We start from the raw sequence: 57671 nt of genomic DNA, 5'->3' as shown, positions 1-57671 counted from the left end.
AACCGTCGGCGGCTGGCGTCTCATCTTTAGGTCCCCACAGTAAGACGGGGACATCTAGTTTTTTGGCTAAACGAGCACAGGCATATTCCGTACCAAAGTTTTCATTGGCTAGAAAAAGACCGTCGATCTTCGCTGCTTTGAATTTTTCGGCGATTTTTTCAACCCCTTCATCATCGTATAGTAAGCCGTCTTCGTTGATATCTAAAATATCTACATAATCAATGGCAAGTTCGTCCATTTTTTGTCGTGTCAGATTGGCGTACTCAATGGCTGCTTCTGCACTAAACAAATTTCTTCTAGTCGGGGCGAACCCGATGGTTACTTTATCCATAAAACCACCCTTTGCGTTTTAGTATATTTAGCTAAATTTTTATTTCTTCGACGATTCGTGCTACATTTTTGCTCAGAAATTCCTCATCCGTCAGTAAAACGATTTTTTTATCAGGAAAGGCTGCAGCGACTTTCGCTTGATTGAAGCGGGTTTGAGGAGCTAAAATCAAAAAATCATAGTCATTCCCCACCATAAATATTTCTGAAAAAGGCGCGGAATTGACTTGGTAATGCTGATCATCCGCTAGTTGTTCTTTGAGCGCTTTGACGAGCAGTGCACTGGAGAGCCCAGTGGCACAAAAAAGACCGATCTGTGTCATCTATTCACTTCCTCAAAATGTAATCCCTTACTTTTTACACCTTAAATATAGCACAAGCTAAATATTTTGCAATAGTTTTAGATAAATATTTTTGTTAAATAACTAAAAAAGGGCAAAACGCTTGCTAAACGTTTTGTCCTTCTTCTTATTTTTCATATTATTTTTATTCTTAATTGATGCTTTCGCGTTCGACGATCGTCGTGGCGACCAGCATTTTCAGATGGTTTTCATCTTCACTCGTGATTTTCTCGATCAAGCGTCGCACGGCTTGGCGACCAAGGTACACTTTATCTACTTTGACGGTGGTCAGTGGTGGGTTGCAAAATTCCGCCAAAGGAATATCATCGAACCCAACAATGGTCAACGGATGATCGGGAAACACTTCGCGAATGGCTTTCATGGCACCGATGGCGATATTGTCATTGACCGCAAAAAAAGCGCTTGGCAACGGTCGCTGATCGGCACGCAAGGATTCCAAATAGACCTTCATATCTTGATAGGAGCCTTCCAAGGTGGGTTCTACTAAGGCTTCCGTCTCTTCATAATGGATCAGATCATGCTCTTGGATCGCTTGGATGAACCCTTGCTTGCGTTCACGGAAGTTGTTGATTTGAAAGGTTGAATTGATGATGCCGATGTCACGGTGGCCTTTTTCGATCATCTTTTCAACGATCTCATAGGCACTGTCACGATTATTGATGGCGACAAAATCAAAGTCCTGCGAATTAAACACCGTATCTAAAATCACTAACGGTACTTCCAAATGGCGAAAGACTGCTAAATCTTGTTTTTCCAATTCCGTTCCTAACAATAGCAAACCATCTGCTAATTCTGGACGGATCTTTTCGATCGGGTCTTCTTCTGGTGCCAGTGTGATATGGGAAATGACCAGTTCATAGCCTAACGCACTGCACTCCATTTCGATTCCTCGGATCAATTCAGAAAAGAAAGGCGTATCCCCTACGACATTTCCTTGTTTGTTCATTACGACAAATTTGATTTTTTGGCTTTCCGTTTTTTTAATTTCTCGCTGATCAAAATACCCCATCTCACGAGCGATCTTCAAGATCGCTTGCCGTTTTTGTTCACTGATCCCCTTACGATTGTTGATCGCATTAGAGACTGTTCCGCTGGAAACGCCAGCTTTTCGGGCAATATCAGAGATCACAACTTTCATTTGCTCACCGCTTTCTGCTTCTCATTCTGTTAAAAGTATAGCAAAAGAATTGTTTTTTTACTACCAAAAAAGCTAAAACAAACTAAAATTTTTAGTTTGTTTTAGCTTCTACTTTGATTAGTTACTTTGTTCCGCCAAAATGCAGAAGGACAATGGGTCGATGGTTATCCTTGGCGCTGCTACGCCGCGAGAAGCGATCCCAGCTCCTTTGGGGTCAGCAACGAGGTGCCATGTGGCATTTTCTGTTGTCGTCGGTAAGTCAAAGGACCAGCTTTCTTCCGTGCTGTTGAGTAAAACGAACAAGGAACGCCATGGATGCTGTTTGTCACGATTGGGTACTTGATACGCCAAGCGATTTTCATCCTTTGTCTCATAAAAGACCATGCTTTCAGCCGTTTGGGTCGTGGCATCTCTCAATGGTGCATAGGACTGCCGCAATGCCCACAAGCCCCGATACAGCTCGCGCAATTCTTTGAAGGTTTTGGCACGTGCCCAATCCAGCTGATTGACTGCCAGTGGCGAACGGAAGGAATTTTCATCGCCTTCTTTGGTACGGCCAAATTCTTCCCCAGCTTGGGTCAGCACGGCTCCTTGGCTAGTAAACAAAATGGCTGCTGCTAGTTTGTTACGGGCTAAAAGCTCAGGATCAAAGTCATAATTTCTTTCCTTCGCTGAAGCTTGCATGGTTGCCACCAGTTTGTCCCATAAGGTCAAATTATCATGGACTGACGCATAGGCAATCACTTGACGGGGCGATTTTGCCCAACGCTCGGCGCCTTCTTGTCCAGCAACTTTCGTATTTCCTTGAATCGCCGTTGCCAAATTTGCTGCATAAAAGGTTTGCTTGACTTGCGGTTGACCATTCATTCCTTGAATAAACGCGCCGTCTGTTTCTTCAAAGACATCGCCTTTGATACTGTCTCTTAAATCATTGCTAAAAACCGCAACGCCTTCTGACAGTGCCCAAACATTGCTTTTGTTCGCTGGGATATTCGGCTGAATAATTTGATTGCTGCCGGCATCCCATGGCTCGCCGTATAAAATCACATGGCTGAAGCCGGCATCATCTAGGCGTTGCCGCAACTGGTTCATGGTTTCCACATCGATCAAGCCCATCAAATCAAAACGAAAGCCGTCGATTTTGTATTCTTGCGCCCAATATAAAACTGAATCAATGATAAATTTGCGCATCATTTTCCGTTCAGAAGCCACTTCATTGCCGCAAGCAGAACCGTCCGCAAAATTCCCCGCATCATCTTGGCGGTAGTAATAATCAGGCACCGTCAAATTAAACCATGATTCTTCTGTGATCGCAGTGTGATTGAAGACCACATCCATTACAACGCCGATGGCTTCTTCATGCAGCGATTGGATCATTTGCTTGCATTCACGAATCCGCGCCTTGGGATCACTAGGATCAGAAGCGTATCGTCCTTCAGGGACATTGTAATTTTTCGGATCATAGCCCCAGTTGTAGGCAGACGAAGTTTCATCATTGTCAAAATCGAAGATCGGCAGCAGATGAACATAATTGATCCCCAGCTCTTTTAAATAAGCCATGCCAGTTGGTTGACTTTCATCCCCCACCAGATGGGTCTTTTTTTCAGTAAAGGCTAAATATTTCCCGCGATTTTCTGGTGAAATCCCGCTGTTTTCGGCGCCACTGAAATCTTCGACATGCAATTCCCAAATATAGGCATCTGTGATCGATTGCTGACCGACGCCGTGAGTCTCCTGCCAGCCTTCAGGATCTGTTTCCTTTAAATCAATGATGGCCCCACGGTTCCCGTTGATCCCTACTGCCTTGGCATAAAGATCCACCGCTTCGACTTTTTGACCGTCTCGTTGAAATTCAAACGTATAAAACAGCTCTTTGACGGTTTCTTCCGTCGTGACTTGCCAACAGTTGTCTTCTTGGACCATTGGCAGTGTCAGCAGGCGATCATCAGCCCCAGCGACACCGCTTTGATAAATCAATACTGAAACGGCCTCTGCTTCTGGTGACCAGCATTTGAACGTGGTTTGCTGTCCTTGAAAAGTCACACCAAGATCATTCCCGTGATACGTATGTTCTTCTAAAAAACCGATCCTGCGATCGATCGCAATCTTTTTTTCTCCATACTGCGTGTTTTGTCCCATCAAAATTCCTCCATTCAACGTTGCTAACTATAAAACCCAGTTACTTTTCTGCTATTTCTACCTTCTCATATTTCTTGAAAATTGCCAACAATAAGCCGCCTTTTCTTTGACCTAAAAATAAGCCTTAACACTACAGACAAGCCCTTTTCTTATTTTGCTAAACGACTCCGCACCTCTTTTTATCAAAAGAAAAACCCCCACTCGTTGAACGGCTCTTAAAGAATAGCTATTGCTTCTAATCTTTAAGATCACTGCTCCGATGGGGATTGTTGAAAAAGAAGAAATCAATAATGGCAATGATAGCTGTCACAATATTCTGAAATCTCTTCCTCTCTTTCTCGCTATCTATTGATCACTTACAGCTAGACCTGATTCGAGTAAGGTTTTAGGTAAATCACCTTGATAAAAATCGACTGGTTCATGAAGGACTCGCTGCCAATAATTTTGTGTCTCTTTCAAAAAATTAGCATTATCTTGCGTATTTCCTTCACGAATAAACAGCAATACCAACCCACTAAAAAAGATCAAGGCTTCTTCATGATATTTTCTCAGATCGCTTTTATGCGCACATTGAAAAACAGCTGATTCAGCAATTGCTTCTTGAAAATAAGCAAAAGAACGCTCTTTTATGTAAGGACCACAGCCAATATCATTTAAAAAAAGTGCGAAAAAGAGGTTGCGATTGCGGCTGGCAAATACGTAATAGTCCTGCCAAAAGCTGTATAAGGAATCGAGTGTCTCTTCTGACTCTTTTTTTGTTTCGTGAATGTCGCGAAACACATCATCAACCATCGCCTGTTTATAATTTTGCATGTTTGAAAAATTTAAATAGATCGGTTGGGTCGATGTTCGTGCATATTTAGCAATGTCGCGGACAGTGATTGGTCGATAAAGATATTCCACCAGATATTTTTTTAAGCAATTGATCAAATATTTTTTCGTAATCGTTGCTTTTCTCATAATACCCCTTCCTTTCTGGACGTCACCAATTCTTGCTGATGTTCGTCTCATTCACTTTGACTACTTGCAGCTTTTAGAAGCACAACCAACGCCCATTTTCTTACTGAAAGTAATCTTTATACTTCTACTTTAACAAAAAAGAGCACGTTAACCTATACTTTCCGCCGATTTTCTTAATTTTATTTTTTATTTTTGACCATTTTATTAAAGAAACTCTTGTTGTCTTATGGTGCTCAGACTTAAGGCTGATTTTGACTGGTGCTGCTTGTGGAATGATACTATGTAATGTATAGTATGAGTATGAACAGGAGGAGAGCCTTTGGATGCCCAATTAAAAAAAGGATTATTGGAAATTTGTGTTTTGGCTTATTTGCAGCATGGTGACTCTTATGGCTATGAATTAGTCAAAAACATATCTCCTTTACTGCCAATCTCAGAATCAACGCTCTATCCTATCTTGAAGCGCTTAGAAGCCAGCCGAGCGGTTGAGACTTATAATAAAAGCCATCAAGGACGGACCCGAAAATATTACCGCTTGACCAAAATCGGAAAACAGCGGATCGACGATTTTTTAACCAACGACTGGCCCCAATTGACATTGATCCAGCGATTTATTAAAGGAGGAACATTAGATGAACAGAGTTGATTTTATCAAGGCATTGGCTGCGGAATTATCTGAAAAAGTCAGACCTAGCGAGATTCATCAGCTGATCAACTATTATGACGAGATGATCGAAGATTTGATGGAAGAAGGATACACCGAAGAAGAAGCCGTGGCACGCCTTGGCTCCCCAAAAGAACTGATCCAAGCAGTTACCGAAACGGAAGAGGTCGTAGTAGAGATTCCCCGCCGCTTTCATCCCTTTTTGCTCTTGATTTTAGTACTGGGCTTCCCATTGTGGGGCAGCCTCTTGTTAAGTGCCGCTTTGCTGATCCTAAGCTTTTTAATAATCATCTGGTGTGTGCCTTTCACCACTGGCATGATTGGTGTCACTACGTTTATCGGTGGGATCGCCAGCGTTGTCTTAAGTCCCATGCTGATGGCGGATGGTTTCTATCTCTTTTTAAGTCAGTTAGGCATGGGGATTTTCTTATTTGGTTTAGGGCTGCTTTGCCTGATCGCCACTTATAGTATGAGCCGACCTTTTTCACGTCTTACCCACTCCCTTGTCGTTTGGCCGAAATCATTTGTTCAAAACTATCGAAAGAAGGCAGTCCTATGATCAAAATCAATAAGCGCTTTTTCGTTTTTCTCAGTCTGTTGTTTATTATTCTCGGACTGGTCATCACCTTTATCGGTTTTTCAATGTCAGGCTACTCACCTGATGCCTACCATATTGAGCATCGTCGCTGGTATCAACTCGTTGGTTTCTATACGGAATAACAGACGGAAAATAATTATAAGTTGATTTTTTCGTCAGAAAAACTAGCAATTTGCATTAATTTCATGTATCGGTGAAAAAATTGAACTTCTCTTTTTGAGGGAACCATATTACTATATAGGTACATCCTGTATCCTATTTCATAGGGTAACCAAAAAAACCCATACCATCCTATGGGTTTTTTTGCTGTCTATAAAAGCAAAAAAACGTGCCGCAAGTCCAGGTATCGCCAAGCCAGCTGTTTTAGCTAACCTTGGCAGAACCTGTCTGCAGTACGTTTTTTCTAATGATCGATTATTCCCCTAGTACTGGCTGTTCTTGCACAGTGCCAATAGGAAACAAGGCGCGAAACACCCGGCGAACGATTGGACCTGCAATGAACAATTGCAACGGCAATGCGACGATCACATTTTTCCCAATGTTGCTTAGCCAATTGACGAACACCGAGTGATCAGGGTTTGGGTGCATCAACGCACCAAAGAGTGACATACAGATCACCATGCCGGCGATCATCAATGAAGAAATCAAACCGATTTTTTTCCAAGTAGCTGATTGATGGTCCAAAAATCGAAACGCCAAACCTTTTGCCGGACCAGAAACAATGAACCAATCCAAAATAAAGGCGACACAAAGGGCTAATGGCAATTCATTCCACGCCAATTGGAATGCCAATGCCGAAACACCGACTTGAAACATGAGGTTATAAACACTCATAAAATACACCATGAAAATACACATAAGTGTCGTATAGATCAAACTTTCTTTTTTATTGATGGGCATGTAACAACTTCCTTTCTCTTTTTCGTACTCGACTATTCTAGCAGAAGAAAATTTTTCGTGTAAGTAAAAGTTTGAAAACTTTCAAAAAAGTTTTTTGCTATTTTTTTATCCACTTCTCTTGACACTTTCTTATGAAGTCAGTAGAATAGCGATAGATTAAATCGTACAGATAACAAGCGGGTTCGCTTGTCGAGAGAGAGGCGGTTTCTATGAGAATAGAAACGGTCTCTTTTTTTGCGAATTTTTAGAGGTGAGAATATGGAAAACAACAAAAAACTCGTGGGGGCGATCCTCGCAACCGGATTGATGTCATTTGCAGGTGTGCTGATTGAAACAGCCATGAATGTAACGTTTCCGACATTGATCGATCAATTTACGCTTTCAACATCCGATGTTCAATGGGTGACGACCATCTACTTACTGGTCATCTCCATCATTGTCCCAATATCGACCTACCTTTTGAAACGCTTCTCATTGAGAACCTTGTTTCTAGCTGCCAACGCCTTTTTCCTTGTTGGCTTGGTGATCGACTTTTTATCGCCGACGTTTGCCATTTTGCTGATTGGCCGCTTTTTCCAAGGTGCCAGCACAGGGATCGCACTGCCTTTGATGTTCCACATCATTTTGACTTACTCCCCCTTTGAAAAACGGGGAGCGGCAATCGGCTTAGGGAATTTGACCACTTCCATCGCTCCAGCGATCGGACCGACATATGGGGGCTTATTGACCGCCCATTGGTCTTGGAATGCGATCTTTCTTTTCTTGATCCCAGTCTTGCTGATCTCCCTAGTACTCGGCCTTTACTCGATCCCTAAAACGGCTGGGGCAAAAGACACTTCCCTGGATTTACTGAGTGTATTAGGAATCGTCTTGATGTTCAGCGGCTTCTTATTGTTCTTGAATCAAGTAGGCACCTTAGCGAGTCTACTGCCGCTGATTTTCGGTTTCATTGGTGCTGGCTTGTTTTATCAACGCTCAAAAGGCCCGAACCCTTTGATTCGTTTGGCTGTTTTGAAAAACCGCAGCTTCAGTTTGTTTCTGTTTGGCTTTCTTGTTTGTCAGTTCCTTTTACTGGGCATTTCCTTTGTCTTGCCGAACTTTGTCCAACTCGTCTTGGGAAAAGATGCCTTTACTGCAGGATTAGTTATGCTTCCTGGGGCGGCGATCGGGGCGATCCTTGCGCCGATCTCTGGTCGGTTGCTGGATAAAGTTGGACCGAAAAAACCGATCCTGTCTGGTTTGACGTTGATTGCCATCGGTTGGCTTGCCTTAGCCCTCGTTTTGCGTTCGCCTTTCATTTGGAGCCTAGTTGCTGGACATGTCTTTTACATGATCGGGATCGGCTTAGCCTACAGCAATATGATGACCACCGGCTTAAACAAGCTGACTCCTGCGTTGTACGCGGACGGTAATGCGATCTTTAATACGCTACAGCAATTTTCTGGTGCAGTGGCGACGGCTGTGGTGGCGACCATTATCAATTTGGCACAAAATGCGGCGACCGATTACACCCAAGGGACGGTCATCGGCTCTCAAATCGCCTTATTCTTTTTGTGGGCCTTAGTCTTACTGACTTTCCTATTAACGATCAACTACTTCCGCAAAAGCACCGACAAAAAAGCCGTCAGCTAACTGCGGCTTTACCCATTGAAAACCAAGACAAAAGCCGCTCTCCCTTGAGGGCGGCCATAAAAAAATCCGCTTCCGATCCCCCTTCTTAGTCAAAGGGCGCTCTCGGAAACGGATTATTTTTTTAGTTTAATTCAGCTGAACCAACCGCTGTTTTGGCTGTCACTGTGCCTGTGGTCGTCAATGAAAGCTGACGCACTTTTTCGGCATTCGTGATGACTGTTAAAACATCTGTCTGTTTGCCAGCTGCGGTCACTGCATCTAGATCCATCACTGCAATCTTCGTTTCTGGTGTGACCGTGTCACCTTCAGAAACAAGGACCTCAAATGGCGCACCTTTTAATTCCACAGTATCTAAGCCCATATGAACAAGAACTTCCGCGCCACCAGGCGTTAAAATCCCAATTGCATGCTTTGTTTCAAAAATGCTAGAGATCGTACCTGCAACAGGAGCATAAATCGTTCCATTCGTTGGCTGAACAGCAAAGCCGTCACCCATCATTTTTTGAGAAAAGACAGGATCAGAAACTTCAGTGATGGCAACTACTTTCCCATCAGCTGGAGCATAAAGGGTTTCTTCTGAAACTTGTGCTGCTTCTGGGGCTGCAGTTGTCGGTGCAGCCGTCGTTGGTGCAACAACCGCTGCTGCAGCTGTATCAGCAGCCAATTGCGGTTCTAATTTATTTAAGAAGGTAACTTTTCTAAAGATGATGGTGCAAACAAACGTGATGGCAATCGTCACCGCCATTGAGATGAAGACCATTGGATAGTTTTCAATTTTAAATGATAAGAAGCCAGGCAGTCCCCCTACACCAATACCTAATGCACGGGTATTCGTTGCAGTGATCAGCATTCCACCAAAGGCAGAACCTACCATTGCTGCGACAAATGGGTAAACATATTTCAAATTGATCCCGAACATCGCTGGTTCAGTAACCCCCATGTAAGCAGAAATCGTTGCTGGAACAGAGACTTGTTCTTCTTTTTTATTGCCACGGTGAAGGAACCAAATCGCCAATACTGCCGTACCTTGCGCAATATTTGACAGCATGATCATTGGCCAAAGGTTGGTTGTCCCAAAATCCGCTACTAATTGAGAGTCGATCGCTAGCGTTGTATGATGCAATCCGGTAATAACCAAAGGCGCATACAAGCCACCGAAAATGAAACCAAATAACCAGTTTAATGGTGAGGTCAAGCCAGCATTTACGACCCAAGAAATGCCTGATCCGATTTGCCAACCGATTGGACCTAACACCATGTGGGCTGCTAAAATAGTTGGCAGCAATGAGAACAATGGAACGAAGATCATTGAAACCGCTTCTGGAATCCATTTCCGGAAGAATCTTTCAAGATAAACCAATAAGAAACCTGCCAGCATTGCTGGGATCACTTGTGCTTGATACCCAATTTTATCAATAGTGAAGAACCCGAAGTCCCACGTATAATTTTGAGCAATTTCTGCAGCAGAAGTTGAACTTACTGAATAAGCATTTAATAATTGCGGTGAAACCAATGTAATCCCTAAAACAATCCCTAATATTTGCGTGGTTCCCATCTTACGTGTAATACTCCAAGTAATCCCTACTGGTAGAAAGTGAAAGATGGCTTCACAGGGCAGCCATAAAAAGCCGTTGACACCGTTCCAAAAAGTAGAAGCTTGTGTAATGGTTTGTCCACCTAGAGCTTCTAGCGGTACACCTTCTAAGAAATTTCTCAGCCCTAGCATCAAACCACCGACAATAATCGCTGGTAATAACGGGGTAAAGATCTCAGCTAACGTAGCGATCGCTCGTTGCACGATATTTTGATTGTTTTTTGCAATCGCTTTACTTTGTTCTTTAGAAACACCTTCTATTCCTGATACATCGGTAAAATCATTGTAAAACGTTGAGACATCATTGCCGATAATGACTTGGAATTGTCCCGCATTGGTAAACATTCCTTTGACACTTGGAATTTCTTCAATTGCCTTTTCGTTTGCTTTTGACTGATCGTTCAAAACAAAACGCATCCGTGTCGCGCAATGTGTTACTGCGGCGATATTTTCTTTGCCGCCAACATATTCCAGCAGCTTCTCAGCATCATCACGATACTTTCCCATAATTAATAAACCCCTTTCATCTCCACTTGTATATATATGTTTTGATTACGCACTAATCATAACTTGATAATTTTGATATTGCAAGCGTTTCAAACCAATTTTTTTTACTTTTTCTATAAACAATACAAGCAAATAGCAAAGGTACCATATAAAAACCTTGATAAATAAACGTTTTTTAAAATGTTTCATTAATATAAAATAATATTGCCAACAACTTTATTTACTGTTTATTTGACAAAAAAGAATAAAAAAACAGGCTAGATAAATTGAAATAGCTTACAATTTACGTTATAATCATTTTGCATGTATAGACAAGTTTAGAGGAGGACAACTACTGTGAATACGATTATATTATCTAAGGAACAATGGCTGTTAACGGATCAAACTGGTACGACCTATCCGTTTTCTGGGACTGACAGTGAACGCGTTGCCGCACTGACCGCGCAGCTGCAGCAAATGGAAGGTGGCGGGATCGTCTCTGAATCGCTGGTGTTTACGAATGAAGAAGGGACTTTTTCACTGGACCAATGGTTGACAGAAAAATTAAATCGTCCCTTTGTTTGCACTACGAAAGAACAGTATGAAGAAAAAAGTACTGAAATTCCTTGGCGCCTCGAATACTATGGCTACACCCCTGGTAAAGATGAATACTCGGTGGAGTCACTTTTAACCGTCGGTAACGGCTATTTAGGGCTGCGAGGCACAACGCCTGAGATGACCATTTGTGAAGCGAACTATCCAGGACTGTATTTAGCAAGTCTTTACAATACGGTGGAATCGGATGTTTCTGGTCATACCATCAGCAATGAAGACTTCGTCAATGCACCGAATCTGCAAAAAATGTACGTAAAGATCGATGATGAAGTGATCGATATCGCCAACAATCAGCTCCTTTCCTTTAAACGGACATTGGATCTGAAGACCGGCTTGTTCCAATCAGTGGCAGAAATTGAAACCAAAAAACAAAAGCGTCTGCGAATCGAAACGAAGAAGATCGCCAATATGCAAGACGTTCACCAATACAGCTTGGTCTATCAGTTTACCCCGCTGAACTTTTCTGGCACCGTTACCTTCGTCAGTGAAGCCGACGGATCGGTCTATAACTATAACGTCGCTCGTTACCGTAGTTTAACCAACCAGCATTTGACCGTGAAAGAGGCAGCAGCTGAACAAAACAAAGCGCATTTAGTGGTCACCACTAACCAATCACAGATTACCGTTGTCCAATCCTCTGAACTGTTTTCACAGGACCTGCCATTGGCTGAGCTGCAAGCTGAAACAAATGACCAGCTCATCCGTCAGCAAGTAACCCTTGAGGTGACGGAAGGACAAACTTATCGGGTCGAAAAATCAGTCACTGTTGCCGCTTATCGCCAAGAAGAGCCGCAACCGGCATTTACGTTTTCTTCCTTAGCATTACCTGATTTTGCGACGATGTATACCGCCTCAAAACAAGCCTGGGCTGAATTATGGGCAAAAGCGGCCATCGAAGTCACTGGTGACTTGATGTCGCAAAAAATGCTGAATCTGCATACGTATCATCTGCTGGTCTCCGCAGCACCGAATGCTTATCAGGAGTCCTTAGATGCCAGTATCACTGCCCGTGGCCTACATGGTGAAGCCTATCGCGGTCATATTTTCTGGGATGAACTGTTTATCTTACCGTTTTACATTCTACATTTTCCTGACACCGCCAAAGAAATTCTGCTGTATCGCTACCGCCGCTTAGCTGCTGCCAAAAAAGATGCCCAAAAAGCTGGCTACCAAGGCGCCATGTTCCCATGGCAATCAGGATTGGATGGCAGTGAGCAATCCCAAGAACTGCATTTGAACCCTATCAGCGGCGAATGGAAAGAAGATCACAGTCGCTTGCAACGCCATGTCTCCTTAGCGATCGCTTATAACATTTGGCAATACTGGCACAACACGCAAGATCGAGTCTTCATGGAACAATATGGGTTAGAATTGATGTTAGAAGTCGCTCATTTCTGGCAAAGTGCTGCCACCTGGGATGATGCTGCTCAACGTTACTTTATCGATAAAGTCATGGGACCAGATGAATTTCATGAAAGCTACCCAAATAGTGAACAAGGCGGCTTGAAAAACAACGCCTATACCAATATGATGGTAGTATGGTTGTTTGAAGAGATCGAGAACCTTCAACAACAACTTTCAGCAGAGAGCTTCCAGGCGGTATTAGAGAAAACGGCTTTAACCCCTGCAGATATTGCTGCTATGGCAGATATTCGTACCAAGCTGGGCTTAGAGATCGATCCAGAAGGCATCATTGCACAATTTGAAGGGTACTTCCAGCTGGAAGATCTGGATTGGGCTCACTACAAAGAGAAATATGGCAACATCTATCGGATGGACCGCATCTTGAACGCTGAAGGCAAGAGTGCTGACAGCTACAAAGTCGCGAAACAAGCGGATAGTTTGATGATTTTCTACAATTTCTCAAAAGAGCAAGTCAATCAGATTTTGGCAGATCTTTCTTACCAGCTGCCAACAGACTATATTGAAAAAAATCTCCATTATTACTTGGCTCGTACCTCCCACGGCTCGACGTTGTCACGCATCGTTCATGCCCAGTTGGCGGCAATGGTAGATGATCAGGAGTTGGCTTGGTCATTATACCAAGAAGCCCTCTCTTCTGATTACCGTGATATCCAAGGCGGGACTACAGCAGAAGGCATTCACGCCGGTGTCATGGCTGCTACGTTGTTTATTCCATTAACCACTTTTGCTGGGATCGATATTCGAGAAGAGCAGCTGCAGATCACGCCAAACTTGCCGAAAGCTTGGGACAGCTTAGCCTTTCAGCTAGAAGTTCGCGGCACCCGCTTTGCAATGAATGTTACACATGAAACATTGACGATCACCGCTGATCAGCCAGTCACGATCTTAGTGAATGGGCAACAAGTTTCTCTAGAAGCAAAGAAAGAAGCAACGATTACTTACTAAAAGGAGTGTTACACATGAAAAAAGGATTTGTTTTTGATTTAGACGGCGTTATCACGGATACGGCCAAATACCACTACATTGCATGGAAAGAATTAGCTGCGGAGATCGGGATCGAGATCGATTTGAAGTTCAACGAGCAGTTAAAAGGCATCAGCCGCATGGACTCTTTAGAGCGAATCTTAACCCTAGGCAACAAAAATGATGCCTACACAGAAGTCGAAAAAGAAGCGTTAGCGACGAAGAAAAATACCCACTATGTACAATTGTTACAAAGCTTGACTCCTGATGATCTATTGCCAGGGGTGAAGACATTCCTTGATGAAGCCAAAGCAAAAAACATTCCTTGTGCGATCGCTTCGGCATCCAAAAATGCGCCGTTTATTTTGGACAAACTTGGGGTCATGCAAGACTTTGATACGATCGTTGACCCAGCAACCTTGAAAAAAGGCAAACCAGATCCAGAGATCTTTATCCAAGCAGCGCTGGCACTAGGCATTGAACCGGCAGAAGCAGTTGGCTTTGAAGATGCTCAAGCTGGGATCGACGGCATCAAAGCTGCTGGTATGTATGCGGTAGGCGTTTATTCAGGAGAAGAATTACACGGTGCAGATGTGATCGTTGAAAAATTAACGGACCTAAACATTGACGAACTTTTGGCGAAATAGTCGATTGCATTTCCAAATTGGCCTCGCTATAATAGCCAAAGAGGGGGCAATCCGATGAACAAGTTCAAAGAAATATTTTTAGATTTAGAACAAAAAATTCTAGCAAACGAATACCCTCCGCATTCTTTGCTGCCTAGCGAAAACCAATTGATCAAAACTTATGGTGTCTCCCGCGAGACTGTCCGTAAGGCATTGAATTTATTGCGGGATGCTGGTTATATCCAAAAGAAACAAGGGAAAGGTTCGATCGTTTTAGACTTGAATCGCTTTGATTTCCCGATTTCTGGCTTGACGAGTTTTCGAGAGCTGCAAGATACCCAACGCATTCCTAGTGAAACTAAGGTTGTCGAGATCCGTAAGATCGCCGTTTCGCCAAAGCTGCACGAGACTACTGGTTGGCCTGTCGCCTCTGAGGCATGGAAACTGATCCGTCAGCGGAGAATCGATGGAGAAGTGGTGATTTTGGATAAAGATTACCTTGATGCTTCTATCATCGAAGAGTTGCCAGAAAACCGAGCGAAAGTATCGATCTTTGATTACTTTGAAAATGATCTTGGCCTTGAGATCGCTTATGCACAAAAAGAAATCACTGTTGACCCCGTCAACAAAGAATTGCGGGATCTAATGGATCTGCGTCCTGAAGATCAGCATGTCGTTACGGTTCGCAGCCTCGTGTATCTAGAAGACACGCGCTGTTTTGAATACACCGAATCGATCCACCGACTGGATAAATTCCGCTTTGTGGACTTTGCCCGCCGACGCAAGATTTGATGGACGTATAGACGTGAAACACATGAATCAGACCTGGACTTCCCCGAGAAGTCTGGGTCTGTTTTGTTTTTCAATAGCCCCCAATCGATAATACTGGATCGATCCTCCCATTTTTCGCCTCTGTCGCTATCGAGCCATCCTTTTGCTTGTTCGTTGTTCTGTTGCCGACGAATAAAAAAGGCACGATCATTTATGGGACTGATGAAATAGAGTCGATTTTGCACAACTCAGCCGTCCTTATTGACAATCAGCTACACAAAAAAGCAGTACCCTCTGAGAGGATACTGCTTTTGCTTGCTATTTGGCGTAATCCGTTGCGCGGGTCTCGCGAATAACGGTTACTTTGATATGACCTGGGTAATCCAAATCGTCTTCGATCTTCTTGCGGATGTCGCGAACCAATCGTACAGCATCCAAATCAGAAATCTCTTCTGGTTTGACCATTACACGGACTTCACGTCCGGCTTGGACTGCAAAACTGGAATCGACCCCTTTGAAGCCGTTGGCGATATTTTCTAGGTTTTGCAAGCGGCGAATATAATTTTCCAATGATTCGCTGCGGGCACCTGGACGGGCTGCTGACAAGGCATCTGCGGCTGCAACTAAAACAGAGATAACCGATGTTGCTTCAACATCTCCATGGTGAGAAGCGATCGCATTGATCACCACACCATTTTCTTTGTATTTGGCAGCTAACTCAGCCCCGATCTCAACGTGAGAGCCTTCAATTTCATGGTCAAGGGCTTTCCCGATATCATGCAAGAGTCCGGCACGTTTGGCTAACTGGATATCTTCGCCTAATTCTGCGGCAAGAACACCGGTTAGTTTTGCGACTTCGATCGAGTGGTTCAAGACGTTTTGTCCGTAGCTGGTACGGAAACGCAAACGACCTAAAATCTTGATCAAGTCTGGATGAAGGGTGTGGGCGCCGACTTCAAAGGCTGCTTGTTCCCCATATTCACGAATATGCTCATCCATTTCTTTCCGAGATTTTTCGACCATTTCTTCAATTCGAGCTGGATGGATCCGGCCGTCTTGAATCAGTTTTTCAAGGGTCATACGAGCAATTTCACGGCGAATCGGATCAAATCCTGATAAGACGACTGCTTCTGGCGTGTCATCAATGATCAAATCGATCCCTGTCAATGTTTCAAGGGTGCGAATGTTCCGACCTTCTCTTCCGATGATTCGACCTTTCATCTCATCGTTTGGTAATGATACGACCGATACCGTGGTTTCAGACACTTGGTCTGCGGCACAACGTTGGATTGCTAAGGACAAGAGATTTTTTGCTTTTCGATCTGCTTCTTCCTTCGCACGCTGTTCAGATTCTTTGACCATGATCGTTAATTCATGGTTCAATTCCTCTTCCGTTGATTTCATGATCAACTCTTTTGCTTCATCTCTAGACAGCGCAGCGATGCGCTCTAATTCTTTCTGTTGTCCATCGATTAAGTTTTCTACTTCTTTTTCTCGCTCGTCAATTAATTGTTGTTTCTCACTAAGTCTGCCTTCTTTATCTTCAAGTGAGCGTTCTCGTTTTTCCAAAGAATCGTCCTTACGATCAAGAACTTGTTCTCTTTGGAGTAAACGATTTTCTTGTGATTTTAAATCAAGTTTGCTTTCTTTCAACTCACTTTCAATCTCTGACCGATACTTCTGATTTTCTTCCTTAGCTTCTAACAATGCTTCTTTTTTAAGAGTTTCTGCTTCTTTCTTAGCGCTTTCGATAATTCCAGCTGCAGAATTTTGGGCGCCGTTGATTTCTTTCTCATGACGAGATTTCGTCACATAAACTCCTAATCCAAGACCGACAATTAAACCGATGATAGCGAGGAGAATGTAAAGTAGTTCCAATGAATCCACCTCCATACTATCTTTTTAAATATTTTGTAATTTTGATTAACAAAGGATAACAAAATTATCAATTCGCTACTTCTTATGTGGAAATCCACATACGTTTATTCTAATGTTTGAACCCAAGAGTGTCAACTTTAAATAATAAAGTAAACTTTCGCAACCCTTCCTTTTTACGGATGTTTTTTCAACAATGGACGAATCTAGCAAAAAGCCACAAAAAAGCCAAACAACGAGGTTGTTTGGCTTTTTCAAGACTTAGTCGTCTAATGGTAATTCTTCTTGCGCTTCCTCAAGGGTTACGGTCTCTCCTGTTCCAATCCCGTAAGCATCGCGGACGCGAGCAGAAACTTCTAACATCATTTCTTGGTGTTCACGCATGTAGTTTTTGGCGTTTTCACGACCTTGACCGATACGATCCCCTTTATAGGCATACCACGCACCGCTTTTATCGACGATGTCTTGTTCCACGGCCATATCCAGCAATTCGCCTTCTTGGGAAATCCCTTGACCATACATCATGTCGACTTCTGCTACTTTAAATGGTGGCGCTACTTTGTTTTTGACTACTTTGATCTTCGTGCGGTTCCCGATGATATCTGTACCGGATTTCAATTGCTCAGCACGACGTACTTCCAAACGGATGGTTGAATAGAATTTCAACGCACGACCACCAGGCGTCGTTTCTGGATTCCCGAACATGATCCCAACTTTTTCCCGAATTTGGTTGATAAAGATCGCGATCGTTTTCGTTTTGTTGATGGAACCAGAAAGTTTCCGTAATGCTTGTGACATCAAACGTGCTTGCAAACCAACGTGGGTATCACCCATTTCACCGTCGATCTCCGCCCGTGGGACTAAAGCTGCTACCGAGTCAATGACCACGATATCAACCGCACCACTTGAAACTAAGGCGTCAGCGATCTCTAATCCTTGTTCCCCTGTATCTGGTTGTGATAACAAAAGATCATCGATATTTACGCCTAATTTTTGCGCATATTGAGGATCTAACGCATGTTCGGCATCGATAAATGCTGCTGTTCCGCCATTTTTTTGGACTTCCGCAATGGCATGTAAAGCAACTGTCGTTTTACCAGAACTCTCTGGGCCGTAAACTTCTACGATCCGTCCTCGTGGGTAACCACCTACACCTAATGCAACATCCAAGGCCAATGAACCACTTGGGATCGTTGAAATTTGTTGATCAACTTTTTCGCCAAGCTTCATGATGGCACCTTTACCATAGTTCTTTTCAATCTTCTTTAGTGCAGCATCTAAGGCTGCTTTACGATCATCTGCCAAACGGATAATCCTCCTTATATTCATCACTTTCGTGTGTCGTTCATAAGATAATAATAGTCCTTCTGACGGGAAATTGCAAGAAAAAACGAACAAACATTCGCATTAATTTAATAATTCCTTACGTATTTGATTTAAGCCCGCCATGACGGCACTATGCCGAATATAGGCGCGGTCGCGGTTGAAGTGATACAGCTGGCTCGAGACGCCTTTGTCAGAAGCTAAGGCGATCCAAACGGTGCCTTTAGGCTGACCTTCTAACTCGTCTGGACCAGCAACACCAGTAAACGCCAACGCATAATCAGTCTCGGCTTGTTTGCGGGCATAGACGGCCATTGCTTCCGCACATTCCTGACTAACAGTCCCATAGCTTTCCAAAAGCTCTGGATCGATGCCTAAGAGCTTGCTTTTTGTTGCAGCAGAATATGTCACGAACCCACCGGGAAACACCTCAGAGACGCCAGGAATCCCTCCTAGGGTCGCTTGGAACAAACCAGCGGTCAAACTTTCCGCTGCGGTGACGGTTTTCTTTTTCTCGATCAGTCGCTCGACGACTGTTTCTGCCAGCGAATTTTGTTCCCCATACCCATAGAAATACGCACCGACCCGTGCTTGGACGGTTTTTTCTAACGCATCCAATTGTTTGATCCCTTGCGCCTCGTCTGCAGTTTTGACCGTCAGACGCAGCGTGACCTCATTGGGTTTGGCATAAGGAGCGATGGTGGGATTGACTTGATTCTCGATCAAATCGGCCAATTCTGTGACCAATGCCGATTCCCCGATCCCGTAATAGCGCAAAACGCGAGATAGCAAGACCTCTTCTTGGGGAAACTGCTCTAACAGAAGTGGTTTTGCGTGGGTAAGAAACATCGCCTGTAGTTCACTTGGTGGTCCTGGCAGCAGCAAATAACTGGTAGCGGCTGTCTGATAAAAGATCCCGATCGCTAGTCCATTGGGATTTGGCAAAGACACACCGTCTTTAAAAACGAGGGTCTGCCGCAAATTGTTTTCCGTCATCCTCCGTTGACTGTTTTCAAAGAAGGCTTTCAATTGGTGATACCCTGGTTCATCTCTGACTAACTCTTGTCCCACATGACGGGCAGTGACTTGTTTCGTCAAGTCATCGTCGGTGGGCCCTAGGCCGCCGCACAATACGATCAAGTCGCTGCGTTTGTCGGCGATCGTCAGTAATTCTTCTAAGCGATTGGGGTTGTCCCCGACAACACTATGATAAAAAACATCGATCCCAAGACTTGCCAGTTCTTCTGACAAGAAGGTCGCGTTCGTATTCACCACCTGTCCTAAAAGTAATTCGGTCCCGACTGCAATAATTTCTGCTTTCATTCGTTTACTCCTTCATTTATCAGATACGTAAAAGTCTTTCATATTGACAAAAAAAGTCCAGAAAACTTCTGAACTTTCGTGACTTGTATCCTTGTTTTTATCGCTTCTTTATCTAGATCTAGAAATTTTACATAGAATCTTTAAAAACATTCGTATTTTTTATGAAATAATCGACCCCGGAATAGATCGTGAAGATCAAACATAGATACAACATGATTTGATCGATAGGCAAACCGATCATTGAAAAGGGAATGTTGTTCAAGAACAAGAAAATGATCGCAACCATTTGTGTCGCGGTTTTGATTTTCCCTGGCCACGCAGCAGCCATGACTTCCCCGCTTTGTTCCACTAACAACAAGCGTAAACCTGTCACTGCCAACTCGCGGCAAACGATGATCGAAACTACCCAGCCTGGGGCTTTGTCTAATTCAACCAGCATGATAAAAGCCGTCATGACGAGCATTTTATCTGCTAACGGGTCAGCAAACTTCCCGAAGTTGGTAACAAGGCCTCTGGAACGAGCGATCTTGCCATCTAGCCAGTCTGTAATGCTGGCTGCCGCAAAAAGGATCGCTGCAATAAGGTGCGTGTTTTCTAATTGTGTCGTACCAACGGTCAGCGTGCCAAGATCGATTGGCAAAACCAAGACCAAAATAAAGATGGGGATCATAATGATCCGTAATACAGTTAATTGATTGGGTAAATTCACGAAATAGACTCCTCTCTGCCGACTATTGTACGAAATAACGGCAAATTATGCCACTACTTCTGCTTTTCAATGGTCGGATGCAACAGATAACTTTTTAGCTAATGATACCTCAATAAGGCGCATTTGTCAGATTTATGCCGCATCGTCTTGGTATTCAATCACGAGGCGGACTGTCTTTTGTAACAATTCAAATTGCGGGTCAGAAAAGTCCACGTCCTGACCATTGGCAGTGATGGAGATATTTTGGCTTGCGCCCAGGGTCAAGGTCGCATTCGTGGCGCCTTCTGGCAGCGTCATCGATTGCGTTTCTCCCGCTTGAACAGTGTATTGGTACACATAAGCGTTGTCGACTTGTACACCGACCCAACAAGAAGCATCTAGCCCAGTAAATGCTAATTCAATAGGATTTTCCGCATCTTTCATCGTGATCGTGATCGCCGATTGCGTCGAATCACTGACAGTCATCGTCATTTTCGCTTCGCTGGATTCCGTCGTACTTGAAGACTCAGTCGCTTCACTCGAAGTACTGGTTTCTTCCGTACTTGACGTGGTGGAAGCGGTAGACGCTGAATTTTCTACCACAAGAGAAGAGCTTCCTTGGATCATCGGCGTTGTATTCCGGTCTTGCCAAGCCATGTAGCCCACGATACTCACGATCGTAATGGCCACCAGACCTAATAGAATCATCGGCAAATAGCGGACGACAAATGAGCCGCTTTTTTCTTCTACGTGCTGTGCTTTTCGTGAGCCGCTGACGGTTTCAGGCTGCGGTCTTTTTGGTAAGGGGGCGTCTAACGTATCTTTGCCATCAAAAACGGCTACCAATTTGTCGCCGTCTTCTCCAACCGCTGCTGCATATTGGCGAATAAACGCACGGACATAAAAAGTGCCTGGCAATTGATCAAAACGCTCTGCTTCAATTGCTTCTAAATAGCGTTTTTGGATCTTTGTCATTTGTTGTAATTCAATCAATGAAATGTTTTTATCTAAACGGGCTTGCCGTAATTTTGCTCCAATCGTTGTTTCGTTGGCCACTCGATCATCTACTCCAGTCTTTTATTCATCTTTAAAAAAAGCCCTAAAATCGCTTCGCTGCTTGTCGTAAGGTCAGCAAAGCTGCTCTATCATTTTAAAACAGGGGTTCCCTGTATACGTCAATAAAAAAAACTCCGTCACGCCGATTGCCATCTGGTCGCGCCGTCTACTAAATATAACATTTTTTCCGTGATTTTTTGTAAAAAAACAAAAAAAGATTTTGCTTCAATAATTAAAGAATACCATAAAAGAAAAAGTCTGAGGATAGCCTAACCACAACTCGCAAACAAATTTTAATACTTTTCGCCAAATTGGCATCAAATTGCAAGAAAAAACCACCCTTTGACGCAAAAAGAAAACACTGAATGACTCAGGAGTTGGCCAGCCCTTGTTCTGTTGGGCGTTCCTCCTTGAATCAGTCAGTGTCGCTTAGATGACAGCTGTTTGACAAAACCAGCCTTCGCTTAGGCTTTTTCCGTTGGATACATGTAAAAACGACTAAACGCTTTGGGATCGATAAAGGAACGAGCCGCTTGCTGGACATCTTCCAAAGTGATCGATTGGATCACTTCTGGCAGATCAAAGAGCGTCGTTTCACCGAATAAACTTTGGGTAAACTGGTTTGCGATAAACTCCAGTGAGTTCAGTGATTGGAAATATTTCCCTAGCATTTTCTTCTTCAATAACGTCAAGTTTTCTTCATTGATCTCTGGATCTTGCGGGAAATTCATTACGATCGCTTCGATCTCTGCCAACATTTTTTCTGGCTCTTCAGAATCCCCCGAGAAGTCGGCAAAGTAAAAGCCGCGATCCAAGTTCACTTCAAACCCAAATGTGTCGTCGATAATGCCTTGATCATACAAACGCAAATAATTGGCGGAAGTATTGCCTAACACCAATTGGCAGAAAAGATTCAACGCATTTTTGAAGCGCAAGAGCTCTCTTCCTGATTTCGGCAGTTTGTTCAAGTCCCCTTTGATCCCTAATACGCCTTTGGCACGTGTTACTGGCATGGTAAGACTTGATTCTGCTTGAATATCGGCAAAGGTTTCTTCAGGAAACTGGCGAATGATCGCCTGCGTTTCTGGAAAGGTCTTGGCCGCTTGATTGGTCCGAATCCACGCCATCGTTTCTTCAGGATCGATATTGCCTACCACAAAAAGCGTCATGTTGCTTGGGTGATAGAAGGTATTGTAGCAAAGATACAAGTCTTCTGCGGTGATCTGCGCAATGCTTTCCACCGTACCAGCGATATCGATATGCAAGGGGTGCTTCGGATAGAGATTTTTGATGATGCCGAAAAACTGCTGCCAGTTCGGATCGTCATCATACATTTGGATTTCTTGACCAATGATCCCTTTTTCTTTTTCGACGGTTTCTTCTGTGAAATACGGGGCTTGAACGAAATCGATCAACGTTTCAAGGTTCAGCTTGATTTGATCGGTTGCCGAAAAAAGGTAGCTGGTTTTCGTGAAACTGGTAAAGGCATTGGCAGAAGCCCCCTGCTGACCAAAGGTTTGAAAGACATCGCCGTCTTCTTTTTCAAACAGTTTGTGCTCTAGAAAATGGGCAATGCCATCAGGGACTTGATGCAATGCTTCGGGTGAAAACCCGAAATGATTGTCGACAGAGCCATAGTTCGTACTGAAAAGTCCGTAAGTTTTATGGAAATCGGCTTTTGGCAGCAGATAAACTTTCAAGCCGTTTGGCAATACTTCTTCATAAAGGGTCTCATTGATTTGCTGATAGACTTTTTTATTCATGGGTCGTCTCCTTATCCAGGAAGAATACAGCTTGCAAGGACACGTTTTGAGCCAATGCTTGGACATCTGCCACGGTCACTTGTGCCAATTTCTGCATAAATTCATCTTCCGTCATTTTCGTATTCGGTACCCACTGATTCAGATAGGCTGTTTCGATCAGTGCTTGTGGGTTATCCAATGAAAGCAAGTACTGGTTTTTCAACATCGCTTTTGTTTGTGCCAGTTCTTCCGCGGTGACTTCGCCACGCTGCAAGCTTTGCAGCTGCTGTTCGATCAATTTGAAGACCTTGTCGCGATTTTTGCCATCGATCCCTGTTTGGACCGACAAATATCCACGAAACGTATCGATACTGCTGGAAGCATAATACGCCAAACTTTCTTTCTCTCGGACATTCATAAACAGTTTTGAATGAGGGAATCCGCCAAACAACCCGTTGAAGACCATAAAGGCGATCCGCTCGGCTTGGTCATAATACACGCCAGTATGATAGCCTAGGTTCAATTTGGCTTGGATGATTGGTTCCCGCAAAATTTTCTCGCGAATGATGTTTTCCGCCGCTTGCTGATAAAAGACCGGCATTGCTTGGTCTGGCCGATCGGTAAAGGCCATGTTCTGGAAGAGCTCCGCGACTTCTGCTTCAACCACATCGCCGATCACGAAAATATCGATTTGGTCATTGTCCATCATTGAGCGATAGGTTTGGTAAAGCTCTTTTGCGGTCACAGCTTCTAAGTCTTGGGGACGGCCAAAGCTCGGATACTTCTGATTCTGATCCTTTTCAAAATACAACTCTTGCAGTCCTAAAGAAGCCAATGCTTGCTTATCTTCTGCCACGCTGTTCATATAGGCGATCAAGTTGTGTTTTTCGATGGTGAAGTTCTTTTCTTCAAACTGTTCCTCGTGGGCATTCGGATGGAACAAAACTTCTGCTAAAAAAGCGGCTGCTTGCGGCAATACTGCTTCATCTGACACGTACTTCCCGTTGACAAAGGACATCGCTGCATTGATTTGATGCAGATTGCCCCGTTTGTTGACATTCATACCAAAGCTGGCACCGTAAAGCTCTGCCAGCTGACTGCTAAATGCGGTCTGTGTCGGATAAGCCAAACTAGTCGTTTCTAATAAACTGGTCAATAAGGTCCGTTTGGCGGTCATTTCAGCCTGCAATGGTGCAGTAAACCGAACGAAAAAACGGATCGTTTTATACTTTTTGGTCGGTAGCACCGTTAACCGAACACCTTTTTTTAATTCAATAGACATGTGACACCCCTTCTAGAAGCAAAATTATCTCTTCAATTATAGCATAGCTGACAAACTTTCTCCTCGGCTCGCTGATCAAACCTGCTGCAGCGAGCGTTTTTTTTTATAAATCCCGCGTTTTTCGCTATACTGTCAGTAAGATTTAGAAGGGAGGATACAGGATGATTAAAGAATTTAAAGAATTTATTTTACGAGGAAACGTCATTGACTTGGCGATCGGGGTCGTGATCGGGAGTGCCTTCACCGCAATCGTCACTAGTTTAGTTGAAGGATTGCTGACACCATTGGTTTCATGGATCTTATCACTCTTTGGTAACGCCGATGCCTTTTCTGGTTTGGTCTTTGAACCTGCCAAAAATGTGGTCTTTGATTTCGGCCGCGTCATCACTGCCATTATTACGTTCTTGATTACCGCATTTGTCTTGTTCTTGATTGTCAAAGCAGTCAACAAACTACGCAATCTGAAACAACAACCTGAGGAAGAAGAAGTACCAGAAGTCACTGCAGAGGATTATTTAGAAGAGATTCGTGATCTTCTAAAAGCGCAAACGCCTCCTGCCAACACTGTTGATCCACGTCCAACATCATTGGATGATACGATCCGATAAAAAAACGGCTCTTAGTCAATAAGGTCGAAAGAAGCGATTCGGATTCATCCGATCCATCAATCATAGCGCTAAAAGAAGCAAGCACGCGAACCTCGCTAGAGAGTCGCTGTGCTTGCTTCTTTTTTCATCCCGACATGCAGGATCCCGTCTTCATAAAAAGGCGGTGTAATGGTTTTAAAGCCATATTGGCCGTAGAATTTTTCTAAGTGGGCTTGTGCTTCGATCTCAATAGGCAAAGCTGGATAACACTGCTCAATGCGATGCAAAACTTCTTTGATCAGACGATGGCCTTCTTTTTGCCCTCGGTATGCTGGTGCCACAATGACCCGACCAAAATGCACCGTTTGTTCCTGCTGGAAAATACGGGCGTACGAAACGATCTGCCCTTCCTCATCAAGGGCCCATAAATGTTTGGCTTGTGCATCGATCGCATCGATCTCTTGATACGCACACGCTTGTTCCACCACAAAAACCGCTGTACGCAAACGGGCAAGCTGATAAAACTCCACCCCAGTCATTTCCCCTAACTCTTTTAGAAAAAACGCCATCCCATCACTCCTTATCTTATTGAACCAAAAAAGAGTCAACAAAGTGTCAACTCTTCTTGTTTCAAACAGCTTCTGATAAAAATTCAATCTCAACAGTTCTGGTTAAAATATCTGAATAACTATAAGAAACCCGCTCGAATGAATTCTCATTTGGATCCAAATCTACAACAAAAACTGAAGGATAAGTTTCTGTCAAAACGCCGCGACGTTCAGTTTGACGCTTACGTCCAGTCTGAGCAACTAGCATAATCTCACTACCGATACGGCCTTCTAAATCTTTCTTGATCGTAGCTAAAGTTGTTGGCATCGCATTCACCTCGAGCATCATCATACCACGAAAAGCAGAAAATTTCAAGTTTACCATAAAATAATTCTACTTTCAATAAGATTTTTGTTAAACACCCTTGATAAGCGCTATCAACTTTGTCCGACCGCGACTGAAAGCGCTTTTTATTTTTTCATAAGGCAGCTTTTCTTGAGCGGCAATCTGATCAAGTTCTAATCCTTTTAAATAATTCATTATAACCATTCGTTCTAAAGACGATAAACTTTTCGGATACTCTGCCAACGATTCATTAACGAACAAGTAGGTCTCTGCAGTTTCCGCACAGCGATTATGATCGGTCAAAAACCGATTGCCTTCTTGTAAAAGCTTTTCTTCCAGCGAGCAGGCATCGACTTGGGCTTTGCGTTTTTGGGCATGCTGCGCCCGCAACAGGCTGCAGATACGGTTCTCAAAGGAACGCTTAAACAAGATACCGATCGTCGTTCCTTTGTCCTTATCGTAAGTCTTTAGACACTTATTAAAAACGATCCTGCCTTCTTGCAGCCAATCATCTAAGTCATAATCCCGCAGATAATATTTTTTATGCAAAATCTCAACGATCGGTCGATATTTTCTGAACAACTCTTCAAATCTATCTGAACGGTGCGATACTTGTCTTTCCTTTGTGCGCATCGAGATCACTCCTTTTGTTTTTGGTTCATTTGCTACAAAAGGAGCGTATCATAAATGGCTGGGACATCTTCTAATTTACCAGACCAACTTTGTCCCTAACTAAGGTCTTGCAATTTCTTTTCAAGTTCAGCTAATTGTTCAGGTGACCAAGGGGAGTTGCGTCGGAAATTTTCAAACCGCAAGTCGGTTTGATGCTCGTGGATGTCTTTTTCCGTTTTTTCCACGCTTTTGTACAATTCCCGTGCCGAAGTTCGCAAAGCACCTTGAGAGAAGATCACCCACTGTTCGGCTAAATCGCTGGTAGCGACGGTGACTTGGGTCAATCGATTGTTTAATTCACCAGCGATTCGTTCGATGTAGCTGTCGGCGGTCTCTCCTTCTTCGGTAAAAATAACTTCCAGCTGATATTTGGTGTAACTTTGGGTCACACCAGGCACCAGTTGAGCATCAAAAACAACGATGATTTTCAACCCTTCATATTTTGCATAATTCGACAGCCGATTCAGTAAGGCTTCTCGGGCATCTTCTAAACGGTCCTGATTTTTCAAAAGAACCAGCTCCGGCCAAGCGCCAATCATATTGTAGCCATCCACGATCAGCAAAGGGGTTTTCATTGGGACGCCCCATTTCGGCTAGTAAAGGCCTGATACATCAACAAGCCTGCCGCCACACTGGCATTTAAGCTCTGCACGTGCCCAGTCATTGGGATCGTCAGCATTTGATCCACTTCTTTTTTCAAACCTTCCCCCATGCCGCGACCTTCGTTGCCGATGATCAAACCGACCGCCCCTTGGGCATTCCATGTGCGGTAATCACTGCCACTCATATCCGTACCGAAGATCCAAAAACCAGCTTTTTTCAGCTGCTGGACTGCTTGGGTCAAGTTGGTCACACGGGCCACAGGGATATGTTCCACTGCGCCGGTCGACGTTTTCACCACGATCGGCGTGATCCCCACCGCACGGTGTTTTGGAATGATGATCCCGTCTACGCCGCTGGCATCAGCGGTTCGCATGATGGAGCCGAAATTATGGGGATCTTCTAGATTATCTAAAATCAGATACAGCGGCTGTTCTTTCGTTTGGGCCAACAATTCATCCAAGGTCAAATACTGATAAGGGGTGATCGCCAAGATCATGCCTTGATGGACCCCTTGGTCACTCATCGTATCCAGCTTTTGTTTTGGCACCCATTTGACCGGAACTGCCTGTTCCCGCGCCATTTCTTTCAAACGATCGATTTTTTCTCCCCGGGCTTCTTCGGAAAGAAACAGCTTGTTGCCTCGCCCTTCTTTCAAGGCTTCAGCAACCGCATGATAGCCGAAGACAAAATTATCTTCGATGGCTTCTCCAGCGGCTTCTTTGCGGCGATCCGGTCTATTTTCTTGTCTGGCTTCTGATCGGCCAGCTGTTTTTTTATTTGGACGCTTTCTTTGCGGTTTTTCTCGCATCTTCTTCTCCTACTTTCTTTATACACCAGTCTATTAGCTCGTCTAAGCGTTCTTGTTGCTGCGTGAGGTGCAAATACCCGATCAGCGATTCAAAGCCAGTAGCGATACGATACGTCGTGACATCGGCATTTTTGGCACCCGTATGGCTTTTACTATTACGGCCGCGGCGGTAAAAATCATGTTCTTCTTCGGTCAGGATCTCTTCATCCAACATCTTTTGGATCAATGCCGCTTGGGCTTTGGCCGACACATAGTGGGTCGCCATATGGTGCAGTTGGTTCGGGCGGGTTTGGCCTTGGGCGACTAAATAATCGCGAATATAGACTTCATAGACCGCATCCCCCACATAGGCCAATGCCAAACCATTCAATTGTTTATAATCTCTCATGCTTCTCGTCTCCATCGGGTTCCTTGCGGGGTATCTTCTAAGATGATCCCTTGTTCTTTCAACTCATCACGGATTTGGTCGCTGCGGGCAAAATCTTTGGCTTTGCGGGCGGCGATCCGTTCATTGATCAGCTGTTCGATTTCTTCATCCAGCAATTCTTCGGATACAAAATAAATCCCGAAAATCGTCAGCCATTCGCTGAATTTGGCTAATCCAGCCGCTAATAAAGCCAAATCTGTTTCTGGGTCTTCGCTAGCTAAGTTCAGCCACTTCGCCAATTCATAGACCACAGTGATCCCGTTAGCCGCATTGAAATCGTCGTCCATTTCTTTGACGAAACGTTCTTCAAATTCTTCCAGAACCGCTGCATTGACGTCCTCATCGCTGGCTTGATAATGACTGCTATTCAAGCGGAATTTGGCATTTTCATAGGTCGTCCGCAATTTTTGCAGGTTGGTTTGTGCTTCATGCAAGGTAGTCTCACTGTATTTGATTGGTCGGCGGTACTGGGTCGTTGCCAAAAAGAAACGCAGCACCTGCGGATCAACTTTTTTGACCATCTCATGCACCGTGACGAAGTTGCCCAGTGACTTACTCATTTTTTCTTCGTCTTCACCGATCGTCACATAGCCGTTATGCATCCAATAGTTGGCAAAGGTCTTGCCAGTTTTCGCCTCGCTTTGGGCGATCTCATTTTCATGATGCGGGAAGGTCAAGTCTTGTCCGCCTCCATGAATATCGATGGTCTCGCCTAGGTGTTTGGTCGCCATCACCGAGCATTCGATATGCCAGCCAGGACGACCGGCTCCCCAAGGAGATTCCCAAGCGATCTCATCGCCTTTTGCCGCTTTCCACAAAGCAAAATCCAACGGATCTTCCTTGATTTTTTGTTCTTCACCGGTCCGCTGGCTTGCGCCGACTTCCAGCTCATCGATGGATTGGTCGCTTAATTGCCCATAGTGAGCAAATTTACGGGTACGGTAATAAACATCGCCATTGACTGGATAGGCATAGCCTTTTTCTACAAGAGCAGCAATAAAGGCAATGATGTCTTCGATATGATCCATCACACGAGGGTTCATCGTAGCAGGTTTGACGTTCAGCGCTGCGGTATCTTCATTGAAGGCGTTGATAAAACGCTCTGCCACTTCTGGGGCCGTCGTGCCTAATTCTTTTGCCGCACGAATGATTTTATCATCGACATCGGTAAAATTCATCAAATAGTCCACTGTATAGCCGCGGTATTCAAAATAACGGCGCACGGTATCAAACGACACAGTACTGCGGCCATTCCCGATATGGATGTAGTTATAGACGGTGGGTCCGCAAACATACATTTTTACTTTCTTTTCTTCTAATGGCTGAAACACTTCTTTTTCCCGTGTCAGCGTATTATAGATTTTAATCATCGTGGGTAACCTTCTTTCCTTTGATTCGAACGATCTTTGCTGGGATTCCGACAGCAGTTGCTTCTGCGGGGATATCCTTCAAAACCACTGCATTGGCGCCGATCTTAGCACGCTCACCGATCGTGACAGGGCCTAAGATCTGCGCATGGGCTGAGAGAAACGCACCGGTTTTAACCGTGGGATGACGCTTGCCCCGCTCTTTACCGGTTCCCCCTAAGGTGACCCCGTGAAACAAGACGACATCATCTTCAATGATCGCCGTTTCCCCGATCACGACGCCCATCCCATGATCGATAAAGACCCCTTGGCCGATCTGCGCACCAGGATGAATCTCGATCCCAGTCAAGAAACGCCAAAACTGGGCCGTCAGTTTTGCCAAAAAATACCAGCGATGCTGAAACAAAAAATGCGACCAACGATGCCAAAACAAGGCATGAAATCCTGGGTATGTGATGATGATCTCCAACGTTGATCGTACCGATGGATCATGTTTTTTTGTTGCCGCAATTGCTTTTTTGAACCAAGTCATCTTCTCACCTACTTTATCCAAACTTCTTGATACGAAAAAAGCGTCTTTCAAATAAGTTTCCTTATTCAAAAGACGCTTTTTTGCGTGGTCCCACTTTTGTTCGCAGTTCGGCACTGCCTTCAAGCGGGTAACGTCCGCTGCTTCGTCTTTGACTTGCGCCAAAGCCACTCCTAGGTGCATTTCCTAGCCTTTTTTGACCACTCTCACCTTCCGTGGTCTCTCTGAAAAAAATCGGCTAGTACTTCGTCTATTCGCTGTGTTTATAACACGTTATTCAAATGATCAAGGGCTTTTTCTTTCCCTAATAATTCAACGGTATCTGGTAGTTCTGGTCCGTGGGTTTGGCCTGAGACCGCCACGCGGATCGGCATGAATAAATTCTTGCCTTTGATGCCTGTTTCTTTTTGGATCTCTTTGATGGCTGCTTTGACTGCCGCAGCCTCAACGACTGGCATCGCCTGTAATTTTTCTTTAAAGGCTGTTAAAACCGTCGGTACAGTTTCTCCTGCTAAGACTTCTTTGGCTGCATCATCTAATTCAGGGTGTTCTTCGAAGAACAATTCCGAAAGGTCGACGATTTGTGCCGCAAAACTCATTTGCGGTTGATACAAGGAAACGATTTTTTTCAACCAGGCAGCTTTTTCTTCGGTCAATGTTTCTTCGATGCGACCGGCTTTTACCAAGTAAGGGACGCACATTGCCGTCAATTCATCCAGATCCATTTGTTTCATGTATTGGTTATTGACCCATTCCAACTTCTTGGCATCGAAGGCAGCTGGTGATTTGCTCAACCGTTCAGGATCAAAGATTTTGATCAATTCTTCTTGAGAGAAGATTTCTTCTTCCCCTACTGGTGACCAGCCTAAAAGTGCAATGAAGTTGAACATAGCGTCTGGTAGATAACCCAACTCACGGTATTGCTCGATGAATTGGAGAATCGATTCGTCCCGTTTGCTTAATTTTTTCCCGGTTTCGCTATTGATGATCAACGTCATATGCCCGAATTCTGGTGCTTGCCAGCCAAATGCTTCATAGATCATCAACTGTTTTGGTGTGTTGGCGATGTGGTCATCTCCACGCAGCACATGGGTGATTTTCATATGATGGTCATCGACTGCTACTGCAAAGTTGTAAGTCGGCATACCGTCACGTTTTTGGATGACAAAATCGCCACCGACATTATCTGATTCAAAAACGATCTCGCCTTTGACCATGTCGTGGAATTTGTATTCAGTATTGCGAGAGACACGGAAACGAATCACTGGTTTCAAGCCTTGTGCTTCTTTTTCGGCTTGCTCTTCTGGTGTTAAGTTGGCACATTTCCCTGCATAATGGGGCATTTCGCCACGAGCTCTTTGGCCTTCGCGTTCGGCTTCCAGTTCTTCTTCCGTACAATAACACTTATACGCACGATTGCTTGCAAGCAATTGATCGATCAGTGGTTGGTAGATATCGCCGCGTTCTGATTGACGATACGGACCGTATTCTCCTGGATTTTCAGGTGATTCGTCCCAATCCATTCCTAACCATTGCAAGTTTTCAAGCTGGCTTTTTTCACCATCTTCAATGTTTCTTTTTTGATCGGTGTCTTCGATTCGGATAATAAATTCACCGTCATTGTGACGAGCAAACAAATAATTGAATAAAGCCGTCCGAGCATTCCCGATGTGTAAATGTCCTGTTGGACTTGGCGCGTAACGTACACGTACTTTTGTCATTGTTTTCCTCTTCCTTCATCTGATTTCCAAGCCAGCCAAGCTGCTTGGGGCTTATTGTTCAGTTTAGTGGGAAAGACCCGCGTAAAAAACAGAACCCTCAAGTTGAATTGTACAATCAATAACCCAATTAGTAAAGGCAGCTGGCATATTTTACGCCAGCTGCCTAGGATTATTTCTCTGATTTCGATCCTTCTTTGTTGTCGATGCCGCGACCAGAATGGGCTGGTTTGGCAAAAATCATCCGCCCAGCTGCCGTTTGCAAGGCGCTGGTGACGATCACTTCGATGTGTTCATTCATGTAATGCTGGCCATCTTCCACCACGACCATCGTCCCGTCATCTAGATAAGCGACCCCTTGCTGGCGCTCCGTGCCAGCTTTCACCACTAAGACGTGCATGCTTTCTCCTGGAATCACCACTGGTTTGACCGCATTGGCCAACGCATTGATATTCAAGACAGGCACATTTTGAAATTCAGAAACTTTGTTTAGATTGTAATCATTGGTCACGACGACACCATCCAGCATCTTCGCTAACTTGATCAGCTTGCTATCAACTTCGGAAATGTCTTCAAAATCGCCTTCATACATCTCAACTGCGATGCCTTCTTCTTTTTGCAAAGCATTCAAAATATCCAAGCCGCGGCGGCCCCGAACCCGTTTCAAACTATCGCCAGAATCTGCGATGTATTGCAATTCGTACAAGACAAAATTCGGGATCAGCAAGACGCCTTCTAAAAAGCCTGTTTTAGCAATGTCATAGATCCGACCATCAATGATCACGCTGGTATCCAAAATTTTGTATTTGTGGAAGTGGTCCGCGATCTTTCTTTCCAGCATCTGCTGTTCATCTTGCTCTTGGGGCTCTGCCTTTTTGTTTTTCGGGGCAAAGACTTTTTTCCATTCATCGATCCGTGTCGTCCCGATCTGAAAACCGAGATACCCTAACAGGACCATCACTAAGATTGGGGCGATCCCGTTGATAAAAGGAATATCCCAATTGTAAAAAGGAATCGACACGATCACACCGATCATCAGACCGATGATCGAACCAATTGCGCCAAACAAGAGATACGTTAAGCTCAATTCACTTAGTTTTTCTTCAATTTTGCGAATACCGGCTGCAATATATTTCGCTAATAGTAAAGATAATAAAAAGAAAATAAGGGCTCCAAGCAAACTATTAGTGATGTTATTATTCAGCCATTCATTTTGGGTTTGCCCAATGGCTTGCCATGCGATAGGCATCAGTGAGATCCCCAGACTTGCTCCGGCAAGTACCATTAGTGCGGTAATGACTCGTTTCTGCATACATGTTCCTCCATACTCCAGTAAGTTTCTTTTGTTCAAAAATCCGGCTCCTTCCGCCAGCCAGCGGCTGTCGGTCGGTTGATTCAAACGAATGAATCAGCAGCGTCAGGGCAAGAGGAGAGGCGATTGCCCCTTGCTCTTGCATTGACTCCACTTTAACGGAAGACTTTCCGCAAGGTTTCGGCTAAGGTAGACACGCCTTCGACTTCGATGCCTTTGGGCGGCTGCCAGCCAGTCAGATTATTTTTCGGCAAATAAACTTTCGTAAAACCTAGTTTTTGCACCTCTTTGACCCGTTGCTCGATCGCGTTGACTCGGCGAATCTCACCCGTCAAGCCAATTTCACCGATAAAACACTCCGTCGGGCTGGTGCCTTTTTCTTTGTAGCTAGACGCGATACTCACAGCGATCGCTAAATCGATCGCAGGTTCATTTAATTTGACCCCGCCGGCTGCTTTTAAGTAGGCATCTTGATTTTGCAGCAGCAAGCCTGCCCGTTTTTCTAAAACCGCCATGATCAGCGAGACGCGGTTGAAGTCTAGCCCCGTCGTCGTGCGTTTGGCATTGCCGAACATCGTTGGCGTGACCAGTGCTTGGATCTCCACCAAGATTGGCCGACTGCCTTCCATTGCCACTACGATCGCCGATCCAGTTGCGCCTTCTAAGCGTTCTTCCAAAAAGACTTGTGACGGATTGGCGACTTCTTTCAACCCGCCTTCTTCCATTTCAAAAATCCCGATCTCATTGGTGGACCCAAAGCGGTTTTTTACGGCCCGCAAAATTCGAAAACTGTGGTGCTTTTCGCCTTCGAAATACAAGACGGTATCCACCATATGCTCCAGCATCCGCGGTCCTGCGATCGAGCCTTCCTTCGTCACGTGGCCAACGATAAAGATGGCGATGCCATTGGTTTTGGCGATTTTCAACAATTCTGCGGTCGTTTCTCGCACTTGGCTGACACTGCCTGCCACGCTGGTGATATCCGGTTGGGTCATGGTTTGGATCGAATCGATGATCACATAATCTGGGCGGATGTTTTCGATCGCTTTACTGATCTCTGACATGTCCGTTTCCCCATAGAGATAAAATTCTGTGTCGATGGCGCCTAAGCGCTGCGCCCGCATTTTGATTTGTTCGGCACTTTCTTCTCCTGACACATACAAGACCGTCCCGCCGATCGCTGCTAATTGCTGGGAAACTTGCAAGAGCAGCGTCGATTTTCCGATCCCTGGATCCCCACCGATCAAAATCAAGGAGCCTGGGACCACGCCGCCGCCTAAGACGCGATTCAACTCAGCGAGTTTCGTTTGGACTCGCGGTTCTTTTTTCGGTACGACATCGGCGATTTTCGTCGGCTGCATCTTTTGCCCCGTCAATGTCGTACGCACTCGACGATCGGCGGTTTCTTGGATCACTTCTTCCACCATTGAATTCCAGCTGCCGCAATTGGGGCATTTCCCTAAATATTTAGGGGAACTATACCCACAATTTTGACAGACAAATTGACTTTTTGCTTTTTTTGCCATTGATCTCCTCCACTACTTCTATCAAACAGACCCCCAGGCAGGATTTACTGATTCGAGGAGCCAAAGCCGCCGGTTCGGCTGGCAGTGGTTGTATCTTGATCAGCTTTTAAGAACGGCAAGAAAATTCCTTGGCCGATCCGTTCGCCTTTTTTAATGACGACATCTGTGGGGCCGAAATTGGTAAACTGAAACATGATATGCCCTTCATTATCTGGATTGTCATAGTAATCGCTGTCGATGACGCCGACACCATTCGTCAAGACTAAGAAACGTTTCAAAGGATTGCTGGAACGATTTGTCAGCTGCAAATACTCGTCTTCCCCCATATAGGCTTTGATCCCCGTGGGAATCAAGGTTGGCTTCAACTGTTTTGCGGTCTCTTTCGCAAAAAGCGCTTTGACCCCGTCGATCACGCCCGCTTTCCAAATGCTTGGCACCACGATTTCTTCCGCTGCTTCAAAGTCGTAACCAGCCGCATGATGGGTGGCACGTTGAGGCAAGGTGATGCTTTTTTCTTTATATGCTGTAATAATTTCAAATCCTCGTAATTTCATGGGTTCCTCCAATAATAAAACATATAGCTATTTTAGCATAGGAAGAACTATTTTCTTCATGGAAAACACAATTATCGAAAAGTCTTTACAATTTCTTCGTTTAAAAATAGACCAAAAAGAAAAAAGGACATGACGAAACGCCCGTTTGCGAGTACAATAGAAAAAATATCAAAAAATAGGCGGTGGCATATGCGCGCAGATCTTTCAAACAAAAACCGAATCGTTGTAAAAATCGGCACCAGCTCGTTGATTTATCCCAATGGTGCCATCAATCTAGCTGGCATCGATGAATTAGCCTTTGTCTTAGCAGCTTTGCAAAACCAAGGCAAAGAAATCATCTTAGTTTCTTCTGGTGCGATCGGTGTTGGCATGAACAAGTTGAATTTGAAAGAACGACCCGTGGAGATCCCGCAGCAGCAAGCCGTGGCCGCCGTTGGCCAATCGGAACTGATGACGATCTACAACCAGCGTTTTCAAAGCTATAGCCAGCAGACTGCACAGATCCTGCTGACCAGAGACATCATCGAATTTCCCCAAAGCCGTCAAAACGTTAGCAACACCTTAGAGCAATTACTTACGATGGGGATCATCCCGATCATTAATGAAAACGACACGGTAGCAGTGGATGAATTGGATCATCTCACCAAATTCGGCGACAATGACCAGCTGTCAGCGATCGTCGCTCAGTTGACGAAAGCCGAGCTTTTGATCATGCTTTCTGATATCGACGGCTTTTATTCCGCCAATCCGCTGAATGATCCTGAGGCCGTTTTGTATTCCGAGATCAATGAAATCACCCCAGAACTTTTAGAACAAGCTACGGGAAAAGGCAGTCCTTATGGAACCGGCGGTATGACCAGTAAACTAAAAGCCGCCCAACGTATCTTAGACTTGAACAGTCACATGCTGCTGGCTAACGGCAAGCAGCCGAAAATTATTTTTGACTTGCTCGCAGGGGAACCTGTCGGCACCCACTTTTATCAACGAACGGAGGATGAGCAATGAGCAACTTGCAAACGATCGGTCAACAAGCTCAAGCAAGCGCCCAGACATTAAGCTTACTGAGTGCCAGTGAAAAAAACCACCTACTGGCAGCGATGGCCGATGCTTTAGAAAAAGCTGCCGAGACGATTTTAGCTGCTAATCAACAAGATCTAGCCGCCGCAAAAGCCAAAGGAACCAGCCAGACGATGCTGGATCGACTGTTGCTGACAGAACAACGGATCACCGAGATGGCTAACGGCATCCGAGAAGTCGCCCAATTGCCCGACCCAATCGGTGCCGTGGATAAAATGTGGCGCAATGCTGACGATCTTTTGATTGGTCAACAACGAGTGCCTTTAGGGGTCATCGGCATCATCTACGAAGCCCGCCCTAATGTCACCACTGACGCAGCTAGTCTGTGTTTCAAATCAGGAAATGCCGTGATTTTGCGTGGTGGAAAGGAAGCCTTCCACTCCAATCAAGTCCTCGTGACTATTTTACAAGAGGCTTTAGCTGCCAATGGACACTCCCGCCATGCGATCCAGTTTATCGAAGACACGAGCCACGAAACAGCGGCTGAGCTGATGCGGCTGACAGATTACTTGGATGTTTTGATCCCTCGGGGAGGCGCCGGCTTGATTCGTCGTGTCAAAGAGACCGCCACGGTGCCAGTGATCGAAACCGGCACCGGCAACAATCATATCTACATCGACCAAGCAGCCCAGCTGCCGATGGCACTGGCGATCGTCACGAATGCAAAGACTCAACGCCCTTCTGTCTGCAATGCCATCGAAACGATCCTCGTCCATGAAGCAGTGGCAGCGGAGTTTTTGCCCATGGTAGAAAAGCAGTTTGCCGAGCAAGTCGAATTGCGAGGGGATCAAAAAGCATTGGCGTTTTTGAACAATGCACAGCTTGCCACTGAAGAGGATTGGGCAACCGAGTTTTTAGACTATATCTTAGCGATCAAAGTGGTGACTTCGCTAGAAGAAGCCATTGCTCACATCAATCGCTACAATACGAAGCACTCCGAAGCGATCATCACCGATGATTATTTCGCTTCCCAACGCTTCTTGAAAGAAGTTGATGCGGCGGCGGTTTACGTCAATGCCTCGACCCGTTTCACCGATGGCTTTATGTTTGGCTTTGGTGCCGAGATCGGCATCTCGACGCAAAAACTCCATGCCCGTGGGCCAATGGGGTTAGAAGCACTGACTTCTACCAAATACATTATTTATGGCGAAGGCCAGATCCGTAAGTAACGATACGAAAAAACAGCCACTTGCTGTCATGACTTCCAATAGTTAGACTAAAAAGCTAACTTTAAAAGGTCGGTACATGCGCAAGCGGCTTTTTTTCGTCCTCTTATGCTTGTGCAGCCCGCAGAACGAAGGAAATCGGTTCGATGCCAAACAATTCTGTCAGCACTCGATTGGTTGTGGCAAAGACGTCAGCTTCGCAACTCTTTTTCGGACAAGAAATCGTCTGTCCTTTGCTGGAAAACGTATCCTGACGGCTGCCCTCTACGAAAATTACTTCTTGCGTTCCTTTTTGATAGATCAATCCTTCGTCTTCTTCTAATAATAAGCGCGTCTGCCACTGATTGATCTGGGCAATTGGCATCACCAATGCAGCAGCATCCAAGTTTTCTAACGAAAAACTACGACCATCCGGCAGCTGCAGCGTGAAGGTATTGAGTTCATAAGGCAAACAGGCATTGCACCCTCCTTCTGTGATGACTTGGCTCGTGAGAATTTCTGCATTCATTCTTTTTGACTCCTTTCATGATTCATTCATGTTTAGTTTATCACAAACCTATGGCGCACGGCGGAGCAATTATTCCGTCTTAAGTTGGATGTGTTTCTTTTTCTTTCTTGCTATGCTAGGGATAAGAAAAAAAGTCTAGGAGGAGTCACAATGAATACAGAAAGTTTATTAGGAAGAATCGTTACTGTCGTGGCAGTTTTAATCGCAGCATCCCTTGTTTTATCCGTTGTATTAGGCATTATTGGTGGGCTGATCGGATTGGTCTTCCGTTTCGGGATTCCTTTGCTGCTAGCCGTTTTGATCGTTCGCTGGTTAACATCGATTCGCCAAAAGCCAAGAAAATATTATCGTTAATTACAAGTAAATCAAAAACACCTGACGTTTGGAAAGTCAGGTGTTTTTTTATCGATCAGCCTAATGCTACATCTAAAACCATCATTAAGATAAAGCCTAGCATGACGCCAAAGACCGCAAAATGGCGGCGACTCGTCAAGGTTTGCTGCGCTTCTGGAATCAATTCTTCCACCACTACATAGATCATAGCACCCGCTGCAAAAGCCAACGCATACGGCAACACAGCGGACATACTCGTTACTAGCAAAGCTCCGATCACACCGGCGATCGGTTCTACGATCCCTGACGCTTGCCCGTACATAAAGGCTTTGGTTCGGCTTAACCCTTCTTGGCGCAAGGGGATCGAAACGGCTGCGCCTTCTGGAAAATTTTGGATCCCGATCCCGATCGCTACCGAAAGCGCCGCTAAGATCGCTGCTCGCGGATCATCGGCACTTGCCGCCGCCCCAAACGCTACCCCTACCGCCAAACCTTCTGGGATATTATGCAGCGTGATGGAAAAGACCAGCAAGATCGTTCGCTTCAAATGACTGGGCAAACCTTCTGTTTCATGATTCGGCCCAAAATGCATATGCGGGAGCGTCTTATCTGCTGCATATAGAAACAAACCACCCAAACCAAACCCGATGCTGACCACAAGCCACGGAATGTCGCCATTTTCTTCGGCTCGTGCGATCGCAGGATCTAATAACGACCAAAAACTAGCAGCGATCATCACGCCAGAGGCAAACCCCAACATCGTATTCAGGACATTTTTATTGATTTCTTTGAAGAAAAAGACTAGCGCTGCCCCAAGCGCCGTCATACCATACGTAAAGATCGTCCCCGCCAACGCTTGCTGCCATGGCGACAATCCAACCAACCAATCCACCATTCGTCTGCTCCTTTGTCTAACTATTCTACCAATACTCTAGCATAGGAAGCCGTCAGGTTCTACTAGGAAGGCAGCAGCAGCCAAAATTTTTCTTTCACCAGCCCTAAGCCTTTCCTGATGAAATCCTCGGCTTTACTTGAAAGTTTCAACATTCATCGCTATAATGCTAGGAGACTCCATGTCAATTTATATAAAGTGAGGAAAAGAATTGATTACAGTAAGTGATGTAAGTTTGCATTTTTCAGACCGCAAACTGTTTGATGATGTTAATATTAAGTTTACGCCTGGTAATTGTTATGGTTTGATTGGTGCAAATGGTGCTGGTAAATCAACTTTTTTAAAAATTTTATCTGGTGAGATCCAACCTTCAACCGGGAATGTGTCTTTAGGTCCTGATGAACGGATGGCTGTCTTGAAGCAGAACCACTATGATTACGAAGAGTTTCCAGTGATCGAAACGGTCATCATGGGCCATAAACGTCTCTACGAAGTGATGAAAGAAAAAGACGCGATCTACATGAAGGAAGACTTTTCTGATGAAGATGGGATTCGTGCCGCCGAACTAGAAGGCGAATTTGCGGAACTTGATGGCTGGGAAGCAGAGCCCGAAGCCGCTGTTCTTTTGCAAGGCTTGAACATTCCCGATGAATTGCATCATGTCTTGATGAAAGATCTAACTGCTGGTCAACGGGTGAAAGTCTTACTGGCACAAGCCCTTTTCGGTAAGCCAGACGTCTTGCTCCTAGATGAGCCTACCAACGGATTGGATATCCAATCTATCAACTGGTTAGAAGAGTTTCTGATCAACTTTGACAACACCGTCATCGTTGTTTCCCATGACCGCCACTTCTTAAATAAAGTTTGTACCCATATGGCCGATCTAGACTTCGGCAAAATCAAATTGTTTGTCGGCAACTATGATTTCTGGTTGGAATCAAGCCAATTAGCTGCGAAATTACAATCCCAATCAAATGCCAAAAAAGAAGAGCAGATCAAAGAACTGCAAGACTTTATCGCACGCTTTAGTGCCAATGCATCAAAATCCAAACAAGCAACATCTCGGAAAAAAATGTTGGATAAAATCACTCTTGATGATATTCAACCTTCGTCTCGCCGCTACCCGTTTGTCGGTTTTAAACCAGAACGTGAAATCGGGAATGACTTGCTGCAAGTCGACAATGTCAGTGTGACGATCGACGGCAAAAAGATTTTAGACAATATCTCTTTCACCTTGAACAAAGACGACAAAGTCGCTTTTGTTGCCAATAGCGATATCACCACCACAACGCTATTCAAAGTCATCATGGGGGAAATCACTCCTGATACAGGTAGTGTTCGTTGGGGCGTGACCACGCAGCATGCCTACTTGCCAAAAGATACGACCAGCGAATTTGATACGGATACCCCGATCGTTGATTGGTTGCGTCAATACGCAAGCAAAGAAGAAGACGACAATACCTTCTTACGCAGCTTCCTAGGTCGCATGTTATTCTCTGGTGACGAAGTATTAAAACCCGTCAATGTTCTTTCCGGGGGCGAAAAAGTTCGCTGCATGTTGTCGAAAATGATGCTTTCAAAAGCCAACGTATTGGTATTGGATGATCCAACCAATCACTTGGACTTAGAATCGATCACCGCATTAAACGATGGCTTGATGGCCTTCACCGGCTCATTGTTGTTTGCTTCTCATGACCACCAATTTATTCAAACCCTTGCGAACCGTATCATTGCGGTCTCTAGCAAAGGCGTGGTGGATCGTGCCGAAACGACCTACGATGAATTCTTAGAAAACAAAGATGTCCAAAAACGCGTAGCAGAAATGAATCAATAAGCTGCTTTTGAAAAAAAGAACGCTCCAGTTGCCCGCCACCAAGGCTGCAACTGGAGCGTTTCTTTTATTTTTCCTAGGTGCTTCGGGTATTTTTGGCAGGTTACGCTTGTTCTAAACGGGCTTTGCCGAATGAAAACAGCGCCAAGCAGCCGTAGCCGGTATGACTGGAGATCGTTGGACCTAATGGATAATGATGAATAATAATGTCAGGAATTTTTTCGGTCAAACGTTTGATGACTTTCTCCGCCGCTTCGGCATCGCCAGCATTGGCAAAATAAACCGTATTGGTTTTTGATTCGTGAAGATTGGCGATGGTTTGATCTACGATTTTTTGGATCGCTTTGTTGCGTCCCCGCACTCGATCAACGCTGCGTAATTTTCCCGCAGTATCGACGGTAATGATTGGTTTCACGTTCAGCAATCCGCCGATCGCTGCCGCCGTTTTAGAGATTCTGCCGCCGCGTTCCAATTGTTTTAAATCGTCGACGGTGACCCATGAATCTAAACGCAGTTTGTTTTCTTCTACCCATTGGCTGACTTCTAGCAACGAACGTCCTTGGGCTTTTTGTTGGGCTGCTTCAGCCACTAAGAAGCCTTCGCCTAAACTCGCAGAGCGCGTATCGATCAAGGTGATCGCAACTTCTTTGTATTCTTCTTTTAGTAAGGCTACGGCTTGGACGGCACTTTGGAATGAGCCGCTCATTCCTGAAGAAAAACCTAAATAAAGGATCGGTGTGCCCGCTTCGACATACGGCCGAAAATACTCCATATAACGTCCGACATTGATTTGAGAAGTTGTCGGCTGCGCATGTTCTTTTAGTTTTCCTAAAAACCATTCCGTATCAAATTCTTTGCCCATATCATCGATATATTCTTTGCCGTCTAATTCGATCAGCATCGGAATATACGCAACATCTAGCTCCGCTAATCTTGCTGCTGGTAAATCACAGCAGGAATCTGTCATGATTTGAAACATGGTTTCACCCCTCTCGTTACCCCCTATTATAGCAAAAAAAGAACAAGACAGAAGAAATTCTCATCAAAAGCAGCCAAACTTATCGTTGACTGCTTTTGACACAGGAGTTCTTCGTCTTGTTCTGAAGCTTTTGCGTCAGATTAGATTTGCGCCCAAACACTTTCTAAAATGTTGGTTTGGCTGCGGTCTGGTCCTACCGAGAAGGTCGAAATGCGGACACCAACTAATTCAGAGATGCGGTGAACGTAATTGCGTGCATTTTCTGGCAGATCTGCTAATGTTTTGCAGCCAGTAATGTCTTCAGACCAGCCAGGAAGTTCTTCGTAGACTGGTTTGCAGCGGTTCAACTCTTTCAAGCTTGCTGGGTAATGATAGATCAATTCACCATCTAGTTCATAAGCGGTACAGATCTTCACGGTTTCTAAGCCGCTCAAGACATCGATCGAGTTAAGGGATAGGTTCGTGATCCCTGAAACACGTTTTGAATGGCGCATCACGACGGTATCAAACCAGCCCACACGGCGAGGACGTCCTGTCGTTGTTCCGTATTCACGACCGATCTTACGAATTTGTTCACCTGTTTCATCAAACAGTTCCGTTGGGAAAGGACCATCTCCTACCCGAGAGGTGTAAGCTTTGCAGACACCAACGACTTTGTTGATTTTTGAAGGACCCACACCACTACCAATAGTGACTCCCCCAGCAACGGGGTTGGATGATGTCACGAAAGGATAGGTTCCTTGGTCGATATCCAGCATCACGCCTTGTGCCCCTTCAAATAAAACCCGTTTGCCTTCATCTAAGGCATCGTTAAGGATCACCGAAGTATCCGTCACATATTTTTTGATTTGTTGGCCATATTCGTAATACTCTTCAAAAATGTCTTCAAAGGCGATTGGCTCTGCGTCAAACATTTTCACGAATTGACGATTTTTTTCTTCTAAGTTGATACGCAGACGTTCTTCAAAAATTTCTTTGTCTAAAAGATCAGCGATCCGAATGCCGACTCTGGCAGCTTTATCCATATAGGCTGGTCCAATCCCTTTGATCGTCGTACCGATCTTGTTGTCACCTTTGGCATCTTCTTGCAGCTGATCCAAATGGATATGGTAAGGTAAAATAACATGAGCACGATCAGAGATCTTTAAGTTTTCTGTTATTATATTGTTTTCTTTCAAGTATGCTAATTCTTTAACTAATGATTTCGGGTTCACAACGACCCCGTTTCCAATGACACTGATTTTATCTGCATAAAAGATCCCAGAAGGAATCAAATGCAGTTTATAGGTCACACCGTCAAATTTAATCGTATGGCCGGCATTGTCTCCACCTTGATAACGTGCAATGACTTCCGCGTTTTCACTCAAAAAGTCCGTAATCTTTCCTTTACCTTCATCGCCCCATTGTGTACCTACTACTACTACAGATGACATATAATGACCTCTTTCTTTAATTAGTGCATTCCTTAAGTATTGTAACAAGATTCGCAAGCTCTTTCAATCTAAAATCGAATAATCGTTTTAAATTCTCATTTTTCAGGGGTAAAAAACGAACTATTTTCTTCTCAATAATTATTTATACACGTAAAAACGAATAAAGTCAGCACATAAAAAAAGCCCTGCTGCCATCAGCGCAATGCAGGCGGCAGCAGGAGCCTTGGTTTCTCACATCGTTGGTGTCTTACCCGAACTCTTCTCGCGGCGAGACCGAGGAGAACTTATTGTATTCTTTGATAAATAGAAGTTCGACGGTCCCTCGGGCACCACTCCGGTTTTTCTCGATAATGACTTCGATCACATTGTTGTTTTGTTGTTCTTCTGGTTCATCGTCATCGTCGCCTTCGCTGCGGTAGTAGTCATCTCGGTACAAGAAAGCAACGATATCGGCATCCTGCTCAATCGATCCTGATTCCCGAATATCACTTAAAACAGGACGCTTGTCTTGTCGTTGTTCCACACCCCGAGAAAGCTGAGACAGTGCGATCACTGGCACTTTTAATTCCTTCGCCAGTTTCTTTAATTGGCGAGAGATCTCAGAGACTTCTTGTTGGCGGTTTTCGCGACCCGTTCCTTCAATCAGCTGCAAGTAGTCGATCAAAATCAAGCCGAGATTACCTTTTTCTTGCGCCAGTTTCCGACAACGTGCCCGAATCTCAGAGATCTTGATCCCAGGGGTATCATCGATATAGATATTGGCGTTAGAAAGACTGCCCATGGCAACGATCAAATTGCGCCACTCTTCTTCTGAGAGCTGCCCCGTCCGCAAGTGACTGGCCTCAATCGAGCCTTCCGCACAAAGCATCCGGTTGACCAATGATTCAGCCCCCATTTCCAGACTAAAGATCGCTACGGAACGATCGGTTTTCGTTCCGACATTTTGCGCGATATTCAAGGCAAACGCGGTTTTCCCTACCGCGGGGCGGGCAGCGAGAATAATCAGCTCTTCTTTTTGCAGCCCCGCCGTCATTTTGTCTAAAGCCGCATAACCCGTAGGTAATCCGGTGATTTCTTCATTGTTTTGCGCCAACTGATCGATCGTTTCGATCGTCCGATTCAAGACTTCCGCTATCGATTGGAAGCCATTGCTATTGCGCTTTTCGGATACTTCTAAAATACTTTTTTCTGCTTGATCAATGATCGACTGCACATCTTCATCTTGTTCAAAGCCTTTGGTTACGATGCGGCTCGCTGTTTGGATCAGATTGCGTAACGTGGCTTTGTCGTCAACGATCTTCGCATAATAAGCAATACTTGCTGCTGATGGTGAAGCTTGACTCAATTCAGTCAGATACGTCAGGCCGCCAACATCTTCAAGACTGTTGCTTTTTTCAATTTCTGCTTTCAACGTAATCAAGTCGATCGATTCACTACGGTCGTTCAACTGGATCATTGCTTGAAAAATTATTTGATGGCTGCGGCGATAAAAATCTTCTGGGGCGATTACTTCCATTGCATCGATGATCGCATCGGCATCTAAAAAGACTGCCCCTAGGACCGCTTGTTCCGCTTCAATATCTTGTGGGGGAACTTGATTTTGCCAAACTTCATTCATGCCATTCGCTCCTTCGTCCATTCATTCTACAAGATTCCCATCCAAAGTACAAGATTGCTTGGACGTTTGCCGAAAAAAACCCCAACATGTGACTGTTGGGAGTAATGCTTATTCTTGGATGGTATGAACATTGATCGTTGCTGTTACTTGTGGGTGCAATTTTACAGGTACTTGCGTAAAGCCTAATGCACGGATCGGCTGATCCAATTCGATTTTGCGTTTGTCGATCTTGATTTTGTATTGCTTGTTCAAGGCATCTGCGATTTGTTTTGATGGGATCGAACCGAACAAGCGGCCATCTTCCCCTGCTTTGGCATTGATCTTCACAACGGTTTCTTCTTTTTCAAGAAGTGCTTTTAACTCTTTCGCTTCTGCTAAGACTTCTGCGTCTTGTTTTTCTTTGGCTTTTTGTTTGCCTTTTAATTCTGCCATGCTTTCATTGTTGGCAGGTTTGGCTAAGTTGTTTTTGATCAGAAAGTTTTGTGCGTAGCCATTAGGGACTTCCTTGATATCGCCTTTTTTGCCTTTGCCTTTGACATCTTGTAAGAAAATAACTTTCATCTTGGTCACTCCTTGTTATTGTTCATTTTTCGTTAATTCCGCTCGCAGCTGGTTTTCTACATCACCAATGCTGCTGTTCTTTATTTGCGTGGCTGCGTTGGTAAAATGTCCGCCGCCGCCTAATGCCTCCATCAAGGTTTGTACATTGACTTTACCAGTGCTTCTAGCACTGATACCGATCAAATCTCCTGGTTGTTTCGTAATGACAAATGCGGCATGGATCCCGTTGATCGATAGCAGAGTATCGGCCGCTTTCGCAACGGTGACACTATCGTACACCCGATCTTCATCCGCTGCAGCAATCACGATATCTTCTCGGAAATGCTGGCTGCGAGAAACCAGTTCACTGATCATCAAATAGGAATCGAGATCCGTACTCAACATGTATTGAACCAATGACGTATCTGCGCCTTGGTTTTTCAAATAACCAGCAATATCAAAGGTCCGACCAGTGGTTCGCACCGTGAAGTTCTTCGTATCCACGTAGATGCCCGCTAATAAAGAAGTCGTAATAAATTTCGGGACTTGCGATCTGCGAGAAGCGCGATACTGGATCAATTCTGCTACCAGTTCCGATGCCGAAGATGCGGAAGATTCAATATACGTCAAGAGTGGCTTATCGGGAAACTCATCCCCGCGACGATGGTGATCGATCACTGCGATTTTGTCAAATTCATCATAGACCGCTTGCGAGATCGACATCGACGGCTTATGGTAATCTACCATCACTAAGACACTTTCTTCATTTGATAAATTAACTGCTTCTTCCCCAGTGATCACAAATCGTTCCAGCTCGGGGTATTTTTTCAATTCTTCCAATGCCCGCTGAATGTCTGCGGTGATCTCTTTTGGATTTAAAATGATGTAGCATTCTTTGTCGCTCATCATCGCCATGTAAGCCACCCCAAAAGCCGAACCTAAGGCATCCATGTCTGGGTAACGATGACCCATGATAAAGATCCGCTGGTTTTCAGCAAAAATCTTTCTCAACGCCGTACTCATGGCACGAGAACGAACACGCGTTCTCTTGGGTGTGCCGTCTGTATTGCCACCAAAGAATTGCGGTTTTGCTTCTTCTTTGGCTTCTTTTAAAACGACTTGATCACCGCCGCGAACTAACGCAATGTCGAGATTGTTTTGTGCCACTTCCCCGATCTCTTCAAAAGACTCTACCCCATAGGAGATCCCCATACTGATCGTTAATGGCAGATCATTTTTTTCCGCAACTTGCCGTACTCTAGTCAAAAATTGGAATTTTTCTTCCTTCATCCGCTCAATATCTGAATACTTCGCGACGAAAAGAAACCGCTCGGAATTGATTCGCTTGTAAAAAACATGATTCTCACTTGCCCAATCAGAAATCAATGTCGTGATCAGCGAGTTCAAATAAGAAACTTGTTTGTCGTCTTTTTTCTCAATCAAATCATCGTAATTATCAATTGAAATCAACCCAATTGCTGCCATCTTTTTTACCCCTCAATGTATCATCCCATTTTTTTGAAGCTTTGTTCCTTATTTTACCACAAAACAATCAAATAGGCGATTGATGCAAAAAAGTTCCACGTGAAACTTTTTTGGTGAACCAACCAGGAAAAAATTTCTATCATTCGTTATTCTATCTATATATAAAATAACAAGTTACTCTTCGATGGATAAAAAAATTGACAAGCTTCAAAAGAAACTTGTCAATGAAAATCATTCGATTTATTCTTCGCCTACGAATGGAAGTAATCCCATGATACGCGCACGTTTGATTGCAATGGTAAGTTTGCGTTGGTTTTTCGCACCAGTACCAGTTACACGACGTGGTAAGATTTTACCGCGTTCTGAAATGAAACGTTTTAGTAATTCAATATCTTTATAATCGATATGTTCAATATGGTTTGCAGCAATGTAGTCTACTTTACGACGTTTGCGTCCGCCTCTTCTTTGTTGTGCCATCCTATTTCCCTCCTATCAATTTCTTAGAATGGTAAATCATCGTCTGAAATGTCGATTGATGAGTTTCCGAATGGATCGGAGTTGTCTCGATCAAAATTAGGCATTCCTGATGGTTGAGAGGATTGAGTTTGATTTGAGTTATTGTTACCAAATCCAGAAGAACTGTTTGAGTTATACGTATTGTTACTGCCAGATCCGCTATCAGTTGTGCGTCTTTGCTCGGAAGCATTCCGCGACTCTAATAATTGGAAGTTGTCAGCAACGACTTCTGTTACATAAACACGTTGGCCTTGTTGGTTGTCGTATGAACGGGTTTGAATACGTCCAGTAACCCCTAATAAAGTTCCTTTGCGTGCATAGTTTGCTAATGTTTCCGCTGGTTTTCTCCAAATAACACAGTTGATGAAATCAGCTTCGCGCTCTCCACTTTGGTTGGTAAAATTGCGGTTTACCGCCAAGGTAAAGGTTGCGACACCAGTGCCATTAGAAGTGTAACGTAAATCAGGATCTTTGGTTAGTCTTCCTACTAGTACAACATTATTAATCAAAGTTCATCATCTCCTCATCGCTTTTGTTTCATGTGAAACAATATTATGCTTCTTCTTTGACAATCATGTGACGGATAATGTCATCATTGATTTTTGCAAGACGGTCAAACTCGTTGATTGCACTTGCAGTTGTTGAAGAAGAAACTTTAACGATGTGATAGATACCCTCACGGAATCCATCCATTTCATACGCTAGACGGCGTTTTTGCCAATCTTTTGATTCGATAACTTCAGCGCCGTTATCAGTTAAGATTGAGTCAAAACGAGCGATCAATGCGGCTTTTGCTTCTTCATCAATGTTTGGACGAATGATATATAAAATCTCATATTTCGTGTTTTCCATTGATTTTTCACCTCCCTGTGGACTTTGGCCCCTAGTTTTCTAGGAGCAGAGAGAGTGGTCTAATTAGACTACTCACAAATAATTATTATACACTTTTTTCGTCCTTACTGCAAGCTGTTTTTTGCGTCCCTGCATCTACCCATCACCGCAAACAATCGCTTACACTGATAAATACGTCAGCTGCTGCCGATTTTTTGAAAAAGAATAGGAAGACAGCAAGCTGCAGGTTCGCAGCTTGCTGTCTTCCTAGAAAACGTATTGCTTATTCTTGTGTATCCGTGGTGTCTTCCGTTGTTTCTTCCACATCTGGTACGTCTTGTACCGCTGTTTCTTCAGCAGTCGCTAGTTCTTCTTCGACTTCTGGTTCAACCGTTGCCATCGTCACTACTTTGGCATTGTTTTCCATCTTCATCAAACGAACCCCTAAGGTTGCCCGACCAGTTTGGGAAACAGTCGCTACATTGAAACGAATCAATACGCCTTTATCGGTGATCACCATGATGTCTTCCTCACCGCTGACCGTCGTCAAGCCGGCTAATGGACCGTTTTTCGCCGTAATGTTGGCTGTTTTGATCCCTTTTCCGCCCCGACCTTTGATTGGGTATTCAGAGCCTTTGGTACGCTTGCCATAGCCGTTCTCAGTGATGACCAAGACTTCACTGTCTTCTGTGATCACTGCAGCGCCTACCACGTAGTCTCCGTCTCTTAGACGAATGCCTCGCACACCAGCAGCTGTTCGGCCCATATCCCGCACAAGCGCTTCTTTGAAGGTCACAGAGTAGCCATCGTGGGTTCCGATGATCACGACATCTTCGCCGTGGGTTTCAATTACGTTGACCAACTCATCATTTTCCCGAAGACCGATCGCAATCAGACCATTGGCACGGATATTTGAAAAGGCCGTCACTGAGGTCCGTTTGACCACACCTAGACGCGTCGTGAAGAACAAGTAGCGTCCTTCTTGAGGCCCACCAGAAGCCGAAATGATCGCTTCGATCCGTTCGCTAGAATCGATCCCTAGGAGATTGATCACAGGGATCCCTTTGGCTGCCCGACCATACTCAGGAATTTCATAGCCTTTGGCTTTGTAAACTTTCCCTTTATTGGTGAAGAACAATAATGTGTCATGAGTCGAACAAGAAACCAACGTCTTCACGAAGTCTTCATCGTGGATCCCCATTCCTTGAACGCCACGTCCGCCGCGGCGTTGTGCACGGAATTCAGACTTAGCTACTCGTTTGATGTACCCATTGTTCGTCAAGGTAATGACGATTTCTTCTTCTTCGATCAAATCTTCATCTTCAAGACTTAAGACTTCCCCAACCAATAATTCAGTCCGGCGATCATCACCAAAGCGTTGGCCTAATTCTTGCAACTCCGTTTGGATGATCTCTAGGACTCGTTGTGGATTTGCTAAAATGTCTGTCAAATCAGCGATAAATTCTAACAAGCCTTGGTACTCGTTTTCGATCTTGTCACGTTCCAAACCAGTCAAGCGACGCAAACGCATATCTAAAATCGCTTGCGCTTGGCGATCGGACAATTTGAAGCGCTCCATCATGCTATTTTTCGCTTCATCATCAGAATTTGATGCCCGGATCAAAGCAATGATCTCATCGATATGATCCAATGCGATCCGTAATCCTTCCAAGATGTGGGCACGAGCTTCTGCTTTGTTTTTATCAAACTGTGTCCGACGAGTCACCACTTCTTGTTGGTGCTCGATGTAGTTTTCTAAAATTCGTTTCAAGCTCAAAATCTTCGGCACGCCTTTTTCAATGGCTAACATATTAAAGCCAAAAGAAGATTGCAGTGCAGTCATTTTGTAGAGATTGTTTAAGATCACCGACGCACTGACGTCGCGACGAACGTCGATCACGATCCGCATGCCTTCACGAGATGATTCATCCCGCAGATCGGTGATTCCTTCGATCCGCTTGTCACGGTGCAGCTCAGAGATCCGTTCGATCAACTTCGCTTTATTGACCATATATGGCAATTCAGTCACTAAGATCCGTTCTTTGCCGTTGGGCATTTCAGTCACTTCGACTTTTCCGCGAACAGTGATCGACCCTTTCCCTGTTTCATAGGCACGGCGAATACCGGATTTTCCCATCACGATCCCGCCAGTTGGGAAGTCTGGTCCTGGTAGGACTTCCATCAATTCACTCGTTGTGACTTCTGGATTTTCCATCAATAGATCGATGGCGGCAATGACTTCATTCAAGTTATGAGGCGGGATATTGGTCGCCATCCCAACAGCGATCCCAGTCGTCCCGTTGACCAAAAGGTTCGGGAAGCGGGCAGGTAATACCGCTGGTTCTCGTTCTGTATCATCATAGTTGCTTTGGAAATCAACGGTATCTTTGTTGATGTCCCGCAGCATCTCCATCGCCAGTTTACTCATGCGGGCTTCGGTATACCGCATCGCAGCGGCACCGTCACCATCGACTGAACCAAAGTTTCCATGGCCATCGACTAGCATGTAGCGATAGCTAAAGGGCTGTGCCATCCGCACCATTGATTCATAGATCGCACTATCCCCATGGGGATGGTATTTCCCCATGACATCGCCGACGATCCGGGCTGATTTTTTATGGGGCTTATCTGGTGTGACCCCTAATTCATTCATTCCATATAAAATTCGGCGGTGAACCGGCTTTAAGCCATCCCGCACATCTGGTAAAGCCCTAGCAACAATTACACTCATTGCATAATCGATAAAGGACTCGCGCATTTCACTGGTCAGATTGACGTCATGAATATTTTGTTTTGCTTCTTCACTCAAGCTGTTTCCTCCTCTACGATTGGCTAGATGTCAAGATTTTTCACGTAGTGCGCGTTTTCTTCGATAAAGGCCCGTCTTGGTTCGACGCGATCCCCCATCAGCATTTCAAAAATTTGATCGGCTTCTATGGCATCATCTACGCTGACCCGCAGCATCATCCGGTTTTCAGGGTCCATCGTGGTTTCCCATAACTGGTGGTCATCCATTTCCCCTAGACCTTTGTAGCGTTGAACCGTTGGTTTTGGTGTCGCAGGCAGTGATTCAATCGTATTTTTCAAATCTTGTTCGGCATTCTTGCCGGGTTGGATATAGTGGATATTTTTCCCTTGTTTGACACCGTACAATGGCGGTTGTGCGATATAGACATAACCAGCTTCAACGATTGGACGCATATAACGATAGAACAGCGTCAAAAGTAGGGTCCGGATATGGGCACCATCGACATCGGCATCGGTCATGATAACTAGCTTGTGGTAACGGGCTTTTGCTACATCAAAATCAGCACCAAACCCAGTTCCCATTGCCGTAAACAATGAACGGATCTCTTCGTTTGCTAAGATTTTGTCCATGCTGGCTTTTTCGACATTCAAAATTTTCCCACGGATCGGTAAGATCGCTTGGAATTCGCGACTGCGGCCTTGTTTTGCTGAACCGCCGGCAGAATCTCCTTCGACGATAAACAATTCGCATTTTTCTGGATCATTACTGGAACAGTCGGCTAATTTCCCAGGTAAGTTACTGATTTCTAACGCACCTTTTCGGCGAGTCATTTCTCGGGCACGTTTGGCTGCTTGACGGGCTTTTGATGCCAAAAGTCCTTTTTCCACGACTTGACGACCCACATTCGGGTTTTCCATCAAGAATTTCGTGAAATGTTCCGAAAAGAGACGATCAGTGACTGTCCGCACTTCGGAATTTCCTAATTTGGTTTTCGTTTGTCCCTCAAACTGAGGATCTGGATGCTTGATAGAGATAACTGCCGTCAATCCTTCCCGAACATCTTCTCCGGTCAGGTTTTCGTCGTTTTCTTTCATCAATTTTGACTTGCGGGCGTAATCATTGATCACCCGTGTCAAGGCAGTCTTAAAGCCAAATTCATGGGTTCCGCCTTCATAGGTATGGATGTTGTTGGCAAAACTCAACAGGTTGCTGTGGTAGCTATCGGTATATTGCATGGAAACTTCAACCGTGATTCCTTGTTGTTCTCCTTCTAAGTAGATCGGATCTGGGAAAATCACTGTCTTACTTGCATTCAAATGCTCCACATAGCTCTTGATCCCGCCGTCGTAATGATATTCTTTCAAGACGGGTTTTTCTTCCCGTTTGTCTTCGATCGAGATTTTTAAGCCACGGTTCAAGAAGGCTAATTCCCGAACCCGTGTCGCTAATTTATCAAAATTGAATACGGTTGTTTCCGTAAAGATCTCTGGATCTGGAACAAAGTGGACGGTCGTTCCGTGGCGGTCGGTTTCATCGATCACTTTCAAGTCATCAACGACTGCCCCACGATGGTATTCTTGATAATACACTTTGCCTTCTTTATAGACTTTTACGTCTAAAGTCGTGGATAACGCATTAACGACGGAGGAACCTACCCCGTGCAGTCCACCAGATACTTTGTAGCCGCCACCGCCGAATTTCCCGCCGGCATGCAGGATCGTAAAGACGGTTTCTACCGCTGGACGGCCTGTCTTGGCTTGGATATCAACGGGGATCCCCCGACCGTCATCGACGACCGTAATACTATTATCTGGTTCAATGATCACTTGAATACTTGAGGCAAAGCCTGCTAGTGCTTCATCGATCGAGTTATCGACGATTTCCCATACTAAGTGGTGCAAACCTTCTGAACTGGTAGAACCAATGTACATCCCAGGTCGTTTGCGGACGGCTTCTAGTCCTTCCAACACTTGGATCTGACTGGCATCATAGGCTTTTGCACGTTCAACTAAGCTTTTTTCTTCTTCTGTCATTCAGTCTATTCTCCTTTAATATGTCCTTGCTCTACATAAAAAATCTCTGCTTCCACAGACATTTTGTCTTTCACATGTTCTAATGTCGTCGTTGTCAGAAAGGTCTGAACTTTTCCTTCAATGGTCTCCAATAAATGCAGTTGTCGGGAATCATCCAGCTCACTCATGACGTCATCTAATAAAAGGACGGGATATTCCCCCGTTTCTTCTTTCATCAAATCGATTTCTGCCAATTTAACACTTAAGGCGGTCGTTCGCTGCTGTCCTTGCGAACCAAAGGTCTGAACATTTTTCTCATTGATCAAAAAATCCAGATCGTCTCGATGGGGACCTGCCAACGTGACTTGCCGAAATCGTTCACGGTCTTTGACTTGTGCCAAGGCTTTGACAAATTGCTGTTGGATCTCCTCCAGCGTACTCGCCTCACCGGGCACATTCGATAAGTAGTCGATCTGCAAGGTTTCTTTTCCTTGGCTGATCTTTTGGTGCAGCTGATTTGCCCAATACGCCAAGCGCTGAACAAATCGTTGTCTGGCTAAAATGATTTTACTGCCGAAAGCCACCAGCTGTTCCGTTAAAACATCTAAATAGATCTCATCGGTCTGTTTTTTTTCATTCAGCTGTTTTAAGTATTGATTGCGCTGTTTCAAAACGGATTGGTATTGAACGAGATCATAGAGATAGATTGGATCGATCTGCCCAATTTCCATATCGAGAAATTTGCGGCGGACTTGGGGACTTCCTTTTACAAGGGAGAGGTCTTCTGGAGCAAATAAAATGACATTCAACTGCCCTATGTAACTACTGAGCTTTTTTTGCTCAATGTGGTTTACTTTCGTTTTTCGTCCTTTTTTTGACAAAAACAGTTCTAACGGGATCGTTGAGCGTCCCCGACTGACACTGCCAGAGATCCGCGCCCCTTCTGTGTCCCAGCGGATAAGCTCTTGCTCGCTGGAGGTGCGGTGGCTTTTGGTCATCGCCAATACATAGATGCTTTCTAAAATATTGGTTTTTCCTTGCGCGTTTTCGCCTAAAAAAATGACCAGACCTTTCTCAAAAGTCAGTGTCAGCGAATCATAGTTCCGATAATTGCTTAAATGCAACTCATTCAGCCGCATCGGCGTCTTCCTTCTTCACCATAAAAAAAGTACCTTCATCAGGTAGCTCAACACGCATTCCCGCATACAATTTGCGCCCTCGCCGATTTTCCGGCTCGCCGTCGACAAAAACGGTGTGCTCTGCAAGGTACCATTTCGCTTGGCCGCCGCTGCTGATCACACTGACTTCTTTGAGCATTTGTCCAAGTGTCATATATTCCGTTTCTAACGGTATTTGCATTTTCATAATTCCCCTCAATTCTATCAAAGAGCGTTTAGCTCTATTATACTCTTTTTTTGCTAAGAAAACAAATTCATCGGCATATTTTTCATTCTCAGAAGACTTACTGCTTTTAGACAAAAAAGAAGCCAAAATAGAAAAAAGGGCTTAAAAACGATTTTAAGCCCTTTTAACTCATTTATTCATTTTCAGATGATTGTTTCAACTTTTTTCAAAAGACATGAAAAATTAGTTGGTTCGCACCGGTGTGATCAGCTGGATAAAGCTGCCTTTGCTCTCTGTCGGCTCCAACGTAAATGGACGGATCGCTGAGATAAAGCGGATCACGATGCTGGTGTCACCAAATGCTCGTAGTGCTGCTTTCATATAGTCAGGGTTGAAAGAGATCTCTAATGGGTCGCCGGTCACTTTTTCAAAAGAAAGATCTTCTTCCACTTTTCCGATTTCTGGTGAGTTTCCATATAAGACAACGGCTTCTTCGGAGATCGCCAAACGAACGATGTTGTTACGGCCTTCATGAGAAAGCAATGACGCCCGTTCGATAGCTTGTAACAATTCTGGCACAGAAAATTCAATCTCAGTATTGAAGCTTGAAGGAATCAGACGGTTGGTATCTGGGTAAGTTCCTTCCAATAAACGAGAATAGAATTTCATGGTTTTCGTTTGGAACAACACTTGGTTATCCATAATGCTGATTTGGATCGCTTCTTCTTCATCTGTTAAGGAACGAGAAAGTTCCGTTAAGCTTTTGCCAGGAATTACGATGTTGAAGGCTGTTTCTCCGCTTTCCAATGGAATCACCCGTTGGCTTAGACGGTGTGAGTCCGTCGCAACAGCTAATAATTTTTGATTTTCTAAGACAAAGTGGACCCCAGTCAAGATCGGACGGCTTTCGTGTTGCGAAACCGCAAAGACTGTTTCACTAACGACCTTATTCAATACGTGCGCCGGAATCTCGATCGAATCTTGACTTTCGACAACTGGTAAATGTGGATAACTATCGGCATCCAAGCCGTTGACGGTAAAGTTGGCTTTTCCAGAAGTGATCGCTACTTGATTATTGTCTAAAACTTCTAACGTTAAGGTACTTTCAGGCAAACGACGAACAATTTCGCTGAAGAAACGTGCTTGTAAAACGATCTCTCCTGTTTTTTCGATTTGCATTTGCGCTTTTTCGTTTTCCACACTTAAAAAAGTTTCAATGGAAATATCGGCGTTGCTCCCAGTCATGGTCAATCCTTTTTCGGAAAGGGATAATTTTACTCCAGTTAAGATCGGGATGGTGGTTTTGGTTGAAATCGCCCGTTGGACAGTTTGTAATTCTTGCATGAACTCTGTTCGGTTTAAAGTTAGCTTCATAGCGATACTCCTTTAATTTATAGTTATTAAATAAAAGTAATAGTAGTAATAGGCTTGTTAGTAATGTGGATAACTCGAGAAAAGAGTGATTAGACTAACGAAAATGCCTGTGAATAACTTGTGGACAACTTTTTTGGTTCTTCTTTTCTTATCCACAGATCAGCTGAAGAGGATTTGTTTGATTTCAGCGATCTCATTTTTGATCGTGGGATCTGTTTCGACTAAATGCTGAATTTTTTCATGGGCATGAATGACCGTTGTATGGTCTTTGCCGCCAAATTCGCCGCCGATTTTTGGTAAAGAACTATCGGTCAGTTCTCGAGAGAGATACATCGCGATCTGCCGTGGGACCACGATGCCTTTGACCCGTTTTTTCCCTTTTAAATCATTGACATGAATGTGATAGTATTTTGCGACTTCTTCTTGGATTTGCAAAATCGAAACTTGGGTCGAGCCATGGCTTGATTTCAAGGCTTTGATGGCTTCAGCTGCCAAGCTCGTTGTAATGTCTGAGTTTTGCATCGTAGCAAAAGCTTGCACCCGCACGAGTGCTCCTTCAAGTTCTCGGATATTCGAATCGATCTGCCCAGCGATATAACTTAAGGTATCGTCGGGGATCTCCAAGCGTTCGGCTTCGGCTTTTTTCCGCAAAATCGCAGTCCGCGTCTCTAGATCCGGCGGGGTGATATCAACGGATAAGCCCCAAGCAAAACGGGAAACCAAACGTTCCGGCAAAGTCGGGATCTCATTTGGCAAACGATCACTTGTCAGGACGATCTGTTTATTATTGCGATACAGTTCTTCGAAGGTATTAAAGAATTCTTCTTGGGTTCCTTCTTTATTGACTAAGAATTGAATATCATCCACCAGCAAAAGATCAACATTGCGGTATTCGTTTCGAAAATCTTCCATTTTGTTCTTTTGAATAGAAGTAATGAAATCATTGGTGAAATTTTCACTACTAACGTACTTGATTTTGGCATTGGGACGTTTCAGCAACATTTGATGACCGATCGCGTGCATCAAGTGAGTTTTCCCTAAACCGACGCCACCATAGAAGAACAGCGGATTATAAATAGACCCAGGATCTTCTGCAACAACTAAAGCAGCAGCGTGGGCCATCTGATTGCCTTTCCCGATGACAAAGGTATCAAATGTGTATTTTTCATTTAAGATCGATTTCGGCGGCCGCTCGTTTTCTTCTGCAGCTGTTTGAATAGTAGAAGGGGCTGTTTTTAAAGCTTCTGCTTCTTCGACAGTCACAAAACTAGGAATCAATTCTTCACCAGTTTTCATAAATCCCATTTCAACAATTTTGGCAGCTAGATTTTTTTCCCAATAAGATTTATGAAGATCGCTGGGTACTTCGATCAGCAGCTGATTTTTTTCAAACGACAAGACATTGGCAGTCTCGATCCAAGCACTATAACTGGCCGGATTCAGCTCTTCTTTAAAGGAACGTTGAAGATCTTGCCAAATAGAATCAGCAGATGGCAT

General features: G+C 44.5%; 54 protein-coding genes and 1 other annotated feature (1 of these 55 running past the window's edge). Of the genes, 12 read left to right on the top strand and 42 right to left on the bottom strand.

The window, feature by feature from the left end:
- The 5 genes from IGI77_RS00270 to IGI77_RS00250 form a co-directional block, all read right to left on the bottom strand.
- Positions 1-331, bottom strand: the 5' end (the start) of a protein-coding gene (locus IGI77_RS00270) for an L-fucose/L-arabinose isomerase family protein (RefSeq protein WP_438769186.1). 1088 nt of this gene lie to the left of the window's left edge; 331 of the gene's 1419 nt are visible here — the first part of the coding sequence; the start codon lies at positions 329-331; the stop codon falls past the left edge of the window.
- Positions 332-362: 31 nt separating this feature from the next.
- Positions 363-650, bottom strand: coding sequence for a PTS Lactose/Cellobiose specific IIB subunit (locus IGI77_RS00265; protein ID WP_016608966.1), 288 nt, complete (start codon positions 648-650; stop codon positions 363-365).
- A 169-nt stretch (positions 651-819) separates the two neighbouring features.
- On the bottom strand, positions 820-1827 hold the full coding sequence (locus IGI77_RS00260) for a LacI family DNA-binding transcriptional regulator (RefSeq protein ID WP_016608965.1): 1008 nt from the start codon (positions 1825-1827) through the stop codon (positions 820-822).
- Between the two features lie 117 nt (positions 1828-1944).
- A complete protein-coding gene (pulA, locus tag IGI77_RS00255) occupies positions 1945-3966 on the bottom strand; it encodes a type I pullulanase (protein ID WP_325844863.1) in 2022 nt (673 codons plus the stop codon).
- Between the two features lie 345 nt (positions 3967-4311).
- Entirely contained in the window at positions 4312-4926 is a 615-nt protein-coding gene (locus IGI77_RS00250; protein ID WP_179190610.1) for a TetR/AcrR family transcriptional regulator, read from the bottom strand.
- A 319-nt stretch (positions 4927-5245) separates the two neighbouring features.
- Between IGI77_RS00250 and IGI77_RS00245 the strand changes: the two genes are divergently transcribed.
- From IGI77_RS00245 to IGI77_RS00235, 3 genes are read left to right on the top strand one after another with little or no spacing between them, the layout of a single operon-like run.
- The gene (locus IGI77_RS00245; RefSeq protein ID WP_005226473.1) at positions 5246-5572 is read left to right on the top strand and encodes a PadR family transcriptional regulator; all 327 of its coding nucleotides are present in this window, start codon (positions 5246-5248) and stop codon (positions 5570-5572) included.
- Positions 5559-6149: a DUF1700 domain-containing protein gene (locus IGI77_RS00240; RefSeq protein WP_010748498.1), complete on the top strand. Its 591-nt coding sequence runs from the start codon at positions 5559-5561 to the stop codon at positions 6147-6149. Before IGI77_RS00245 ends, IGI77_RS00240 begins: the two co-directional genes overlap by 14 nt.
- Positions 6146-6310, top strand: coding sequence for a hypothetical protein (locus tag IGI77_RS00235; protein WP_005226470.1), 165 nt, complete (start codon positions 6146-6148; stop codon positions 6308-6310). Before IGI77_RS00240 ends, IGI77_RS00235 begins: the two co-directional genes overlap by 4 nt.
- 292 nt (positions 6311-6602) lie before the next feature.
- Here IGI77_RS00235 and IGI77_RS00230 read toward each other — a convergent pair whose 3' ends face one another.
- A complete protein-coding gene (locus IGI77_RS00230) occupies positions 6603-7088 on the bottom strand; it encodes a hypothetical protein (protein ID WP_005226468.1) in 486 nt (161 codons plus the stop codon).
- A gap of 258 nt (positions 7089-7346) precedes the next feature.
- Between IGI77_RS00230 and IGI77_RS00225 the strand changes: the two genes are divergently transcribed.
- Positions 7347-8720 (top strand): MFS transporter, encoded by a 1374-nt coding sequence (locus IGI77_RS00225; RefSeq protein ID WP_438769185.1) that lies wholly within the window; start codon positions 7347-7349, stop codon positions 8718-8720.
- Between the two features lie 121 nt (positions 8721-8841).
- On the opposite strand, the gene treP is transcribed toward IGI77_RS00225, so the two are convergent.
- Positions 8842-10821, bottom strand: coding sequence for a PTS system trehalose-specific EIIBC component (treP, locus tag IGI77_RS00220; RefSeq protein WP_010748496.1), 1980 nt, complete (start codon positions 10819-10821; stop codon positions 8842-8844).
- Between the two features lie 336 nt (positions 10822-11157).
- Between treP and IGI77_RS00215 the strand changes: the two genes are divergently transcribed.
- Genes IGI77_RS00215 through treR form a run of 3 tightly spaced genes read left to right on the top strand, consistent with a single transcriptional unit; the run spans position 11158 to position 15221 of the window.
- Entirely contained in the window at positions 11158-13785 is a 2628-nt protein-coding gene (locus IGI77_RS00215) for a glycoside hydrolase family 65 protein (protein WP_438769184.1), read from the top strand.
- A 14-nt stretch (positions 13786-13799) separates the two neighbouring features.
- Complete coding sequence (pgmB, locus tag IGI77_RS00210) at positions 13800-14450, top strand: beta-phosphoglucomutase (protein ID WP_005232889.1); 651 nt, start codon at positions 13800-13802, stop codon at positions 14448-14450.
- Between the two features lie 54 nt (positions 14451-14504).
- On the top strand, positions 14505-15221 hold the full coding sequence (treR, locus tag IGI77_RS00205) for a trehalose operon repressor (protein ID WP_005226457.1): 717 nt from the start codon (positions 14505-14507) through the stop codon (positions 15219-15221).
- A 297-nt stretch (positions 15222-15518) separates the two neighbouring features.
- Here treR and rny read toward each other — a convergent pair whose 3' ends face one another.
- The 7 genes from rny to yfmF form a co-directional block, all read right to left on the bottom strand.
- The gene (rny, locus tag IGI77_RS00200) at positions 15519-17093 is read right to left on the bottom strand and encodes a ribonuclease Y (protein WP_005232891.1); all 1575 of its coding nucleotides are present in this window, start codon (positions 17091-17093) and stop codon (positions 15519-15521) included.
- Positions 17094-17336: 243 nt separating this feature from the next.
- A complete protein-coding gene (gene recA / locus IGI77_RS00195; RefSeq protein WP_005226448.1) occupies positions 17337-18380 on the bottom strand; it encodes a recombinase RecA in 1044 nt (347 codons plus the stop codon).
- 102 nt (positions 18381-18482) lie between these two features.
- Entirely contained in the window at positions 18483-19721 is a 1239-nt protein-coding gene (locus IGI77_RS00190) for a competence/damage-inducible protein A (RefSeq protein WP_167822570.1), read from the bottom strand.
- A 127-nt stretch (positions 19722-19848) separates the two neighbouring features.
- The gene (pgsA, locus tag IGI77_RS00185) at positions 19849-20430 is read right to left on the bottom strand and encodes a CDP-diacylglycerol--glycerol-3-phosphate 3-phosphatidyltransferase (protein ID WP_005226440.1); all 582 of its coding nucleotides are present in this window, start codon (positions 20428-20430) and stop codon (positions 19849-19851) included.
- Between the two features lie 132 nt (positions 20431-20562).
- The gene (locus IGI77_RS00180; protein WP_167822569.1) at positions 20563-21465 is read right to left on the bottom strand and encodes a helix-turn-helix domain-containing protein; all 903 of its coding nucleotides are present in this window, start codon (positions 21463-21465) and stop codon (positions 20563-20565) included.
- A gap of 464 nt (positions 21466-21929) precedes the next feature.
- Positions 21930-23228, bottom strand: a complete 1299-nt coding sequence (gene yfmH / locus IGI77_RS00175; RefSeq protein WP_005226432.1) for an EF-P 5-aminopentanol modification-associated protein YfmH — start codon at positions 23226-23228, stop codon at positions 21930-21932.
- On the bottom strand, positions 23221-24489 hold the full coding sequence (gene yfmF, locus IGI77_RS00170; protein WP_167822568.1) for an EF-P 5-aminopentanol modification-associated protein YfmF: 1269 nt from the start codon (positions 24487-24489) through the stop codon (positions 23221-23223). The genes yfmH and yfmF overlap by 8 nt, the downstream gene beginning before the upstream one ends.
- Positions 24490-24650: 161 nt before the next feature.
- Here yfmF and mscL point away from each other — a divergent pair, with 161 nt between their 5' ends.
- Positions 24651-25097: a large conductance mechanosensitive channel protein MscL gene (mscL, locus tag IGI77_RS00165; protein WP_005226421.1), complete on the top strand. Its 447-nt coding sequence runs from the start codon at positions 24651-24653 to the stop codon at positions 25095-25097.
- A gap of 95 nt (positions 25098-25192) precedes the next feature.
- On the opposite strand, the gene IGI77_RS00160 is transcribed toward mscL, so the two are convergent.
- The 12 genes from IGI77_RS00160 to IGI77_RS00105 form a co-directional block, all read right to left on the bottom strand.
- Entirely contained in the window at positions 25193-25645 is a 453-nt protein-coding gene (locus IGI77_RS00160; protein ID WP_010748489.1) for a GNAT family N-acetyltransferase, read from the bottom strand.
- Positions 25646-25706: 61 nt separating this feature from the next.
- Positions 25707-25952 (bottom strand): Veg family protein, encoded by a 246-nt coding sequence (locus IGI77_RS00155; RefSeq protein WP_005226417.1) that lies wholly within the window; start codon positions 25950-25952, stop codon positions 25707-25709.
- 87 nt (positions 25953-26039) lie between these two features.
- Positions 26040-26603: a sigma-70 family RNA polymerase sigma factor gene (locus tag IGI77_RS00150; RefSeq protein ID WP_015508689.1), complete on the bottom strand. Its 564-nt coding sequence runs from the start codon at positions 26601-26603 to the stop codon at positions 26040-26042.
- Positions 26604-26698: 95 nt separating this feature from the next.
- On the bottom strand, positions 26699-27217 hold the full coding sequence (locus IGI77_RS00145; protein ID WP_010748486.1) for an NYN domain-containing protein: 519 nt from the start codon (positions 27215-27217) through the stop codon (positions 26699-26701).
- The gene (gene rlmB / locus IGI77_RS00140) at positions 27214-28053 is read right to left on the bottom strand and encodes a 23S rRNA (guanosine(2251)-2'-O)-methyltransferase RlmB (protein WP_010748485.1); all 840 of its coding nucleotides are present in this window, start codon (positions 28051-28053) and stop codon (positions 27214-27216) included. Before rlmB ends, IGI77_RS00145 begins: the two co-directional genes overlap by 4 nt.
- Positions 28019-28441, bottom strand: a complete 423-nt coding sequence (locus IGI77_RS00135; protein WP_005226405.1) for a Mini-ribonuclease 3 — start codon at positions 28439-28441, stop codon at positions 28019-28021. Before IGI77_RS00135 ends, rlmB begins: the two co-directional genes overlap by 35 nt.
- Positions 28438-29850, bottom strand: a complete 1413-nt coding sequence (gene cysS / locus IGI77_RS00130; protein WP_284591551.1) for a cysteine--tRNA ligase — start codon at positions 29848-29850, stop codon at positions 28438-28440. Before cysS ends, IGI77_RS00135 begins: the two co-directional genes overlap by 4 nt.
- On the bottom strand, positions 29843-30379 hold the full coding sequence (epsC, locus tag IGI77_RS00125) for a serine O-acetyltransferase EpsC (RefSeq protein WP_026008130.1): 537 nt from the start codon (positions 30377-30379) through the stop codon (positions 29843-29845). The genes cysS and epsC overlap by 8 nt, the downstream gene beginning before the upstream one ends.
- Before the next feature lie 65 nt (positions 30380-30444).
- Positions 30445-30643 (bottom strand) — a binding site (T-box leader).
- Entirely contained in the window at positions 30640-32097 is a 1458-nt protein-coding gene (gltX, locus tag IGI77_RS00120) for a glutamate--tRNA ligase (RefSeq protein WP_016608945.1), read from the bottom strand. (Overlaps the previous feature by 4 nt.)
- A gap of 169 nt (positions 32098-32266) precedes the next feature.
- Entirely contained in the window at positions 32267-33406 is a 1140-nt protein-coding gene (locus IGI77_RS00115) for a PIN/TRAM domain-containing protein (RefSeq protein ID WP_005226396.1), read from the bottom strand.
- A gap of 155 nt (positions 33407-33561) precedes the next feature.
- On the bottom strand, positions 33562-34932 hold the full coding sequence (gene radA / locus IGI77_RS00110) for a DNA repair protein RadA (protein ID WP_005226394.1): 1371 nt from the start codon (positions 34930-34932) through the stop codon (positions 33562-33564).
- 44 nt (positions 34933-34976) lie between these two features.
- Positions 34977-35486, bottom strand: coding sequence for a hypothetical protein (locus IGI77_RS00105; protein ID WP_010748479.1), 510 nt, complete (start codon positions 35484-35486; stop codon positions 34977-34979).
- A 189-nt stretch (positions 35487-35675) separates the two neighbouring features.
- On the opposite strand from IGI77_RS00105, the gene proB reads away from it, so the two are divergent.
- Positions 35676-36491, top strand: a complete 816-nt coding sequence (proB, locus tag IGI77_RS00100) for a glutamate 5-kinase (RefSeq protein ID WP_005226390.1) — start codon at positions 35676-35678, stop codon at positions 36489-36491.
- Entirely contained in the window at positions 36488-37732 is a 1245-nt protein-coding gene (locus IGI77_RS00095; protein WP_438769182.1) for a glutamate-5-semialdehyde dehydrogenase, read from the top strand. The genes proB and IGI77_RS00095 overlap by 4 nt, the downstream gene beginning before the upstream one ends.
- A gap of 103 nt (positions 37733-37835) precedes the next feature.
- Here the strand turns inward: IGI77_RS00095 and IGI77_RS00090 are convergent, their stop codons facing one another.
- Positions 37836-38237 carry a DUF4809 family protein gene (locus tag IGI77_RS00090; RefSeq protein ID WP_010748477.1) on the bottom strand — a complete coding sequence of 134 codons (402 nt, stop codon included), beginning with the start codon at positions 38235-38237 and terminating at the stop codon, positions 37836-37838.
- 150 nt (positions 38238-38387) lie between these two features.
- Here IGI77_RS00090 and IGI77_RS00085 point away from each other — a divergent pair, with 150 nt between their 5' ends.
- Positions 38388-38591 carry a hypothetical protein gene (locus IGI77_RS00085; RefSeq protein ID WP_010748476.1) on the top strand — a complete coding sequence of 68 codons (204 nt, stop codon included), beginning with the start codon at positions 38388-38390 and terminating at the stop codon, positions 38589-38591.
- 55 nt (positions 38592-38646) lie between these two features.
- Here IGI77_RS00085 and IGI77_RS00080 read toward each other — a convergent pair whose 3' ends face one another.
- Positions 38647-39465 (bottom strand): ZIP family metal transporter, encoded by an 819-nt coding sequence (locus IGI77_RS00080; protein ID WP_005232914.1) that lies wholly within the window; start codon positions 39463-39465, stop codon positions 38647-38649.
- Between the two features lie 208 nt (positions 39466-39673).
- Between IGI77_RS00080 and IGI77_RS00075 the strand changes: the two genes are divergently transcribed.
- Entirely contained in the window at positions 39674-41296 is a 1623-nt protein-coding gene (locus IGI77_RS00075) for an ABC-F family ATP-binding cassette domain-containing protein (RefSeq protein ID WP_005226380.1), read from the top strand.
- 100 nt (positions 41297-41396) lie between these two features.
- Here IGI77_RS00075 and IGI77_RS00070 read toward each other — a convergent pair whose 3' ends face one another.
- The 14 genes from IGI77_RS00070 to dnaA all read right to left on the bottom strand — a co-directional run bounded on the left by IGI77_RS00070 (position 41397) and on the right by dnaA (position 57671).
- Positions 41397-42272, bottom strand: coding sequence for a DegV family protein (locus IGI77_RS00070; protein ID WP_194185237.1), 876 nt, complete (start codon positions 42270-42272; stop codon positions 41397-41399).
- 140 nt (positions 42273-42412) lie between these two features.
- Positions 42413-43705: an adenylosuccinate synthase gene (locus IGI77_RS00065; protein WP_005232916.1), complete on the bottom strand. Its 1293-nt coding sequence runs from the start codon at positions 43703-43705 to the stop codon at positions 42413-42415.
- A 247-nt stretch (positions 43706-43952) separates the two neighbouring features.
- Positions 43953-45323, bottom strand: coding sequence for a replicative DNA helicase (gene dnaB, locus IGI77_RS00060; RefSeq protein WP_005226374.1), 1371 nt, complete (start codon positions 45321-45323; stop codon positions 43953-43955).
- A gap of 108 nt (positions 45324-45431) precedes the next feature.
- Positions 45432-45884 (bottom strand): 50S ribosomal protein L9, encoded by a 453-nt coding sequence (gene rplI / locus IGI77_RS00055; RefSeq protein WP_005226371.1) that lies wholly within the window; start codon positions 45882-45884, stop codon positions 45432-45434.
- Positions 45885-45899: 15 nt separating this feature from the next.
- Complete coding sequence (locus tag IGI77_RS00050; protein ID WP_438769180.1) at positions 45900-47348, bottom strand: DHH family phosphoesterase; 1449 nt, start codon at positions 47346-47348, stop codon at positions 45900-45902.
- Positions 47349-47588: 240 nt separating this feature from the next.
- Positions 47589-47825, bottom strand: a complete 237-nt coding sequence (gene rpsR / locus IGI77_RS00045) for a 30S ribosomal protein S18 (protein ID WP_005226367.1) — start codon at positions 47823-47825, stop codon at positions 47589-47591.
- Between the two features lie 23 nt (positions 47826-47848).
- Positions 47849-48373, bottom strand: coding sequence for a single-stranded DNA-binding protein (gene ssb, locus IGI77_RS00040; protein WP_005226365.1), 525 nt, complete (start codon positions 48371-48373; stop codon positions 47849-47851).
- A 43-nt stretch (positions 48374-48416) separates the two neighbouring features.
- Positions 48417-48716, bottom strand: coding sequence for a 30S ribosomal protein S6 (gene rpsF / locus IGI77_RS00035; RefSeq protein ID WP_005226363.1), 300 nt, complete (start codon positions 48714-48716; stop codon positions 48417-48419).
- A 262-nt stretch (positions 48717-48978) separates the two neighbouring features.
- Positions 48979-51504, bottom strand: a complete 2526-nt coding sequence (gyrA, locus tag IGI77_RS00030) for a DNA gyrase subunit A (RefSeq protein ID WP_016608933.1) — start codon at positions 51502-51504, stop codon at positions 48979-48981.
- Positions 51505-51527: 23 nt separating this feature from the next.
- On the bottom strand, positions 51528-53477 hold the full coding sequence (gene gyrB / locus IGI77_RS00025) for a DNA topoisomerase (ATP-hydrolyzing) subunit B (protein ID WP_005226359.1): 1950 nt from the start codon (positions 53475-53477) through the stop codon (positions 51528-51530).
- A 5-nt stretch (positions 53478-53482) separates the two neighbouring features.
- On the bottom strand, positions 53483-54595 hold the full coding sequence (recF, locus tag IGI77_RS00020; RefSeq protein WP_005226357.1) for a DNA replication/repair protein RecF: 1113 nt from the start codon (positions 54593-54595) through the stop codon (positions 53483-53485).
- Positions 54582-54821 carry a S4 domain-containing protein YaaA gene (gene yaaA, locus IGI77_RS00015; protein WP_008376781.1) on the bottom strand — a complete coding sequence of 80 codons (240 nt, stop codon included), beginning with the start codon at positions 54819-54821 and terminating at the stop codon, positions 54582-54584. Before yaaA ends, recF begins: the two co-directional genes overlap by 14 nt.
- Before the next feature lie 222 nt (positions 54822-55043).
- Entirely contained in the window at positions 55044-56174 is a 1131-nt protein-coding gene (gene dnaN, locus IGI77_RS00010; protein ID WP_438769179.1) for a DNA polymerase III subunit beta, read from the bottom strand.
- 159 nt (positions 56175-56333) lie between these two features.
- Complete coding sequence (gene dnaA / locus IGI77_RS00005; RefSeq protein ID WP_015508676.1) at positions 56334-57671, bottom strand: chromosomal replication initiator protein DnaA; 1338 nt, start codon at positions 57669-57671, stop codon at positions 56334-56336.

The sequence above is a fragment of the Enterococcus sp. DIV0213h genome, from assembly GCF_051711285.1.
In the GTDB taxonomy this organism is placed as follows: Bacteria; Bacillota; Bacilli; order Lactobacillales; family Enterococcaceae; genus Enterococcus_D; species Enterococcus_D casseliflavus.
The sequence above is the reverse complement of the archived record's forward strand: the minus strand, read 5'-3'. Positions and strand labels throughout refer to the sequence as shown.

Excerpts from the sequence above, each read along its gene's own strand:
- rny (WP_005232891.1), bottom strand. The coding sequence starts at position 17,093 with ATGGAGGTGGATTCATTGGAACTACTTTACATTCTCCTCGCTATCATC.
- yfmH (WP_005226432.1), bottom strand. The coding sequence starts at position 23,228 with ATGAATAAAAAAGTCTATCAGCAAATCAATGAGACCCTTTATGAAGAA.
- rpsF (WP_005226363.1), bottom strand. The coding sequence starts at position 48,716 with ATGGAAAACACGAAATATGAGATTTTATATATCATTCGTCCAAACATT.
- IGI77_RS00250 (WP_179190610.1), bottom strand. The coding sequence starts at position 4,926 with ATGAGAAAAGCAACGATTACGAAAAAATATTTGATCAATTGCTTAAAA.
- pulA (WP_325844863.1), bottom strand. The coding sequence starts at position 3,966 with ATGGGACAAAACACGCAGTATGGAGAAAAAAAGATTGCGATCGATCGC.
- cysS (WP_284591551.1), bottom strand. The coding sequence starts at position 29,850 with ATGATTAAAATCTATAATACGCTGACACGGGAAAAAGAAGTGTTTCAG.
- rpsR (WP_005226367.1), bottom strand. The coding sequence starts at position 47,825 with ATGGCACAACAAAGAAGAGGCGGACGCAAACGTCGTAAAGTAGACTAC.
- IGI77_RS00260 (WP_016608965.1), bottom strand. The coding sequence starts at position 1,827 with ATGAAAGTTGTGATCTCTGATATTGCCCGAAAAGCTGGCGTTTCCAGC.
- yaaA (WP_008376781.1), bottom strand. The coding sequence starts at position 54,821 with ATGAAAATGCAAATACCGTTAGAAACGGAATATATGACACTTGGACAA.
- IGI77_RS00070 (WP_194185237.1), bottom strand. The coding sequence starts at position 42,272 with ATGTTTCAAATCATGACAGATTCCTGCTGTGATTTACCAGCAGCAAGA.
- epsC (WP_026008130.1), bottom strand. The coding sequence starts at position 30,379 with ATGACTTGGTTCAAAAAAGCAATTGCGGCAACAAAAAAACATGATCCA.
- IGI77_RS00065 (WP_005232916.1), bottom strand. The coding sequence starts at position 43,705 with ATGTCATCTGTAGTAGTAGTAGGTACACAATGGGGCGATGAAGGTAAA.
- treP (WP_010748496.1), bottom strand. The coding sequence starts at position 10,821 with ATGGGAAAGTATCGTGATGATGCTGAGAAGCTGCTGGAATATGTTGGC.
- rlmB (WP_010748485.1), bottom strand. The coding sequence starts at position 28,053 with ATGCGAGAAAAACCGCAAAGAAAGCGTCCAAATAAAAAAACAGCTGGC.
- IGI77_RS00265 (WP_016608966.1), bottom strand. The coding sequence starts at position 650 with ATGACACAGATCGGTCTTTTTTGTGCCACTGGGCTCTCCAGTGCACTG.
- IGI77_RS00090 (WP_010748477.1), bottom strand. The coding sequence starts at position 38,237 with ATGAATGCAGAAATTCTCACGAGCCAAGTCATCACAGAAGGAGGGTGC.
- dnaB (WP_005226374.1), bottom strand. The coding sequence starts at position 45,323 with ATGAATGAAGTTTGGCAAAATCAAGTTCCCCCACAAGATATTGAAGCG.
- mscL (WP_005226421.1), top strand. The coding sequence starts at position 24,651 with ATGATTAAAGAATTTAAAGAATTTATTTTACGAGGAAACGTCATTGAC.
- rplI (WP_005226371.1), bottom strand. The coding sequence starts at position 45,884 with ATGAAAGTTATTTTCTTACAAGATGTCAAAGGCAAAGGCAAAAAAGGC.
- dnaA (WP_015508676.1), bottom strand. The coding sequence starts at position 57,671 with ATGCCATCTGCTGATTCTATTTGGCAAGATCTTCAACGTTCCTTTAAA.
- IGI77_RS00135 (WP_005226405.1), bottom strand. The coding sequence starts at position 28,441 with ATGAGAGATTATAAACAATTGAATGGTTTGGCATTGGCCTATGTGGGG.
- IGI77_RS00190 (WP_167822570.1), bottom strand. The coding sequence starts at position 19,721 with ATGAAAGCAGAAATTATTGCAGTCGGGACCGAATTACTTTTAGGACAG.
- IGI77_RS00150 (WP_015508689.1), bottom strand. The coding sequence starts at position 26,603 with ATGCGCACAAAGGAAAGACAAGTATCGCACCGTTCAGATAGATTTGAA.
- IGI77_RS00240 (WP_010748498.1), top strand. The coding sequence starts at position 5,559 with ATGAACAGAGTTGATTTTATCAAGGCATTGGCTGCGGAATTATCTGAA.
- IGI77_RS00105 (WP_010748479.1), bottom strand. The coding sequence starts at position 35,486 with ATGAAATTACGAGGATTTGAAATTATTACAGCATATAAAGAAAAAAGC.
- IGI77_RS00050 (WP_438769180.1), bottom strand. The coding sequence starts at position 47,348 with ATGGCAGCAATTGGGTTGATTTCAATTGATAATTACGATGATTTGATT.
- treR (WP_005226457.1), top strand. The coding sequence starts at position 14,505 with ATGAACAAGTTCAAAGAAATATTTTTAGATTTAGAACAAAAAATTCTA.
- proB (WP_005226390.1), top strand. The coding sequence starts at position 35,676 with ATGCGCGCAGATCTTTCAAACAAAAACCGAATCGTTGTAAAAATCGGC.
- gltX (WP_016608945.1), bottom strand. The coding sequence starts at position 32,097 with ATGACAAAAGTACGTGTACGTTACGCGCCAAGTCCAACAGGACATTTA.
- IGI77_RS00155 (WP_005226417.1), bottom strand. The coding sequence starts at position 25,952 with ATGCCAACAACTTTAGCTACGATCAAGAAAGATTTAGAAGGCCGTATC.
- pgmB (WP_005232889.1), top strand. The coding sequence starts at position 13,800 with ATGAAAAAAGGATTTGTTTTTGATTTAGACGGCGTTATCACGGATACG.
- IGI77_RS00095 (WP_438769182.1), top strand. The coding sequence starts at position 36,488 with ATGAGCAACTTGCAAACGATCGGTCAACAAGCTCAAGCAAGCGCCCAG.
- dnaN (WP_438769179.1), bottom strand. The coding sequence starts at position 56,174 with ATGAAGCTAACTTTAAACCGAACAGAGTTCATGCAAGAATTACAAACT.
- IGI77_RS00085 (WP_010748476.1), top strand. The coding sequence starts at position 38,388 with ATGAATACAGAAAGTTTATTAGGAAGAATCGTTACTGTCGTGGCAGTT.
- radA (WP_005226394.1), bottom strand. The coding sequence starts at position 34,932 with ATGGCAAAAAAAGCAAAAAGTCAATTTGTCTGTCAAAATTGTGGGTAT.
- IGI77_RS00160 (WP_010748489.1), bottom strand. The coding sequence starts at position 25,645 with ATGGCGTTTTTTCTAAAAGAGTTAGGGGAAATGACTGGGGTGGAGTTT.
- IGI77_RS00225 (WP_438769185.1), top strand. The coding sequence starts at position 7,347 with ATGGAAAACAACAAAAAACTCGTGGGGGCGATCCTCGCAACCGGATTG.
- IGI77_RS00230 (WP_005226468.1), bottom strand. The coding sequence starts at position 7,088 with ATGCCCATCAATAAAAAAGAAAGTTTGATCTATACGACACTTATGTGT.
- recF (WP_005226357.1), bottom strand. The coding sequence starts at position 54,595 with ATGCGGCTGAATGAGTTGCATTTAAGCAATTATCGGAACTATGATTCG.
- gyrB (WP_005226359.1), bottom strand. The coding sequence starts at position 53,477 with ATGACAGAAGAAGAAAAAAGCTTAGTTGAACGTGCAAAAGCCTATGAT.
- IGI77_RS00115 (WP_005226396.1), bottom strand. The coding sequence starts at position 33,406 with ATGCAGAAACGAGTCATTACCGCACTAATGGTACTTGCCGGAGCAAGT.
- yfmF (WP_167822568.1), bottom strand. The coding sequence starts at position 24,489 with ATGTCTATTGAATTAAAAAAAGGTGTTCGGTTAACGGTGCTACCGACC.
- IGI77_RS00145 (WP_010748486.1), bottom strand. The coding sequence starts at position 27,217 with ATGAAAACCCCTTTGCTGATCGTGGATGGCTACAATATGATTGGCGCT.
- IGI77_RS00235 (WP_005226470.1), top strand. The coding sequence starts at position 6,146 with ATGATCAAAATCAATAAGCGCTTTTTCGTTTTTCTCAGTCTGTTGTTT.
- IGI77_RS00080 (WP_005232914.1), bottom strand. The coding sequence starts at position 39,465 with ATGGTGGATTGGTTGGTTGGATTGTCGCCATGGCAGCAAGCGTTGGCG.